This is a genomic window from Phytoactinopolyspora mesophila (assembly GCF_010122465.1).
Classification (GTDB): Bacteria; Actinomycetota; Actinomycetes; order Jiangellales; family Jiangellaceae; genus Phytoactinopolyspora; species Phytoactinopolyspora mesophila.
The window spans coordinates 793320-833982 of sequence record NZ_WLZY01000002.1 but is presented as its reverse complement, the minus strand read 5'-3'; the positions used below and the strand labels follow the sequence as shown (position 1 = coordinate 833982).

Sequence of the window (40663 nt, the reverse complement as noted above, 5' to 3'; positions counted from 1 at the left end):
CCACAAGGCCGGCCACCGTCCCCGGCGTCCCGCTCCCCTGTAGGCCTAGAGAAACTTACGACCAACACCACCCCAACGTCAAATCACCACCACACAACCCACACCACCACCACAAAACCCCACGTCAAAGCCGTCGGACCCAGACTTTTCGATCACTCGCCGCGGCGAGGACCGTCGTCGGCGCCGGTCGCGGTGATCCGGGCTTGCCACGAGCGATCCGAAGTTCTTCGGCGCACTCAAGCCACAAGCCGCCTTCGCGGCGGTTGCTGGTTTAACCGACGGCTTGAGCACGCTCAGTGGAGCTGAGCGTCGCGGGTCGGCGGAGAAGCGCGGACAATCGCGGCGCTAGAGGCTTCGCCCACGGCGCACGTTGCCTGGCCGGTACCTGGATACCGTGGGGTCCCCCTCGAGCCAGTACCGCCAAGGAAAACGTCCACCGTCGCCGCCTTTCCCGGCCACACCGACCCGCGGGCCGGTGGCAACGGATCGCGGTTCCGGGTACTCGTTGGCAGCGTCGAGCGACACGCCGCCCGTGCCGGTCAAAAGATCGACGCCGTTGAGTTCCCGGCCAAGCCCCAATGCCGACGCCAGCCGCGCAGGCCCACGTGCGAGATCTCGCGCCGAGCGTGCCGCCGGCCGACGTTTACGTGCCAGCTCCTCGCCTTCCACGACCTCGCCTCCGCGGAGCAGCACCGCCGTGGCGAGGCCGACCGGACCGCACACGATGTTCGCGCAAAAGTGCATGCCGTAGGTGAAGTACACGTAGAGGTGGCCAGCATCACCGAACATCACGGCGTTGCGCGGAGTCTGTCCTCTGAAGGCGTGTGAGCCAGGGTCGTCTGATCCCATGTACGCCTCGACTTCGGTCAGCCGGATCGCCACAGCGCCGTCGTCGTCCTCATGCCGAACGACACATCCGAGCAGTGCTGGCGCCACTTCTGTGGCAGGCCGCGCGAGCCATCGGCGCTTCTCACTCTGCGAGGCCGGCATCCGCGAGTCAGACACGACAACGAAGCCTAACGACTCGCGCATAGGCACCGCCGCGTCCGGTTGGAACGTCCGGCAATCGGCGAGTTCCGCACGCACTCAGTGGCAGGTCGCGCACGTCACGCTCGGCTCGGTACTCCATCCTCCGAGACTGTCGAGCTGCCGTGGCCGTGAACCGACGTGATCATATGGTCCTGTGACTCAGAAGCACGCTTACCTCGGGCTCGACATCGGCACCAGCGGTGTAAAGGTGACGCTGATCAGCGCCGACGGGCGGCTGATCGCCTCCGGCGAAGAACCGTACAGCATCTCCGCGCCGCAGCCGGATCATGCCGAGACCGACCCGGCGACATGGATCGCCGGGGTCTCGGCCGCGCTGCACCCGATGGCGGAGGCGCTGAGCGACGTCGATGTCGCCGCTCTCGGCATTGCCGGTCAGATGCACGGCGCGGTGCTCTGCGACCAACACGGCAACGCGCTGGCGCCCGCGATCCTCTGGCCCGACCGGCGGGCGGTTGATGAGCTGGAACGGTGGCGCGCTCTCCGGCCCGAGCACCTCGCGACGTTGGCGAATCCGCTGGCGCCGGGGATGACCGGACCGATCCTGGCCTGGCTGGGGACGCACCACCCGGACGTCGTCGCTCAGGCTTCGGTTGTGCTGGGCGCGAAAGACGCCGTTCGCGCAGCCGTCGTCGACCGGCCAGCGACGGCCACACCGGTCACCGACCGTAGTGACGCGTCGGCCACGCTGCTCTGGGACGTTCCCGGGGAGCGGTGGGCAACCGAGGTGTGCACCGCCGTCGGCGTGCCGACGCGGCTGCTCCCGGAGGTCGCGCCCAGTTCGGCCATCGTCGGCGAGACGAGTCTTCTGCGCCGTATCGTCGGCGACGCGTCGTCCGCGGTGCCGGTCGTCACCGGTGCGGCCGACACGGCGGCGGCCGCGCTCGCCGTCGAAGCCGATGGTCTACAGGTCAACTTCGGAACCGGCGCTCAAGTCATCCTGCCCACCGGTTCGGCGGCTCGATCGGACGCGCATCCGTCCACGCATCTCTACGCCAACACCGACGATGCGTGGTACGCGATGGCAGCACTGCAGAACGGCGGACTCGCGCTCGAATGGGCGGCGGCCGTCCTTGGGCTGACATGGAACGCGATGATCAACGCGGCAGCCGAAGGACCGGCCGGTGGGGTCTCCTTCCTGCCGTTTCTCAGCGGCGAACGCGGTGGTGTCGCCTCACCTTCCAGTCATGGCGGCTGGCTCGGCCTGGGAACGACGACGACTCGCACCGAAATGGCCCGCGCGGCGGTGCGCGGGGTCGTCTTCGCCATCCGCCGGGGCATAGAACTCTTGGGTGATCTTGCCTCCGACGACGGCCGGGCGGTCACACTGACCGGGGGCGGCTGGCGTGCCCCGGAGTTGTGCCAGCTGGCGGCCGACGTGCTGCAGCGGCCGGCCAGGCGGGTTGACGTGCGCAGCGCCTCGGCCACCGGCGCGGCGAAGCTCGCCGCTCGAGGCGTCGGAGTCGATCTGCACCCAGCACGGGCCGCAGCCGCGCTCGTCGGTCCCCGCTACTCCCCCGAATTGGCCGGGGACTACGAACGGTGGCGGGAGCGCTGCTCCGCCGGAGAACTCTGATCAGTTCCTAATGCGGCGAACAACGGTTCACAGCAACGCAGCCTCAAGCACCTGGCGGTGTCGCCGAACCCACTTGTGGGCCGCGCGGATCTCCGCGGGCACACCGGCATCACGGAGCCGTGCCATCGCGGGTTCGTCGTCAGCAGCCGCTTCGATGCCGCGCCAGCAACGGTCCTGCCACCAGAGGATGGTGTCGACCAGGTTCTCAGGTTCCGCCAGGCCATAAGCGTCGGAGATCAGCTGGACCTGCCGGGCTGCCTCCTCCGGATCCGCGGCGGGGCCGAGGCCGGCGTATTGCCAGCACACGTGCGCGACGTCATGGATGCGCCGGCCGGGCGCGGCCAGATCCCAGTCGATGAACGCGACGGGCACCGGTCCGGCGCCGGCGTCGTGATAAACGGTGTTCTTCGGAGAGAGATCGTTGTGGCACACGACCTCCTCCTTTCCGGCGAGCCGGGTGCCGGCGGTGAGGTCGTGGAACTCGCGCACGAGCTCGGCGACGCGGCACAGGCTGAGGTCCGAGGTCACACCCGAGATGTGGTGCGCCGTCCACGGCACATGGCCGTCGATGAACGTCAGCACCTCGCGGCCGTCGGCGTCGAAGCCCAGGTGTATTGGCGCCGCGTTCCAGCCACACTGATCGAAGTGTTTGAGGACCTTGCGCACGAACGCGGCCCTACGGCCAGGCGTCCGCAGGACTTTCTCGCCGACCCTGACCACCGTGCTGACGTGCCCGCCCGGCAGGGGCGTTTCACCCGTCGTCGGTCCGTCGTTCATGCCACCCATTCGCGAAAGTTCGCTACGCCCGACCGGCTAGTGAGCAGGGTCGAGAAAGACAATCGGGATCACGCGGTCGGTGTTGGACTCGTAGACGCGATAACCGTGGTACGCAGCGAGGACTTTGGGCCACCATCTCTCGCGCTCGTCGGGATCTGCCGTACGTGCTCTGACCCGCCACTTCCGCGAGCGGATCTGGACCTCAGCATTGGGATCGGCCTGGAGGTTTTGGTACCACTGAGGGTGCTCGGGGCGCCCGCCCCAGGACGCGATCACCACCGGTGTGTCGCCGTCGAGCAGATACAGCAGCGGCACCGTGTGCGGTTTTCCGCTCTTGCGGCCCCGGGTGGTGAGCAACAGCATGTCGTTCTTCACCAGGCGCCGGCCGATCACGCCCCGGCTCAGCCGATACAAGAAGATGTGCAGCCTGGAAAGTCGCCGAGCCGTGTTGTCACGCACCCGCCCAACTCTACGGGGCTGCCCGGTGCGGCCGACGATCACCGGGATTAGGTGGTGAGCCGTGACCTCGTTGCGTCGACGTCCATGCCGTGCAGGCGGAGCAGATTCTCGCCGAGAATCTTCCGTTTGGCCTGGTCGGTCAGCTGCGGGTAACCGTAGCCGTCGCACAAGTCCTGCGGGATCTGGAAGTCCATGAACGCGCGCAACGCCCATTGCGGATGGAAGATCGGAGCCTCACTGCCGTAGACGATCTTGTCTTCGCCGCACCAGAAGAGCAACTTGCCCAGGATCTCGGCGAACATCCGTGGCGCCCGCACCAGGAAGTTGATCGTCGCGGCCAGCGACGCATACAGGTTGGGGTACCTGATGAGCTGCCAGCAGGTCTCGTCCAAGAACGGCAGCCCGACGTGGAAGATCACGAAGTTGAGGTCCGGGAAGTTGGCGGCGGCACCGTCCATGTCCCACGTCTGGGTGTGCTCGATCGGCTGTGGGCCGAGCGGAACCCCCTTGTGCACGCCGATCAGGTTGACGCCGAGTTCCTGTGCCTTCTCGAACACCGGGTAGGCGATCTTGGGATCGTCCATCCGCCACGGGAAGGGCTCCCCGTAGTCGTAGCGGACGTTGTAGAACTTGAAAGCCTTCGCCCCGAACTCGCCGACCTGGCGTTCCATCAGATCGAGCGCTCTTCTCCCCTCGAGCGGGTTGACCGAACCCCAGAAGATCGTCCGGTCCGGATCACGTGCCGCCAGCTCGGCGCACTCCTCCCACGGGGACAGCCCGTCGCGGTACAGGTCGGTGAGCGGAAGCGGCATGGCCACCAGCATGTCCGTGTCGGACTCGTCGTAGACCATGCGGCTGATGTCGTCGATGGTCCACTGCCGCAGGAACTCCTCGGCAGCGAGCTTGGGTTCGTCGTCGGGGGTCAGGGTGGCGTGAAACGCATACAGGTGGTTCGAGAACATCTCACCCGGACGGCCGAACGCGTTCTTCTGCTCGAAGTTGAAGACGTGGGCAACACCGTCGAACACGACCGCGTCGTCGATCATGACGGCTCTCCTTTCCCGGCAGGCAGATGACTGGCGACGTACGCGTCGCGGTTGGGCACCATGGCCGGATCCGGAAGGAAGCGCAGCTTGCGGCGGGCGTCGTCGGACAGCCGGTCAGTCGTCCACGCCTCGTCCCACATGACTTCCACATCCGCGCAGTCCACGCCGGCCAGTTCCTCGACCCGTTCCTTGACCTCGTCCAGGACACGCGAGGCGAACGGACACCAGCCCGTCGTGAGCAGCAACTCGATGCGCGCCCGGCCGTCGCGCACCGACACATCACGGACGAGGCCCATGTCGACCACCGAGATGCCCTTCTCCCGGCAGCACGGGTCGTACACCTCGCTCAAAGCGTCGAGGAACGGTTGCGGGATTCCGGTCGCCATATCCCGACGGTGCCACCACCCGTCTCGAGCGGGAAGCCCACAGAATTTCAGATAGCGAACACACCGATCTCACCTGCGCATACCTGTAGCGAAGCGCCCGCCAAGTGGAGCATAATCGGGCGCACGAGAGCCCCCACGGACGGTGATGTTTGTGGCAGGTGAACGATCCGAACAGCCGAGCGACCTCATCCGGAGCGTCTCGCGCGCGCTGCGGCTGCTCGAAGTGGTCGGGGCGAGTCCGGCTCCGCTGACGGTGAAAGCCATCGCGCGACGATCCTCGCTGAACCTCTCCACCGCCTATCACCTGGTCCGGACCTTGACGTACGAAGGCTATCTGGAACGTCTACCGGACGGGCGCTACTTCCTCGGCCATGCCGTAGCCCACCGCTTTCACGACCTCTGCGGTTCGCTGGGCCACCGTCCCGGCGCACACAGCGTGCTCATTCACCTCTCGGCCACAACCGGTCACTCCGCGTATCTCGGACGGCTGGTCTCGGGACAGGTAGTCATCGTCGACCTCGTGGAAGGCCCGAACTCCCCGTATCTCGAAGACCTCGAAGTGGGGCTGTCCGCTGCCGCGCACGCCACGGCCGTCGGCAAAGCGCTACTCATGTCCCTGCCTCGGCGTACCCGATTGCGTTACCTCACCGAGAACGGAATGCCACCGTTCACCTCCAGAACACCCACCGAACCCGACCAACTCGAACGGGAGCTCGCCGGTGTACGGGCCGGCGAGCCGGTGGAGGAACACGGCCAGTTCCGCGACGACGTCGCCTGCGTCGCCGCACTGGTGCCGACACAGGCTCACGCCGAAGATGCCCCGTGGGCCGTCGTCGTATCCACCCGCGGCGAAACGATCCCCGCCGAGGTTCCCCGGCAGGCGGCGTTGGCCGCGGCCGATCTCAGCACGGGCACCTGACGACGCCGTGGCGTCCGGTCAACGAGCGAACTCCGCACGTACGCCCAGCAGCCGCACCGGCCGTCGGTCGGTAAACCGTTCCAGTGCCGTGAGCGCCGCCTTCTCGACCGCATCAGCTGTGGACGACGGTGGGGTCAGTGCCCGGCTGTGCGTCTCGGTGAAGAACGGTGCGTAGCGAACCTTGACAACGACGCGGGCCGCCGGACGCTGTTCCCCCGCGATGTCAGCGGCCACCTGATGTGCCAGCCGGACGACCTGGGTGCGGACCGCGTCCCAATCGGTGATGTTCTCCTGGAAGGTCACTTCGCGGCCGCGCGAGCGGGCGACGTGCGGCGCGTCGGTGACCCGTGAGCCCGCCCGGCCCTGGCCGAGTTGCACCAGCCACGGCCCGGTCTTCGGCCCGAACAGGGCGGCCAACTCGTCGGCATCGGCCGCCGCCAGCTGCCGGACCGTGTCGATTCCCGCGTCCGCGAGCTTCCGGGCCGTCTTTCCGCCGATTCCCCAGACGGCATGCGTCGGTTGTTCACCCAGCACGTCGAACCAGGTCTGATAGGTCAGCCGGAACACCCCGGCCGGCTTGCCATAACCGGTCGCGAGTTTCGCGTGCAGCCTGTTCTGACCGATGCCGACGCTGCAGTCGAGTTCCGTCGCTTCGCGTACGCGCTGCTGGATCCTGCGGGCCGTGGACTCCGGAGCGTCGTCGTCGATGCCGATGAAGGCTTCGTCCCAGCCCAGCACTTCAACGACGCCGAACTCCCGGAGCACGGTCATCACCTCGGCGGAGACCGCCTCGTACGCGTCGCGGTCGACGGCCAGGAACACGGCGTCGGGGCATCGCTTCGCCGCGGTGCGTAGCGGGAGGCCAGAGTGCACTCCGTACTCGCGCGCCTCGTAGGAGGCCGTGCTGACGACGCCACGCTTGGTGGGGTCGCCGTCGCCCCCGACGACGACCGGCCGGCCGCGTAGTTCCGGCCGCCGCAACACTTCGACGGCGGCGATGAACTGGTCGAGATCAACGTGCAGCACCCAGCGCGCCATGGTTCATTGTGCCGCGCTCGCGCGGGAGTTCTAGGCAGCCCGGCACCTCGGGGCCGCTACGGTGCATTCATGAGTCGTTGGATGGATGACGGGGTAGAGGACTACCTCACTGGCTTGGCAGAAACCGAACACGACGACGACGTGCTGACCCAGATGGAGGCTCTGGCCGACGAGAATGGCTTCCCGATCGTAGGGCGGGCATCCGGCCGCTATCTCGAGATGGCTGCCCGGTCGATCGGCGCTCGCCGGGTGATGGAGCTCGGCTCGGGGTATGGGTATTCGGCGTACTGGTTCGCTCGGGCCGTCGGGCCGTCGGGATCCGTCGTGTGCACTGAGGGCGACGCCGGCAACGCCAGGCGGGCCGAGGACTACCTGAGCCAAGCCGGGCTCTGGGACCGGGTCCGTTACAGGGTGGGCGACGCGTTGGAAGGCTTCGCCGCCGAGGACGGCGAATTCGACGTCGTGTACTGCGACGTCGACAAGGACGGCTACCCCGACTGCTGGCTCGCCGCGCGGGAGCGGATCCGCGTCGGCGGGTTGTGGTTGTGCGACAACGTGCTCTGGCACGGCCATGTCGCCACCGGCACGGATCGCGATGAGCTGCCAGCGTGGACCCGCGGCTGGACGGCGAAGATCCAGGAACACAATCGCCTCGTCGCCGAGGACGAGCGGTATGTCGCCAGCATCGTGCCAATCCGCGACGGCATCATGGCGGCACTGCGCGTGCGGTGAAGGCGGGCGCCTCTCTAGCGTCCTGCACCGCGAGCGCCAGAGCCCTCAATCCGCAGGACGCAGGCGGTGGCCTTCCGTGCCGGACGGGACACTGCACCACCCCTGGCGCCCGGACGGAAGTGCTGAAACACTGCACGACCATGGAAACTGTCACAGGAATCGGCGGCGTCTTCTTCCGCGCCCGCAACCCTGAATCGTTGAGCCGTTGGTACGCCGAGCACCTCGGCGTGCGTCAACCACCGCAGACCTACGACGACGACCCGTGGCGGCAGGAGGCAGGGCCCACGGTGTTTGCGCCGATGGGGGCCGACTCTCCGCATTTCGGGCGGGACGGACAGCAGTGGTCACTCAACTTCCGGGTCGCTGACCTGGATGCGATGGTGGCGCAGCTGCGTGCGGCGGATATCGAGGTCACGTTGCATGAGGAGGAGTACCCGAACGGCCGTTTCGCCGAACTGGCCGACCCCGAGGGCAACCCCATCCAGTTGTGGCAGCCGACTGGCAGAGAGGCCGGCTGATCGCGCCGACGGCGCTACCGCGCTGACCGATCCGGTCTGGGCGTGTACATGGCACGCTGAGAACACGCTGTGGTAGCCGAGATACCGGTTACCCAGCCTGTCTACAGCGTGCCATGTACACGCCCAGGCCGGACAAGGACGTCGTCCCCCGGAAAGCGACAACGGGCACGGCATCAACGAGGCAGGCCGCTCCACAGGTCCTCGAAGCCGTGACACAGCTGCGGGCGAAACGCGAGCAGCGCAGGCCGGAGCTGATGCCGCGGCGACGTCAAGGTCTCCGGCCCGCGCCGCACCGCCTCTTCCCAGCGCTGGCGCCCGGCTGCTTCCCGGTCGTGCCGGTACGGTAGTCGCACCCGGACGGCCGGGAACGTGACCAACTGGGCAGTGCCGGCCGAGTCCGGCTCCCGCGGCTGCGACACCGTGAGATCGAGGCCCACGCCTGGAACGTCGTACGCCTCGTCCAGCCCGGGATGCAGATACAGGTCGACGAACCGCTGCTTCGCACCCACCGGGTCGGTGGCGGTGCGGCCGCCGCGGGTCACGATCGCCTGTATCTGGTTCCACGGCACCGTGGTGGACACGGTTGCCGCCCAGCGCCACCGGCGTTTGCGGACGATGACCAGCCCGTCGAACGCCACCCGGATTCCGACGGCGGCCGTCAGACGCGGATACAGCCACAGCACCGCGGGCAGCACCAGACAGCAGAAGAACAGCGGCACGATCACCACCAGGGCCAGAAGCGCGGCCGGCACGTTGTCCCAGCCGAACGGGTTGTTCACCAGGTAGATCGACCCCGCCAGAACTCCGGCCAGCACCACCACCCCACCGGCGATCTCCCAGTGCGGGTGACCGTAGTTCAACCAGACGGCACCGGCCGGTCGCTGGATGTCCGGCACCCGCCCGTCCAGGCCCGGCCCGGGCGAGTCGCTCGGGTGCGGCGACGGGGCCGACGGCGACGCCGACCGCCAGAGCCGGGCTCCAGGTGCCAGGTGTTCCGTGGGCGTGTACCACTGAGCCGCCCGGGTCCCGGTGTAGAACAGGTCCGGGCGTACCGCGTCGATGGCTGTTGCGAGCTGGTGCACTTCGTCGTGCGCGTATGGCGTCAGATCTCCGATGCGCAGCCGGTACGACGGGACACGCACCCCCTCGATGTGGACGTCTGCCTCGTCGACCGCTTCGAGCCCGGCGAACGCCGGCAACCCCGGGATGACACGGTGCAGATAAAAGTGCAGTGCACGCCTGGCGAGGCGGCCCGTGTCGCTGCCGTCGGGCAGTCCGATGGACTCGGCGCTGACGACCTGTACGTCGTCCCACCCGATGTGTGCGGCCTTACCCCGGTACCACCACTTAGGCCGCGCCGCGATCTCCAGGCCGCCGTCGTCGACGACGATCTCGTGACGGGTCAACGCGCGCGGCAACGCCCGCATAAAGCCAATCAGCACCACGACCGTGAGGGAGACAGCCACCAGTGCGCCGATCGCCAGCGGCCGCCGCTCCGGCTGCCACAGGGCGGCAACCAGGCTGACGTCGTCGCGACCGTCCTGGGCCAGGAGTAACAACGGCGCCGCCAGCGCCACACCTACCACGACGGAGAGCAGCAGCCAGCTCAGATACGGCAGCAGGCTCGGTCCCGCACCGCTGATCTGTACGGCGCGTGCCGATCGTGCGCTCTCCGTTGCGTCCTGCACTGTGTGCGCCCGAGGCCTCAGTCCGCAGGACGCACGGGAGTGGCGAAGCCGCGGGCAGCGGCGGATTCGGCACGGATCTCCACGAGCTGGTCGCGGACCCGGTCCGGAGCAGTGCCACCCTTCGCCGACCGGGACGCCAGCGCGCCGGGCACGCTGAGTACCTCGCGGACGGCCGGAGTGAGGTGTTCCGACACGGCCGCGAGGTCGTCGTCGCTCAGATCCCACAACTCGATCCCGCGTTCCTCACAGACCCGGACGCAGGAACCGGCGATCTCGTGTGCCTCGCGGAACGTCACGCCCTGCCGCACCAGCCACTCCGCCACGTCCGTGGCCAGCGAGAATCCCTGCGGCGCCAGCTCCTCCAGGCGTTCGGTGTTGAACCGGAGTGTTGCGATCATCCCGGTGAACGCCGGCAACAGCAGCGCCAGCGAATCCACCGAGTCGAACACCGGCTCCTTGTCTTCCTGCAGGTCCCGGTTGTACGCCAGCGGCAGCGCCTTCAGCGTCGTCATCAGCCCGGAGAGGTTCCCGACGAGCCGTCCCGCCTTGCCCCGCGCCAGCTCGGCGACGTCGGGGTTCTTCTTCTGCGGCATGATCGACGAGCCGGTGGCCCAGGCGTCGTCGAGCTCGACGAAGGAGAACTCCTTGGTCGCCCACAAGATGACCTCCTCGGCCAGCCGCGAGACGTCAATACCGATCATGGCCAGCACGAACGTCATCTCGGCGATGAAGTCACGCGACGCCGTCCCGTCGATCGAGTTCTCTACCGCCCCGGAGAAGCCGAGCTCGTGTGCGACGTATTCCGGGTCCAACCCGAGCGACGAACCCGCGAGTGCCCCGGACCCGTACGGCGACTGGTCGGTGCGACGATCCCAGTCCCGCAACCGGTCCACGTCGCGCAACAGCGGCCATGCGTGGGCCAGGAGGTGGTGTGAGAGCAGCACCGGCTGCGCGTGCTGCAGGTGGGTACGGCCGGGCATCGCGACCCCGAGGTGCTGGTCGGCATGTCCCGCGAGGGCATCGACGAGGTCGAGCACCTGTCCGGCGATGCCACGGGCCGCGTCCCGCAGGTACATCCGGGGCAGAGTGGCGATCTGGTCGTTGCGGGAGCGCCCGGCGCGCAGTTTGCCACCAAGATCCGGGCCGACGCGTTCGATCAAGCCGCGTTCGAGGGCGGTGTGCACGTCCTCGTCATCAGGCGCCGGCTCGAAATCACCGGATGCGACGTCGGCGGCTAGCCGGTTGAGGCCGCGGATCATACCGGCGAGCTCGTCGTCGCTCAGTAGCCCGGCCCGGTGCAGGACGTTCGCGTGCGCCTTCGAGCCGGCGATATCTTGGCCCGCCAGCCGCCAGTCGAACTGGGTGGATTTCGACAGCGCGGCCAGCGCGTCGGCGGGGCCGCCGCCGAAGCGCCCGCCCCACAGGCTCACCGTCTCGTCCGACTGCCCTGGCTGCTCCGCCTCAGACATCTGTCTCCTATTCTCCTTCTCCGTGATCGTGTGCAGATTCGCGCCTTCCCCTCCCGTGATCGTGTGCAGGATCCGGTCGCTATAGCGACGCGAATCTGCTCACGATCACGGGAGGGGTGGGGCACGGATCTGCTCATGATCACGGGCTTAGGCGTGCTTCTGGTCGCGAACGGCGGCGAGCTTAGTCGACATGCCGAACAGCTCGATGAACCCCTTGGCGTGGGACTGGTCGAACGTGTCGCCGGTGTCGTAGGTGGCCAGCCCGAAATCGTACAAGCTCTGCTCGGAGCGCCGCCCCGTGACGACGGCGCGGCCGCCGTGAAGCGTCATCCGGACCTCGCCGGACACATGCGCGTTGGCCTCATCGATGAACCCGTCCAGCGCCTTCTTCAGCGGCGACGACCACTGCCCGTCATACACGAGCTCGCCCCACCGCTGGTCGACGGTCCGCTTGAACCGCGCCAGCTCCCGCTCGACGGTGACGTTCTCCAGCTCCTGGTGCGCGGTGATCAGCGCGAGCGCACCCGGCGCCTCGTAGACCTCGCGGCTCTTGATCCCCACCAGCCGGTCCTCCACCATGTCCAGCCGACCGACGCCCTGAGCGCCGGCCCGCTGGTTGAGCAGTTCGATCGCCTGCAGCATGGTGACGGTCTCGCCGTCGATGGCGACCGGGCGGCCGGCGTCGAAGGTGATGACGACCTCGTCGGGATCGCGCGGCGTCGCCGGGTTGGCCGTATAGCTGTACACCGCTTCCGTCGGCGGATTCCAGATGTCCTCGAGGAAGCCGGTCTCGACGGCGCGGCCCCACACGTTCTGGTCGATCGAGAACGGGTTCGTCTTGGTGGTCTCGATCGGCAGCTCGTGCTTCTCGGCGTACTCGATCGCCTTGTCGCGGGTCAGCGCGAGATCACGCACCGGCGCGATGCATTTCAGGTCCGGAGCGAGCGCGGTGATGCCGACCTCGAAACGCACCTGGTCGTTGCCCTTGCCGGTGCAGCCGTGCCCGACCGTTGTCGCTCCGTGCAGGCGCGCTGCCTCCACCAGATGCTTGACGATCACCGGCCGGGACAACGCGGACACCAGCGGGTAGCGGTCCATGTACAGGGCGTTCGCCTTGAGCGCCGGCAGGCAGTACTCATCGGCGAACTCGTCGCGAGCGTCGGCGACGTAGGCCTCGACCGCGCCACAGGCCATCGCCCGTTTGCGGATGGTGTCGAGGTCTTCGCCGCCCTGGCCGACATCGACGGCGACGGCGATCACCTCCGCGCCAGTGGCCTCGGCGATCCAGCCGATGGCGACGGAGGTGTCGAGACCTCCGGAGTATGCGAGAACGATCCGCTCGGATGTGGCAGACATGGTGGGCTCCTATGAGGATGATCAGTCTGGGAATGGTGAATTCACGTCGGTGGGATCAGCGGCTGCGAACGCCGACGACGACGGCCCGCTCGACCCGTCATCCGGCGCGAAACCCGGCGCGACGTCGGGAACACGCCCTTCGGCCAGACCGAGGAACCACTGCGCGACCTGCTCTCCGCCGGCTGGGTCCGCACTGATGACCAGCACAGTATCGTCGCCGGCGATGGTGCCGAGCAGTTCGGGGCGGGCCGCGTGGTCGATGGCGGAGGCCAGGTACTGCGCGGCGCCGGGCGGGGTCCGCAGGACGACGAGGTTGGCTGAGCTGCGCGCCGAGGTCAGGATCTCCTCGCAGACCCGGATCAGCCGGGCGTCGACGGCTCCTTCCTCGGCCGCCCGCGGCGTCGGGTCGCCGCCCTCCGACGGCAACGCGTAGACCAGCCAACCCTGCGAGTTGCGTATCTTGACCGCGCCCAGCTCGTCGAGGTCCCGCGACAGGGTGCCCTGGGTGACCTCGATGCCGCTGCCAGCGAGCCGCTCGGCCAGTTCAGTCTGCGACCGGACCGGATGCTGGGCCAGGATCTCGGAGATCTGGGCGTGCCGCGCGGCGCGCGTCGTCGGCGGGGTCATCGTCGTTCCACCTCCTGCCGGAGGAGCCAGGTCAGCAGGGCTTTCTGTGCGTGCAGCCGGTTCTCGGCCTCATCCCACACCGCGCTAGCCGGGCCGTCGATGACGTCGGCGGCGATCTCCTTGCCCCGGTAGGCCGGCAGACAATGCAGGACAACCGGTTCTGGTGCGGCGATCTCTACGGCCTTCGCCGTCAGGGCGTAGGGCACGAACGGCGCCTCGCGATCCGCGGACTCCCCTTCCTGCCCCATGGACACCCAGGTGTCCGTCGCCAGCACATCGGCGCCGGCGAACGCGTCGGCGGGATCGACGACGTGCGCCACTGACCCGCCGGTCCGTTCGGCCAGGGCCGCAGCCTTGGAGAGCACTCCGGCGTCCGGCGCGTAGGCCTGCGGGGCAGCGATCCGCACGTGCATGCCCGCGTTGGCGCCGGCCAGCAGGTAGGAGTGCGCCATGTTGTTGGCACCGTCGCCCGCGTAGGTCAGGGTCAACCCGGCCAGCGCGCCTTTACGTTCACGCACTGTCTGCAGGTCGGCCAGCAGTTGGCAGGGGTGGTACAGGTCGGTCAGCGCGTTCACAACGGGCACTGTGGACGCCGCGGCCATCTGTTCCAGGCGAGCCTGGTCGTAGGTGCGCCACACGATCGCCGCACACTGGCGATCCAACACGCGGGCGGTGTCCTCGATGGGCTCGCCCCGCCCCATCTGCGACGTCTGCGCGTCGATGACCAGCGGATACCCGCCGAGCTCGGCGATACCGACACTGAACGACACCCGGGTCCGGGTGGAGTGCTTGTCGAAGATCACGGCGACGGAGCGCGGCCCTTCGAGAGGACGGTGCGCGAACCGGTCCGCCTTGACTTCATCGGCAAGATCGAGGACATCGGTCAGCTCTGCGGGCGACAGATCGTCATCGGCCAGAAAGTGCCGGACCATCACGCCTCCTTCACGGTGATCGGTGTGCTGGGGGTCGAAACGTTGGAGCAAGCTTCGTGGCCTCGCGTAACGGGTAGCGCGCCGAGACCGGCCCGAAACGTTACGGGAGGCCACGAAGCTAGGTCACTTGGCGTGCTCATTAGCTCTCCCTGGCAGCGTCGAGCAGTCTCGGCAGCGCGGTGAGAAACTCGTCGGCCTGGGCCGTGGTGAGGATGAGCGGCGGCGCGAGCCGCACGGTGTCCGGCGCGACCGGGTTCACGATGAGCCCGGCTTCCAGCGCCACGGCGGCGAACCTCGGCGCTACTGGTTCCGCCAGGCCGATGCCCAGCAACAGGCCGCTGCCGCGAACGCCGGTGATCAGTGGATGTTTCAGCCTGTGCACGCCGTCGGCCAGGTGGCGGCCTACGCTGCGCACATTCGCGAGCAACCCGTCCCGGTCGATCGCGTGCAGAACAGCCAGCCCGGCGGCGGCCGCGACCGGGTTGCCACCGAACGTCGTTCCGTGGGATCCAGGCCCCAGTAGATCGCCCGCCGCCCCGAGCCCGATACACGCGCCGATGGGCAGCCCTCCCCCGAGGCCCTTGGCCACGGTGACGACGTCGGGCGTGATCTGCGCGGTGTGGTGGGCGAACCACTGGCCGGTGCGGCCGATGCCGGTCTGCACCTCGTCGAGGATGAGCAATGCGCCGTGGTTCGCGGTGATCTCCCGGGCGGCGGCCAGGTACCCGGGCGGCGCCACACGGACACCGGCCTCTCCCTGGACCGGTTCGAGGATGACCGCAGCGGTGTGGGTGTCGACGGCGTTCCGCAGCGCGTCGACGTCGCCGTACGGGACGTGCTCCACCCCGGCCGGCATCGGCTCGAACGGCTCCCGGATCGAGGGCTTACCGGTGAGCGCCAGCGCGCCCATGGTGCGACCATGGAACCCGCCCTCTGCCGCCACGATCTTCGGCCGGCCGGTGCGCCGCGCGATCTTGAACGCGGCTTCATTGGCCTCCGTGCCGGAGTTGGTGAAGAACACCTTGCCGGCGTGTGAGGCGTCGGACCCGGCATCAAGTAGCTCCAGCAAGCGCTCGGCGAGCGCGACTTGGGGCGCCGAGGCGAAGAAGTTGGACACGTGCCCGAGGGTCGCCAGCTGTGCCGTCACCGTGGACACGAGCAGCGGATGAGCGTGCCCGAGCGCGTTCACCGCGAGGCCGCCGAGCATGTCGAGGTAGCGACGCCCGTCGGCGTCCCACACATAGCAGCCTTCGCCACGCACCAGAACTCGCTGCGGCGTGCCGAAGGTGTTCATCAGCACCTGACCGTAACGCTGCGTCCACGCTTCGCCGTTGGTGATGCTCTCCGTGGAACCGGACAGGCCCGGCACCTCCGCGAGCTGGGCGGATGTGTTGGCTGGTGTCGTCATGACGGCACCACCATGGTTCCCACTCCTTCGTCGGTGAAGACCTCGAGCAGCAGCGAGTTGGGCTGGCGCCCGTCGATGACGGTGGCCTCCGGCACCCCGCCCTGGACCGCGCGCAGGCAAGCACGCATCTTCGGCACCATGCCCGAGTCAAGACTGGGCACAAGTTCGGCCAGCTCGGCGTCGGTCATCTCCTTGATGATGTCCGTGCTGTTCGGCCAATCGCGGTACAGGCCTTCGACGTCGGTCAGGACGACGAGCTTCTCCGCTCCCAGGGCTACGGCCAGGGCCGCGGCGGCGGTATCGGCGTTGACGTTGTGCACCACGCCGTCGACGTCAGGCGCGATCGACGAGACAACGGGGATGCGCCCGGCGTCGATCAGGTCGTTGACGGCGTCGGCGTTCACCTTGGCGACGTCGCCGACGAGGCCGATGTCCACCTCTTCCCCGTCGATGACGGCGGGCTGGCGTTCGGCGGTGAACAGGCCTGCGTCCTCGCCGGACAGGCCGACCGCGAACGGGCCGTGGGCGTTCACCAGGCCGACAAGCTCCCGCCCCACCTGGCCGAACAGCACCATCCGCACGACGTCCATCGCCTCCGGCGTCGTGACCCTCAGCCCGCCGCGGAACTCGCTGGCGATGTCGAGCTTGTTCAGCATCGCCGAGATCTGTGGCCCCCCGCCGTGGACCACGACGGGCTTGAGGCCGGCCAGGCGCAGGAAGACGATGTCGTCGGCGAAGGCGCGCTTGAGTTTGTCGTCGACCATCGCGTTGCCGCCGTACTTGATCACGACGATCTTGCCGTGGAACCGCTTCATCCAGGGCAGCGCCTCCACGAGCACGCCCGCCTTGGCCAGCGCCTCGTGGTGGTCCTTGCGTCCTGCAAGGGGTGCGCTGGAGGCCTCACTTTGCAGGACGCTATTGGGGGTGTCGGGGATATCGCTCATGTCGAGTAGGCCGAATTCTCGTGGACGTAGTCATGGGTGAGATCGCTGGTCAGCAGTGTGGCCGACGAGGCCCCGGCGCCGAGGTCCACCTCGACGCGGGCGTGCCGTGGCGACATGTCGACGGTGTCGGCGGGGTCACCGGCCTTCGTGCCGCCAGCCCGGCATACCTGCACGCCGTTGATCGCGACGTCGATGTGCTGCGGCTCGAACACCGCGTCCGTGGTGCCGATCGCCGCGAGCACCCGGCCCCAGTTCGGATCGTTACCGAACACGGCGGCTTTGAAGAGGTTGCTGCGCGCGATCGCCCGGCCGACGGACACGGCATCGTCTTCACTCGCCGCTCCGGCCACGGCGATCTCGATGTCGTGGTGGGCGCCCTCGGCGTCGGTCCACAGCTGTTGAGTCAGGTCGGCGCAGACGGCCTTGACCGCCGCCGCCAGCTCCTCGGCACTCGGTTCCACCCCTGATGACCCGCTGGCCAGGAGGAACACGGTGTCGTTGGTAGACATACAGCCGTCGGTGTCGAGCCGGTCGAACGTCGTCCTGGTGGCCTGACGCAGCGCGGCATCCAGGGCACCGGAGGTCGCGACCGCGTCCGTCGTGATCACCACCAGCATCGTCGCCAGGCCGGGCGCCAGCATCCCGGCACCTTTGGCCATGCCGCCGACGCTCCAGCCGGCACCGCCGCTGACCGCCTGCTTGGGTTTGGTGTCCGTGGTCATGATGGCGGTGGCGGCGTCGGGACCACCGTCGTCGGAAAGAGCTTGGTGCGCGGCTCGGATGCCGGCCTCCAGCAGCGGACGGTCCAGCGGCTGCCCGATCAGGCCGGTGGAACAGACTCCCACGTCGAAGGCGCCGCCGCCGATCAGCTCAGCGACGAGTTCCGCGCTGGCGTGGGTGGTCTGAAAGCCTTCCGGCCCGTTGTAGCAGTTGGCGCCGCCGGAGTTGAGGACGACGGCGTCCAGCTTGCCGTCGGCGATGGTGCGCTCGCTCCAAAGCACCGGGTTGGCCTTGCACCGGTTGGACGTGAACACGGCGGCGGCGTCGCGGCGCGGACCGTCGTTCACAACGAGCGCGACGTCCGGCTTGCCGCTCGGTTTCAGGCCGGCGGTGACACCGGAGGCCCGGAAACCGGCTGCTGCGGTGACAGACATGGGGAGACTCCTTCTATGCGGACACGGAGGATGTGGACACGATGACGAAAGTGATGGATCGTCGTCGTTTCCGTGTCGCGGCGGTCTGGCTAAGACGACCCGGCAAATGGAGTCTCTCCATGGCGTGGCGCGCATCGGCGAGCGAGGCACGAGCGAGTCCGCTGAGCGAGGAGAGACTCCATTTGCCGGGCGCACTAAGTCCGTCAGACTCGCTGGTCCAGGTCATGGGGCCACCCCGGTGGTGGGCAGGCCGAGCGTCTCGGGCCGGCCGAGGGCCAGGTTCATGCACTGAACCGCCGCCCCGGCGGTGCCCTTGGTGAGGTTGTCGATGGCCGCGACCGCGACCAGCCGCCCGGCCCGTTCGTCGACCGTCACTTGGATGTGCGCGGTATTGGCGCCGACGGTTGCGGCCGTCGTCGGCCACTGGCCTTCGGGGAGCAGGTGGACGAACGGCTCGTCAGCGTAGGCCTTGCCCCAGGCGCTACGGGCATCGGAGCTGGTCACGCCGTTGTTGAGCTTGGCGGTGACGGTGGCGAGGATGCCCCGGCTCATCGGCACGAGCGTGGGGGTGAACGAAAGGCTGATCGGCGCGCCGGCGGCCAGCGCCAGGTTCTGCTCGATCTCCGGGATGTGCCGGTGTCCGCCGCCGACCGCGTAGGGGCTAGCGGCGCCCAGGATCTCACTGGCAAGCAACTGCGTCTTGAGTGACTTCCCGGCGCCCGACGGGCCGTTGGCCAGCACGGCCACGATGTCGGTGGGCGCGATCACGCCCGCGGCGAGCCCGGGGGCCATGGCTAGGGTGACGGCGGTGACGTTGCAGCCCGGCACCGCGATGCGCCGCGCGTTCGCCAGGCGCTCGCGCTGCTTGGAGCCGTCGGCGTGGACCAGCTCTGGCAGCCCGTAAGGCCAGCTGCCGGCGTGTTCGGTGCCGTAGAACTGTTTCCAGGCATCCGGATCGGTCAGCCGGTGGTCGGCTCCGCAGTCGACGACGAGCGTGTTCTCCGACATGGCTGCCGCGATCTCCGCGCTCGCTCCGTGTGGGAGCGCGAGAGCCACGGCGTCATGCCCGTCCAGGACGTCGGGCGTCGTCGGCTGAAGGGTTCGACCGGCCAGCCCGATCAGGTTCGGGTGGTGCCGCCCGAGCTTGTCCCCCGCGCTCGAGTGCGCGGTGACCGCGCCCACCTCGAACTCGGGATGGTTGGACAGCAGGCGCAGCAGTTCCCCGCCCGCATACCCGCTGGCACCTGCTACCGCGACCGTCGTGACCATATTCATGAGTATGCACCGCAATGCATGGCCATGCAAGTCCGTATCGGTCGGAGGGGGTTCGCGCCCGCACTTCAATACCGCCAGGTGGCTTCAACGGTCTGGAACAGCCGCGAAGTCAACCTGGCGGTATTGAAGTCGCGGAAAACAAATGAGTTGTCCGCTCTGGCGCGAAATGGCCACCATGGGCTGATGGAATCCCCAGGTACGGCTGCCGGGCAGGAGCTGGCGTTCGACAACAACACCCGCTTGGAGTGGGTTGATCTTCCGGTCCAGGTCCGGGCCGGTATCGAAGACCTGCTCGGCTCCGCCGTCGTCACCGCAGAGAACCAGCGCGGAGGCTTCTCCCCCGGCATGGCCGCGAGGGTGCGCTGCACGGACGGCCGTCGTGCCTTCGTCAAAGCCGCTGGCCAGGCAGTGAATCCACACACGCCCGGCATCTACCGAACCGAAGCAAACGTGATGCGCCAGTTGCCGGCTCGAGTGCCGGCGCCGGCGATGCGCGGCAGTTACGACGACGGCGAGTGGGTCGCGTTGATCTTCGATGAGGTCCCCGGGTCGCCACCTCAGCAACCGTGGACCAGCGACGAACTCCGGCTGGTCCTGGATGCCTTGGCGGACATGTCCCGCGCGCTGACGCCGTGCCCGATCGACGACGTCGCCAAGGCCAGCGACGAACTACGCGCGGACATGCTGTGCTATCGCGAGCTTGCGAGTGCGCCGCCGGCCGATCTCGACCCCTGGGAGCGACGCCACCTCGACCGGCTCGCCGACCTGGCCGCCTCCGCCCTCGACCATCTCGACGGCGACACTCTGGTTCACCTCGATATCCGAGCCGACAATGTCCTGTTCGACGCCGCGCGGGCGTGGTTTGTCGACTGGCCGTGGGCGTGCCGTGGCGCCGTCTGGATCGACTCCGTCATGCTCTTGCTCGACGCTGCCAATCACGGGATCGACCCCGACCCCATCGTGGCTGAGCATCCCCTGTTGACAGACGTCGCCCCCGATCACATCACCGCATTCATCGCCGGCCTGTGCGGCTATTTCGCGTTGCACTCCCGTCGCCCGGCGCCCCAGGGCCTGCCGACGGTGCGTTCCTTCCAGCGGGCCAAGCACGTCACCACACTGGAGTGGGTCCGCCGCCGCACCGGCTGGAACTAGCGTCCCGGGCCGTTACGACGGCTGCACGCCCCGACGTCCGCATCCCCATCGGGTGATCGTCAGTACGTTGTGGTTGTCATCCTGCAACCGCAACGTACTGACGATCACCCGATAGGGACCACAAGGTACTGATGATCACCGGGAAACTCGGGGGTGGTTATGTGGGTGAGCGCCACTGGCGTGCCGGCCGCCAGCTCCCGGCCCCAGAGCACCTGCACCCGCCAGCCGTCCAGACGCAGGACCTCGTATTCAGGGTCTGACGGCCCGCGCCTCCAGTACGCCCCGGGGTCGTAGCCGACACCCCGCGGGCTGCCTTTCTGGTACAACTTCCAGACCTCGTCCTTGGTGTCCCGGTCGCTCACCCAGCTCGCCACGGTGTCGACGGCAACGGTGTTCTGGGCCGGGCTCCAGTACGAGAACGTGGCGTGCGGGTTGGTCGCCAGGTGCGCTGTCTTGACCGGAGTCCGGTACGTCGCCAGCCACCCGACCGGTTGGCCGCCGACCACCTGCCAGATCGGCAGCAGCACCCGCGCGCGGGGCCGGCCTTTCGGGTCCACCGTGGTCATCGTCGCGTAGACGACGTCGCCGACGATCCGGTCGAAGTCCGCCTTGAGCTCACTGAACGAGTTCACCTGACGTACGGGCATCAGACTGCTCCTTGTTTCGACGTTCGGTCCTTCACCGGGCACCGGCGGGCACGACGCCCCCGGTCCCGGTGGGCCGCTCCCCTTCCGCGGGGAGCACATCGCCATCGGCCACGGCGGACGAACCCGTATCGGCATGCGGCGCGGCGTCACTCGTCGGCGGCACCCTCCGCAGGATTGTCATCGACAGCACCGCGGCTGCGAGGGCGAGCACCGCGGCGATTCCTGCCGCCACGTTCAAACCGTTCGTGAACGCCGCCCGGGCGGGATCGAGCAGCGTGTACGCCGCCGACGCGGGCAGTTCGTGGACCGCCGCGAGCGCCCCCGGGAGGGTGTCTCGCGCACCGTCGGCCGCCACGTCGGACAGCCCGGACGGGACGTCGTTCGCCATGCCGGTCCGATAAACCGCCGTACCGATGCTGCCCAGGATGGCGATACCGAGCGAGAGTCCGAGGTCGCTGGCCGTCGTGTTGACCGCCGACGCCGCGCCCGCCTTCTCCGGAGGCGCGGACCCGATGACCAGGTTGGTGGTCAGCGCCATGGTGGGCGCGATGCCCGGGTACAGGATGTAGAAGCCGACGATCAGCAGCGTCAAACCCGACGGACTACCCACCTGGGTGAGAACGCCGTAGCCGGCGGCCGAGAAGAGCAGACCGGCCGCGATGATCGACGACGGCCGGAACCGGCGGGCCAGCGACGGCGAGACCGTCGAGGCGACCACCAGCAGCAACGCCGCCGGCAAGATCCACAGCCCGGCTTCGAGCGGGGACAGCTCGGCCACCAGCTGAAGGTACTGGGTGAAGAGGAGGTAGACACCGCCGAGCGCTACCGCTGCCAGCAAGAACACGCCCAAGGCGCCACTGAAGACGCGGTTACCGAACAGCCGGACGTCGAGCAGCGGGTTGGGCAGGCGCAGCTGCCTGCGAACGAAGACGACGGCCATGAGCACACCAACGGCCAGCGCGAGCGCCGGCACGGCGACAGCATCGGCCTTGGCGAGTTCCTTGATGCCGTAGACGAAGGGGAACAACGCCGCCATCGACAGCGCCACACTGAGAACGTCCAAGCGTCCCGCGTTCGGTGCACGGTACTCCGGCACCAGCAGCGGGGCCGCGATCACCACAAGCGCCATCACCGGAACGCCGACGAGAAGGGCGGCGCCCCACCAGAACGTCTCGAGCAGTAGTCCCCCCACCAGCGGCCCGACGGCGACGCCAACGGACACCGACGCCGCCCACATACCAATGGCAGTGGCCCGTTGGCGGGCGTTCTGGAACATATTGCTGATGAGCGACAGCGTGGCCGGCATGACGGCCGCCGCGCCCAGGCCCATGACGGCGCGCGCGGCGATCAGCACCTCCACGCTGCTTGAGAACGCCGCCACCGTCGACGCCGCGCCGAACGCCACAGCGCCGAAGAGCAGCACGCGGCGCCGCCCGACCCGGTCACCGAGGGTGCCCATGGCGACCAGGAGACCGGCCATCATGAAGCCGTAGATGTCGTTGATCCACAACACTTGCGAGCTGCTGGGCTGCAGATCAGCCGCAATCTGGGGGGTGGCGAGAAAGAGTACGGTCATGGTCAGGAAGAGCAGGACGGTCGGCAACAGCAAGGTGGCGAGACCGAGCCATTCCTTGGCGCCAGCGCGCTGCGCGGGCGTGGCCAATTGGGCGGAAGACATGTGGAACCTTTCTGGGTTGTCGTGAGATGTCCGCGTCGCTGCGACGCGCATGCACTGACGAGTTCGGCGGGTCAGAACGCCGATACGTTCCGCGCCCGGCGGGCTGCTGCCACGAGCTCGGCGAGTAGCCGGTCGGCGGTGCTGTTCTGATCCGAAAGCCGGTGTTCGCCGCGGCCCTTCGGCTCAGTGTGGGCATCGACCGAGCTGATCACCGTGGCCTGTCTGTTCTGGAACGCCGAGTGGACGTCGCGCGGCACCGCCGTGTGCTGAGGGGCGGGCCCGTTCGTCACAAGTGCGACCGGCTTGCCGGCCCACGCCGATGTACACCAATCGAGGGCGTTACGGATCTGCTCAGGAACACCGGTAACGCTGCCCGGGAGGACCGCGACGAAGCCGTCTGCCTCGGTCAGCCAGGGCACGAGATCGTGTACGGCTGCTGGCTGCACTCCCCCTTCCGGCAGTGTGGCCGCCCGGCGATCCGGCAGGCGTGCGGTGGCGAGATCGATGAGGTCTACATCGACTTCGCCGAGCCGCCCGGCCCGGCGCGCGATCCAGTCCCCCACGGTCAGGTCTGCGGTCGTGCTCGCCAGAACTGAGATCCGTACGGCTTGCTGAGTCATCGCCGTTTCCTCTCTTCCAGCCGGAGTACCTGGTGATTGCCCCGGCCACCGCTCGGGGTAGATGTCCGAATCGGCGACCGGCTGACGAGCTTCACTCTGCGCAGCGGCGCTTCGGAATCACTCCAGGCGGACTCCAGACCGGCTACAGCCCACGCGGACCGCGAAGAACGACCGTCCGGTCACAGTGCGCTGGTGCCGGGCACGGCCACTAATGTGAGCAGCATGCGTTTCGGGGTGTTAGGGCCACTGGCTGTCTGGACAGCGGAGGGCCGGTTGATCCGCGTACCCGAGGTGAAGGTCCGCATCCTGCTGACGCACTTGCTGATCAGCAACGGCCGCGTAGTGCCGGCGGATCGGCTGATCGACGACATGTGGGGCGCAAACCTGCCAGCCAACCCCAGCGGCGCCCTGCAGACCAGGATCTCCCAGCTCAGGCGGGTCCTCGACGACGCGGCACCGGGCGGGCGCTCCCTGGTGACGTCCCAGGCACCTGGCTACGTTCTCGAGGCTGCCCCCGAGGACATCGACACCGGCCGGTTCCAGGCACTCGTGGCCCGGGCGCACACCGCCGACGACGCACAGACGAAAGCGTCCCTGCTGGCAGATGCCCTGGCGTTGTGGCGAGGGCCGGCGCTCATCGATTTCCGCGACGAGGATTTCGCCCGCCCGGAGATCGTCCGCCTCGATGAGCTGCGCCTGACTGCCGTGGAAGAGCAGGCGGAGGCAAGACTTGAACTCGGCGAACACACGCTGCTGGCTGACGAGCTCAGCGAGCTGGTAGCTCAGCACCCGCTCCGTGAGCGGTTGCGCGCCGCGCAGCTGCGGGCGCTTTACCGTGCCGGTCGCCAGAGCGAGGCGTTGGACAGCTATCGCAGGCTCCGTGCGGAACTTGCCGACGAGCTGGGCGTGGATCCGAGTCCCGAGCTCAACACGCTGTACGAGGCCATACTCCGCCAGGACCCGCAGCTGGCCGCCCATCCGCCCAGGACAGCGGCGAGGCCGGTCCCGGGCAACCTGCCGTCGGCATTGACCAGCCTGGTCGGCCGCGAAACGGCGGTGGACGAGGTCGGGCAACTGCTGGATTCGGATCGCCTCGTCACCCTGACCGGCCCGGGAGGGATCGGCAAGACCAGCTTGGCGATCGAGGCGGCCCACCGCGTGCGCGGCTCGTTTCGCGACGGTGCGTGGCTGGTGGAGTTGGCCGGCGTCGTGCAACCGACGGGTGCGCATCCAGACTCGGCAGACCCCACCCAGGCGGCGGCAGGGCTGGCTGCTGTCGCGGAAACGGTCACCGCAGCGCTCAACGTTCGCGACGAATCCAGCATGCCCGTCCCGGGTGCGGCAGCGGATCCGATGGTGATGGCCTCGCAGCTCGCGGAAGCGCTGCGCGCCAAACACATGCTCGTGGTTCTGGACAACTGCGAGCACGTAGCGGATGCCGTGGCCACGCTGACGACCACCTTGTTGCGCGCGGCTCCTGAGCTGCGGATCGTCGTTACCAGCCAACGTTCCCTCAACGTGACCGGCGAGCGGCTGTGGACGGTGCCCCCGCTGACGCTGCCCGCGCCACGAAGTGACCTCCAGGCGTTGCAGGCCTCCAGCGCCGTCCAACTGTTCGTGGAGAGAGCCGCGGCCGCCGCCCCCGGGTTCGCACTGGACGCCACCAACGCCGAGGTGGTCGAGCACATCTGCCGCCGCCTGGACGGACTACCGCTCGCGCTGGAACTGGCTGCCACCCGGGTGCGTGCGCTGGGCGTGCATGAACTGGCCGCTCGCCTGGACGACCGCTTCCGAGTGCTCGGTACCGGCCAGCCGCGGACCCAGACTCAGCATCGAACGCTGCGAGCCATGATCGAGTGGAGCTGGAGCTTGCTGGACCCAGCTCAACAGACGGTGCTACGCCGCCTGGCCGTGCACGCCGACGGATGTACGCTGCGCGCCGCCGAAGCCGTGTCCGCCGGTGCCGGTGAGGCCGGTGAGGACGTCGCTCGCGAGGACGTCGTCGACATACTCTCCGACTTGGTGGATCGGTCTCTGGTGGTGGTCGCCGAGCACAGCGCCGGCGACGGGCCACGCTACCGGCTGCTGGAGTCAGTCGCCGCCTACGCCGAGGAACAGCTGCGCGCCGCCGGTGAAGCCGAGCATGTCCGGGACCGGCATCGTCGGTATTACCTGGAGCTCCTCACGACGGCCGGCGCACACCTGCACGGACCTGCCCAACGCGAGTGGCTGCTGCGGCTGGACACCGAGTTCGGCAATCTGCGCCGCGCGTTCGAAAGCGCGGTCGCCGACGGTGATCCGGGCGCGGCTCTGCAGATGGCCAACCAGTCCGCGTGGTATTGGGTGTTGCGCGGCCGGTTCCGGGAAGGCCGTCGTTGGCTGGAAACGGCGTGCTCGATGCCGACCGCTGTCCCAGACCTTGAATCGGCCCGTGCCACCGCCCACATCTGGCAGGCTGCGCTCACCCTCCGGCTCGGTGAGCCGGCCGCAGCGCCCGTCGTCGTTGCGGCAACGACGGAACCACGCGATCTCAATCAGCTGGCTGGTCGGGCGCGGGCCGAGTGGTTTCTCAGCTTCGCTCGCATCGGCATCGGCGACGCGGCTGCCACTGAAGAGTTGACCCGGCGCACCCTGGGCGTCTTCCAAGCCATCGGCGACCAATGGGGGACCGCCGCGGCGCTGGGCACACTGGCCCAGCAGATGATGCTACGCGGACAACTGGCGCAAGTACGCGAGCACGGTGAGAAGAGCATGGACCTCTTCACCGAGCTGGGCGATCGGTGGGGACAGCTGCACGCTTCCTTCGCGCTGGGCTCCCTGGCGCAGGTGATCGGCCGGTACGACGAGGCCGCACGCTGGCATCGGGACGGGTTCCGCATGGCCGAGGAGCTGGAACTGGGCACGGAGGTCAGTGACAAGCTGATCGCGCTGGGCCGGGTCGCACTGTTGAAAGGCGACTATGCCCGGGCCGACGAGCTGCACCAGCAGGCTCGGGAGCGTGCGGCCGAACAGGGATATGTCGTCGGCCAGGTGTTTGCCGACACCGGCCTTGCGCTGTCCGCTCGCCGGCAAGGCAACCTTGAGACGGCCGAGTCGCTGCTGCTCTCCGTCCTCGATTGGGAACAGCGTTTGGACTCCGACGCCGGCGCCGCCTTGATACTCGCCGAACTCGGATTCGTCGCCGAGCAGCGCGGTGACCAGCAGGCAGCGCTGTCATTTCAGCTAGATGGGCTGTCCGCTGCCCGGCGAACCGGTGACCCGAGGGCCGTGGCGCTCGCTCTGGAAGGACTGGCGGGTGCGTTGAGTGCAGGTGCACTGAGTTCGGACGCGCCAACCGGCTGGGCAGCCCGTCTGCTGGGCACTGCGGCAGCTGTACGCGAGTCCACCGGCGCACCGTTGCCGGCAGCGGAACGAGGCGACGTCGACCGTATCGCGGCCTCGGTGCGAGCAATCCTGGGTGGCGCCGAATTCTCCTCGGAGTTCGAGCACGGGAGAGCCGCGGAGCTGGAGCAATGCCTCGCCGCAGTGGATCGCCGCTGGCCGTCCGTCGTCGACCCGAAGGCTGTCTGAAGGAATTCCGAAGCCGCGCTCGGCAGTGTCGCCTCCATCGCACATCGTCAATCCCGGCGATAAGCACACGAGAGGAAGCGACATGACTGCACAGGTAACCGATAGCCCGGACCCAGCCGTCGCCGACCACGTCCGCCGTTACCTCGCGACCGATGGCGCCGATGGATACCTCGAGGGAGGCAGCACGAACCTGGTGCTGACCACCGTCGGCCGCAGCACCGGTCAACGGCGGCGCACCGGGCTGTTCTTCGGACAGGACGGCGAGCGTCTCGTACTAGTCGCTAGCGGAGTACGTTTCGGCGATCCGACTCTGCCCCATTGGTATCGCAATCTGCGCGCCAATCCAGAGGTCGAGGTCCAGATCCGCGCCGAACGCTTCACCGCCCTGGCCCGGATCGCCGAAGGGGCCGAACGGACCCGGCTGTGGCGGCTGATGGCCGACGACGCGCCCGTCTTCGAACGACATCAAGCCTCGGTGCCACATGACATCCCGGTGGTGGTGCTCGAACGGACATCGTGAACGACGCGTTGCCGGCGAGAACGCGGGCAGAACGCCGCTCCGAACTCACGGACCGCGGACAGCCCTATACTGAGCCGGTGGACGCCACGATCAGGCGCGCGACCAGGAGAGATGCTAGGCGCATCACCACGCTGATCCATTCCTCCAGCGCCTACCACGGCCAGTACGCGTCAATCCTCTGGGACTACCGCGTGACCGGCGAGTACCTGGACCGGCACGAGGTCTTCGTGGCAACTGACCGCGGCGGTCGATTGCTCGGGTTCTACGCACTACTACTCGATCCGCCGGAGCTCGATCTCGCGTTCGTCGCCGACGACGCACAGGGCAGCGGGCTCGGCCGCGCGCTGATCGAGCATATGATCGCTCAGGCGCACGCGGCTGGATTGCCGACCGTGCGGGTCGTGTCGCATCCGCCGGCCGAGATGTTCTACCGCCGTCTCGGGGCCGAACGGATCGGCACCGTTGCGGCACGGCCACCGGCCGTCCCATGGGAGCGTCCCGAACTCGAGTTCAGGATCCACGCCGCGGAAGCCCCGCCCCAGAGCTGACGCCCACGCCGCCCTGCCCTCAAGCCCCCGCCCCGACCGTCTCCCCCACTCCCGCAAAGCCCGTGTACACCCACCCCACCGCAGAAAAGGCCGCCGCCCCTTCGGTGATCGTCAGTGGGTTGTGGTCGCGGCCTCACAACCACACCCCACTGACGATCACCGATAAGGGGGTGGTGAAATCTCAGTTGGCGGATTCGGTCCAGCCGTCGAGGACAACGCGGGCAGCATCGGCAGGACGCTGGCCGTTGAACAGCGCACCGCGGCGGTCGGTGACCCGCACGCCGTCGACGTACACGCCGCGGCCGCGGGACGGAGTGCTCCGCTCACCGGTGTAACTCCAGCGCAGATGCGTCGTTCCAGCTGGCAAGCCGGCGGTTGCGCGTACCCATTGGCGCCCCTGGAAGCCCGAGAACGTCCCGTCGCTGGACCAGCGGTAGTTGTCCACTTCGAGGTCGAACGGCACCTGGTCCCAGCTCTCCCCTTCGTCCGATGACGCCTCGAGCCGCCCGACGTCGAATCCGGCCTCGGTGTCGTACCAGAGCCGGAATGACACCCGCGGCCCATGATCGGCCGGCCGTGAGAACGGCACGGTGAGAGTGTGAGTCGAGTCGTGGGGCTGACCGGAGTACCAGGCCGTACGGCCAACGGCCGGGCTGACCGGCATGGCCCGGCCAAGATGGCGCGCAGCCGCCTGCCTGGCCAGGTTGTTGCTGCCCCAGCCGCGATCGGGATGGACCCGGTTGGTGAGCAGCACGACAAACGTGCTCGACAACGGGTCGATGACCAGCGACGTCCCGGTGAACCCGGTGTGACCGAACGTCACGGGCGAATCGATCGAGGCCATGTACCAGGGCTTGTGCAGCTCGAATCCGAGCCCACGGCGCGCTTCGGAACCGGGCGGCAGGCCGTCGTTCTGGTTGGTGATCGCCTGCCGCATGATGTCCTCGGACAAGATCCGTTCTCCGCCGTACTCCCCTCCGTTCAGCAGCATCTGGCTGAACACGGCCAGATCCGCCGCGGTGGAGAACAGGCCCGCGTGGCCGGCGACCCCGTTCAGAGACCAGGCGTTCTCGTCATGCACCTCACCCCGGACGATGCCGCGGCCGATCGACGACATGTCCTCGGTCGCCGCGACCCGGTGATGCAACGACTCCGGCGGGTTGAACATGGTGTCCGTCATGCCGAGAGGCTCTGCGATGCGCTCGGCGACGAGCTGATCCAACGACGCGCCCGCGACCCGCTCGGCCAGTTTGCCCAGCGTGATCAGGCCGATGTCTGAGTAGACGTACTGGGTTCCGGGCGGGTTCTGGAGGTCGGCGGCATACACCGCCGCGATTCGTTCCTCCGGCGTGTCGTACCCCGAATGCAGCGGCAGCCAGGCCGGGAGCCCAGCGGTGTGAGTCAGCAACTGCCGCACAGTCACCTGATCCTTGCCGTTCTCGGCGAACTCCGGGACGTAGTGCGCTGCAGGAGTGTCCAGGCCGACGGCGCCGTCCTCGATCAGCTGCAGGATCACCACCGTGCAGAAGAGCTTCGTCACCGAAGCCAGGTCGAAGATCGTGTCCGTTTCCGCGGCGACCCACTGGTCATGCGGCAGTTCGGTGCCGTCGATGTCGGCATAGCGCAGCGCGTGACCCATCGCGGAGTGCTCGACGACCACCCCGTCCTTGGCGGCCAGCACTACGGCCCCGGCGTACATCGGCCGGTCCGGGTTCTCCGGCGTGGTGTCCAGATATGCGGTCAGGCTCGGCACGATCCGGCCCACATGCTCGGCGAGCAGCCCGACGTCGCCGGGCGAGCCAGAACTCAGCGTCCGATCCGGCGTGAAGCGGACGTCGTCGCCAGTCACGGTGGGCGGCCCGGTCAGCTGCCCTCCCGAGCCGGCGGCCAGAACCGGTCTGATGGCGGCCGACGCCGCTCCCGCCGTCGCCGGCACACTCACGGTGGCTGCCAATCCTGCCCCGATGGTCCGTAGGAAGTCTCGTCTCGATGTGCTCATCTGTCTCCTCTCGGCAACGACGCCAGCACGGGCTGCTAACGCTTGCCGCGCTGCCGGTGGTAGATGAGGTGCTCCTCCCTGATGGTGCGGAAGCCGGCGAGGTCGTCCTGCCAGCCCGCGACCACCTCGTCGGCGCTGAGTCCGTCCTCGATCGCGGTATACACCCAGGTGGTTCCGGTGAGTAAGTCGATCCACCGGCGCCCTGCCGTGCCCGGCCGCCAGAACTCCATGTCGTCCGGCTGCAGCTTGCGTGCCTCGATGAGCATCGCGATCGCGGTGTGGATCGGGTCGAAGGCATCGCGGTCGGTGACGTAGACCTGTACGCCGCCGCACACCTGGCCGGCGTATTTGGCGAAAGTCGGGTTGAAGTAGTTCTCGCGGAACCGCACGCCCGGCAGGTCGAGGGCGTTGAGTGCTTCCTCCCACTCGTGGTTGACATGGGGGGCACCGATCAGCTCGAACGGCCGGGTGGTGCCACGACCCTCGGCCACACCTTGCGTGCTGTGGCCGGCCTCGAACAGGCAGGTGCCGGGATACACGACCGCGGTGTCCACCGTCGGCATGTTCGGCGACGGCATCACCCAGGGCAGGCCGGTCTCCTCGAACCACATGTCGCGGAACCAGCCGCGCATGGGCACCACCTCGAGGTCGACCCCGCTGCCCGCCTCACCTGGCAAGAATTCAGCGTTGAACAGCTGGGCCAGCTCGCCCACAGTCATCCCGTGCTGCTGGCTGATCTCCCGCTGGCCCACAAACGAAGATTGGTCGGGATAGTTCAGCACCGGACCCATCGCCTGCCGGCCGGTGATCGGGTTGGGCCGGTCGAGCACGACGAAACGCAGATCCAGCTGGGCGGCCGCCACCATGGACCAGTACATGGTCCAGATGTAGGTGTAGAAGCGGGCGCCGACGTCCTGGATGTCGAACACAATCGTGTCGAGGCCGACGTCGTCCTTGACCTCGCTGAACAGGTCGACGATCTGACTCGGCGGCAGGCTGGCGTAGGCGTCGTACACCGTGACGCCGGTCTTCTCGTCGACGAACGAGTCCTCTCCTTCGCCGGCCTGAGAGCTGCCACGGAAGCCGTGTTCCGGACCGAAGGCAGCCACGACGTCAACGCCTCCACGTAACACCATGTCGTCGACTTCGTGGGTCAGGTCCGGCAGCACCCCGGTCGGATTGGAGATGATCCCCACCCGCTGGCCGTCGAGGAGCTTGTAGTCCTGCCGGGCCAGCTCCTCGATCCCGCTGCGTACTTTGCGCGGCCGCTGCCCTCCGCCTGCCGGTCCGCCGGCTGCAGGTCCGCCGGCGGCGCTGGCGCCGCCGATGAACGGCACGCCGGCGAGTCCTCCGAACCCGGCCAGGAATCGTCTGCGTCGCATCACTGTCTCCTCCACTCGCGCCTTGCGTCCTGCAGACCGAGCGCCAGGGGCCTCACCCTGCAGGACGCTACGTACCAGATATCGCGGATTCAGTAGCTCAGACCGTGTCCGTAGGGGTACAGGGGCACATCCGACTCCTCCGCGGTCGGGATCGTGACGGGGAGCGTGCCCTGCGGAGAGTTCTCGCCGAACAAGACTCTCGTCGCGGCTTCCAGAGCTTCGATCCCGTAGGAGTACGTCGCCAGATAGGTCTCGACCCCGGGCATGTAAGCGATGTCATAGGCGTCACGCACAGCGACGACGGCTACCGGCGTCCCGGTGGCGACCAGCGCCTCGACCAGGTCCCGTTGGCCGCTGTTGCCCGGTCTCCAGGCATTCATCGTGGTCACCACCACCAGGTCGCTGTCGGCCGCCCGTGCCACCACCTCGTCGATGGCAGCTTGACCCGGATTCGCTCCGGTCTGGAAGACGTCGGTGGACGGCCCCCGCTCGCCGATCACGTTCGCGAAGTTCTGGGTAGTGGTGACGCCCCAGCCGGTGACCAGCACGTCGTCGTCGCCCGGATTCCACGGCAGCACACCCGCATCGTTGGCGACAAGCGTGGTGGTCGCGTCGCTCACCCGCTGCGCCTCCGCATAGTGCTCGGGGATGCCGACCACGTCGTCGATCGCGTCGATCTTCACGAACGGGTCCTTGTACAGACCGCGCTGGTACTTCAGCCGGAGGATCCTATAGAGCGACTCGTCGATCCGCCGCTCGGTGATCTCGCCGTCGCGCACGGCATCGAGCACCGCGTTATAGGCGAGGTCGATGTCCGGCGGCATGAGCAGCATGTCCACGCCCGCTTTGAGCGCCAGCACCGGGACCCGCTCGTCGCCGTAGTGCTCCCGCACGCCAGCCATGTCGAGCGCGTCGGTGACGACGACGCCGTCGTACCCCAGTTCCTCACGCAGGAAGCCGGTGAGGATCGGCTCCGACAACGTCGCCGGGTCCTCCGCCGGATCAAGCGCGGGAACGATGATGTGCGCGGTCATGATCGCGTCGATGCCAGCCTCGACAGCGGCCTCGAATGGCGGCGCGTCGATCTCCCACCACTCCTGCACACTGTGGTGGATGATGGGTACCCCGATGTGACTGTCGGTGTCGGTGTTTCCGTGGCCCGGGAAGTGCTTGGCGGTGGCGGCGACGTTCTCCTGCCGGTACCCAGCGGCCTGCGCCACCGTCATCTCCGCGACCAGTTGTGGGTTCTCGGCGAACGAACGTACGGCGATGACTGGGTTGAGCGGATTGATGTTCACGTCGGCGACGGGTGCGTAGTTCTGGTTGATACCGAGCGCACGAAGCTCCGCACCGGTGATCCGGGCAGCTGTGCGAGCGTCGTCAGTACTGCGGCCGGCACCGAGCGCCATGTTGCCGGGGAACTGGGTGGCCGGTGGGCCGACCCGGGTGACGAGGCCCTGCTCCTGGTCGGTGGAGATCAGCATGGGGATGCGCATACGCTGGCTCAGGGCCGCGTTCTGAATGCCGTTGGACAGGTTGGCGATCTGGGCCGGATTGCTGACGTTGTCAGACCAGGCAAAATAGATCATCCCACCGAGCTTGTAGGTGTCGATCAGCTCGCGGGCGGTGTCGACGCCGTGTGCTGCCTGGTTGCGAGGGTCGACAGTGTCGACGGTTTCACCGTAGGCGTAGGTGACGAATAGCTGGCCGACCTTCTCTTCCAAGGTCATCCGCCGGATCTGATTGATGATCCAGCCACGTGGGACGCGATCATCGTGCACTGACGGCTTCCCCGGCCGCTCGTCGGCGTTTGCGGCGAGTGTCCCGGGAACGACGGTGAGCGTACCGAGCAGGCTGAGGACCGACGCCATGGCTAGCAGGCGAAAACGGCCTTTGCTGGTGGATGAGCGCTGGCAGGGACGATGGGACATGCGCTGCCTCCGGGGGTCTGAGATGCCCTTGGACAACGAGCGTTGGACCGGGAGTGAAGCGAGCGGCTTGGGGGCCTTGTAAACGGACTACCTTTGCTAGCGGATTCTGGAAATTTACCTACACGGCCGCGGGCTGGTCAATAGCGGATCGCACGGGGAACACCCACCCCTCCTCCCCGTTGATCATGGGCACCTGACGCCTATTCCGCGCCGAGAAGGCGCCAGGTGCCCATGATCAACGGAAGGTGGCCGGATCTACAGCGGGAACCCGCCCGCACCGGCCGATTTGCTCACGACGGCGGGCACCGCGATAGCAGGCAGCACCGGCCCTCTGCGCAACACCGGCGTCCATCCGGCGTCGTCGCCGAGCCCTGGGGTATTAATGGCGTTGAACTCGTCCAGCAGGCTCACCGGACGAGCTTTGCCCCGGCCAAGATCCGCCCAGGTGCCCTTCTCAGTGATGGCCGTGCCACCCCAGTCGTAGATGACCTCCGAGGCGTCGGCATCGGCGCCTTCGAAAGTGAAGTAGTTGCTCTCCGCGTAGATCTGAGACTCGACGCCAGCACCCCACGCGTAGTCGAAGTCGTGCGACTGCGCTGCGACGGCCAGCTTGTAGTAATTGTTGTAGATATCCACCTGACCGAACCGCACCCGCGGGGCACGCTGGCCGATACCGTCGAAGACATTGTGCCGCAGCGTGACGTTCAGGCGCCCGGGGTCGCCGCCACCCGGATTGTTCGTCGACCCGATCAACATCAGTTTGTCGTGATCCTTGAAAATGTTGTTGGAAACGGTGACGAGGTCCGCCGTATGAGTGATGTCGAGCTGGCCGTCGTATATCTCATATTTCCGGCCGAAGTACTCCGGCAGCTTCTCGGGTGATGTCAGGAACGTGTTGTTGTCGATCCAGAAATTCGATCCGCGACGTACCGATACGTGGTCGAAATGCGAATTCCAGTTGCCTTCCGCGCCGTCCGTGGGCCGCCAGCGCGGCTGGCAGTCGAACGCCTCGTCGAAGGTGATGTTGCGGATGATGACATTGTCGGCTCGATTGAACATCAACGTCAGGTGCCGCAGTGTAGCGCCAGGCAAGCCGATGAGAGTGGTGTTCGAGCCAACGTTGATCTGGGTGTGCGCCTCCTGGTTACGCATAGACCGCTCTCGCGCGTCCTCGAGCGGGCCTTGTGGATCGGTGTCCCAGCCCCAGACATCTGGGGCATAGGTCGCCAGGTACTCGTCGAAGTCATAATCGGGGTCCGCGAAATCCGCGCAGGTCAGCAACCCGCCGTCAGGACTCTCGAAGCCGTCGATCACACCGTCGACAAACACGATCTTCGGAGTGGCGTTGTCCTGATTGCTGTCGTTGTCTCCGCCGAGCGCGTCGATGAGCTCAGCCCGGCTCGACACCACATGAACGTCGCCCTCGGAGGCATTGGAGCCGCCGGTAGTGCCCGCGCCGGCGGATCCCCACCCGTCACCCTCCGGCAGCGCCTCACGGGCGTGCCTCATGGCCAGGTTGGAGACTCCGCCCGAGCCGTCGCCGCCATAGGCGACAGCCGCTGACGCAACGAGCACGACGCCCGCAGCCAGCGCCACTCCCCCAGATCTGGATCTTCGCATGATCTCAACTCCGTCCCTCATTCATTTCCCGGAATCTATGGGGACCGAAGATTAGTTAGGGCGTCAATTTGGCGTCAATAGATCCGATTTGCAGAAAATTTGCAGACTTTCCGCGGCATAGCAAAGCCCAAGCCAATTTCTCGATGAATAGTCGATCGGAAGTCGCACCACCCTGGGGAAGCCTTTCCCCGTTGATCATGGGCACCTGACGCCCATCCGGCGTCGAGAAGGCGCCATCCGCCCATGATCAACGGGTGATACGGAGGCGGCCACACGGGAGGGGCCGGAGGCCAAGCGGGCCCACACAGGCCGCGGGAACCACGGAGGCCTGGACGACGCGCCGCGGAATAGGTCCGGTGCCATCGCTACGTGTTCGGCTTGGACCTCGGTCGCGAGACTGCAAAGGATTGCAGCCTCCGTGCCGCGATGGTGGTGCCCCATCCGCCGGATGCCACCGCCGGGTGATCCGCGGCCGACGCTGAGAAATCGCTTTCATCAGCGACTTCGCCGCATAACGTTCCGACAACGGTTGGAGTCTTGAATCGTTCTTATGGATTGACAACTCCTACAAAGCCTTGCATAACTAGGCGCCAACGTTGTGATCCAAAGCACAGCGTCGCTCCATCCACAGAGAGGCCACGACGTGCCATCCACCATCCGCGATGTCGCCAGGGCGTCTGGGGTGCACATCTCCACCGTCTCCCGGACGTTCTCGGCACCCCACATGGTCAATTCCGAGACTCGGAGTCGTGTGCTCGCCACGGCCGAGAGCCTCGGCTACCGCCCGAACCGGGCCGCCAGGGCACTCATCACCGGGCAGACCGGCAATGTCGGGCTGATCGTGGCCGACATCGCCAACCCGTTCTTCCCGCCGCTGATCAAGGCTGCGCAAAGCCAGGCTCGTGGACGGGACTACAACATCTTCGTCGCCGAGACCGACGAAGACCCGATGGCCGAGGAAGACTTGGTTCATGCCCTGGCCAAGCAGGTAGACGGAGTGCTCCTTTGCAGCCCGCGTATGAGCAACGACCTCATCGAGAAGCTCTCCAAAGAAGTCCCGCTGGTCTTGATCAACCGCTCGGTGCCCAGCCTGCCTTGCGTCCTGATGGACGTCGGTCAAGGGGCGAGGCAGGCCGTGAACCACCTGATCGGACTCGGGCATACCCGGATCGCGATCCTCGGAGGTCCACGTGGCTCCTGGACGAGCCGCGAGATCCGAAAGGCGGCTGTCGTGGCGTGCCGCGCTGCCGACCTCGACCCCATCGTTATCGGCCCCAACCAGCCCACGGTGGACGGCGGCATGGCGGTGGCCGAGCACGTAGCGCGGGAAAGCGCTTGCTCTGTGATTGCCTACAACGACCTGATGGCCATCGGCGTCATCGAAGGCCTGAACTCGCTGGGCATTCGTGTCCCTGAAGACGTCAGCGTCGTCGGGTTCGACGACAGCGCTCTGGCGCGGATCAGCCGTCCGCGGCTGACCACGGTATCCAATCCCACTCCCGCGGCCGGCCGCATGGCCGTCGACATGCTTCTGCAGCTCAGCGACGACCGCCGGGCCGCAGGCCAGGTCATGCTCCAGACCGAGCTGGTGGTGCGCGGATCAACCGGTCCGGCCGGCAGCTCATCCGACACATCCACGGAAAGGAGGTGACGCCGTGACAAGCACCGACGCCACTGCCGCAACTGCCGAGAAGAACGCCCAGCGGAAGGTCCCGACGAGTCGGCCATCGCGCAGGTTGAGCACAATGCAGCGACGCGAGAACCGCGCGGCCTACCTCTTCCTCGCGCCCTGGTTCATCGGCCTGGCTCTGATCACCATCGGGCCGATCATGGCGTCGCTGGTGCTCTCGTTCACCGACTACAGCATGTTGGAAGCCCCCAACTGGGTCGGTACCGAGAACTACGAGCGCATGCTCAATGACCCGCGACTGCACAACTCGCTGATCGTCACGTTCGTCTACGTGTTCGTATCGGTGCCGCTCCAGCTCGCGCTAGCGCTCGGCCTGGCGCTCATCCTCGACCGAGGCGTCCGCGGACTGGCGTTCTACCGTTCGATCTACTACCTGCCGTCGCTCCTGGGCGGCAGCGTCGCGATCGCGATCCTTTGGAGACTGGTCTTCGGCTCTAACGGCCTCGTCAACCAGGTGCTCGGGCTGGTTGGTTTCGAAGACCTCCCCGGGTGGGTCGGGCATCCGGACTATGCACTCGGCACGCTGATCATGTTGAACGTGTGGACCTTCGGTTCGCCGATGGTGATCTTCCTCGCCGGCCTGAGACAGATCCCGACGATGTACTACGAGGCAGCGGCGGTGGACGGCGCGGGGCCGGTGAAACGGTTCTTCTCCATCACCATTCCGCTGCTCACGCCGATCATCTTCTTCAACCTCATCCTGCAACTGATCAACGCCTTCCAGACGTTCAGCCAGGCGTTCATCGTCTCGGGTGGCACCGGCGGCCCGGCTGACTCCACGATGTTCTACACGCTCTACCTCTACCTGCGCGGCTTCTCCGCGTTCGACATGGGTTACGCCTCAGCGCTGGCCTGGTTCTTGTTGCTGATCATCGCCGGTTTGACGGCCGTCAACTTCATCGCTTCGAGATTTTGGGTGCACTATGGCGACGACTGATCTCGCGGCTCAGGTTGCCGCCCGCCGCAAGGAACGCAAGCGGCGCGGCCGGCCCAAGCGGCTTCTCATCCACCTCGGCCTGATCACCTTCGGGCTGGTGATGCTGTATCCGCTGTTGTGGATGCTCGCCAGCTCGTTCAAACCCACCGAGCTGATCTTCCGCGAGCCCGGACTGTGGATCAGCAAGCTCGCCCCCGGCAACTACGTCGAAGGCTGGAACGCTCTGCGTAATCCGTTCCACCACTACATCATCAACTCGACCATCGTGGTGGCAGGCTCCGTCGTCGGGAACCTGCTCGCCTGCTCGCTCGCGGCCTACGCGTTCGCCCGGCTGAAGTTCTTCGGGAAGAGGACCTTCTTCGCCGTCATGCTCGGTTCGATCATGCTGCCGATCCACGTCGTGATCGTGCCGCAGTACATCCTGTTCTCCAACCTCGACTGGATCAACACGTTCTATCCCTTGATCGTGCCGAAGTTCCTCGCCGTGGACGCATTCTTCATCTTCTTGATGGTGCAGTTCATCCGAGCCCTGCCGCGAGAGCTGGACGACTCGGCCCGGATCGACGGGTGCGGGCACTTCCGGATCTACTGGAAGATCATCATGCCGCTGTGCACGCCTGCCCTCGCCACGACGGCGATCTTCACCTTCATCTGGACCTGGAACGACTTCTTCAGCCAGCTGGTCTTCCTCACCGATCCCGACATGGCCACCGTGCCTCTGGCGCTGCGCCAGTTCGTCGACTCTCAAGGCCAGACCTCGTGGGGTCCGTTGTTCGCGATGTCCGTTATCGCGATCGGCCCCGTCTTCGGATTCTTCCTCGCCGGCCAGCGGTATCTGGTCCGGGGAATTGCCACCACCGGAATCAAGTAAAGAAGGAAAGGAGCTCAATGATGCGACTCCACGGTACCCGGCGCATCCCACCGGCACGCCTGGCCGCCCCCGTGTTCGCTGTCGCCCTCGTACTCAGCGCGTGCGGCGGCGACGACGGCGACACGGACAGCAACAACGACGGCGATGCCGCGCAACAAGCGGACGGCGACGGCGATGCGGTTCCCGACGACGTCCAACTGCGATTCTCCTGGTGGGGATCTGACTCCCGCCACGAGCAGACCCAGGAAATCATCGACCTGTTCGAGGACGAGCACCCGCACATCTCGATCGTGCCGGACTTCACCGATTGGGACTCGTACTGGGACCGGCTCGCTACCTCCACCGCGGGCGGCGACTCGCCGGACATCATGACCCAGGAGGAGCGCTACATGACTGACTACGCGCTGCGTGGCCAGTTGCTCGACCTCGGCGAGGTCGCCGGCACACTCGACCTGTCCGAGATCGAGGAACTCGCCCTGGGCGGCGGGCAGATCGACGGCGCGCAGTATGCGGTGCCCACGGGTGTCAACGCCTTCACCGTGGTCGCCAACCGGCAGGTCTTCGACGAGGCCGGCGTCGACCTACCGGACGACACCGCCTGGACATGGCAAGACTTCTCCGACATCGTGAACGAGATCGGCGCCAGCGGCGACCTGCATGGCTTCCAGCCGGAGCAGAACGAGGCGGGTCTCAACGTGTACGCCCGTCAGCGTGGTGAGGCCCTCTACAACGCCGACGGCACCCTTGGCATTTCCGCCCAGACGCTGGCCGACTTCTGGCAGCTGCAGCTCGACTTGATGGAAGAAGGCAGCACACCGTCGCAGACGGAGCTGCTCGAGCTGGCTGGACCGGACATGTCGCTGGTAGCAACCGACCAAGGGGCGATGGGGTTCTGGTGGACCAACCAGCTCGGCGCGCTGGACGGCGTCGCCGAGGGCGAACTCGAACTGCTCCGTATGCCCGGAGAGTTCGAGAACCAACAGCCGGGTATGTACCTCAAACCGGCGATGTTCTATTCGATCTCAGCACATACCGACCATCCCGAGGAAGCCGCGCTGTTCGTCGACTTTCTGCTCAACGACGTCCGCGCCGCGGAGATCATGCTCACCGATCGCGGGCTCCCCGCCAACCTCCGGGTCCGCGACGAGATCCTGCCTCTACTGCCAGATACCGAGGAACAGGTCAGCGACTTCATGACCGAGATCACGCCGGATCTGGCCGACCCACCGCCACCGCCGCCGCACGGTGCAGGCGAGATCCCGGAGATCAACACCCGGCTCTGGGAAGAAGCACTCTTTGACCGGCTCACCCCGGAAGAAGCTGCCCAGCAGTTCATCGACGAGGCATCCATCGCCATCGGGTCCTAGTACCCCGGTAGCCGCCAGTGGTGCCCGCGCCCGCGGGCCCCATCCCCGTTGATCATGGGCACCTGACGCCTATTCGGCGTCGAGAAGGCGCCAGGTGCCCATGATCAACGGGAGGAGGGAAGGCGCAGAGTGGCGGAGCGGGCAGGCGGAGCGGGCAGGGGAACAGGCGGAGCGGGCAGGGGAACAGGCGGAGCGGGGAGGCGGGGAGAGGGGGTGGCGGAGGGCCGGGCGGCGGCAGAGGGGTCAGAGGGGTCAGCCGACACGGCCCAGCACGCGGCCGGCACGGGTGCCGGTGGGCTCGCCGCCACGACCGGCGAACTCGCCGGCCACCAGCACGGTGTCGACGCCGGTGGCCAGCTGCCACGGCTCGGCGAAAGTGGAGTGGTCAGCTACGGTGTCGGCGTCGAATATGACGACGTCGGCGACAGCACCCGGGCGCAGCACGCCACGGTCGGACCATCCGAGACGGGACGCCGGCAGAGACGTCATCTTCCGCACAGCCTCCGGCAATGTCAGCACCGCCCGCTCACGCACGTATCGCGCCAGTACCCTGGGAAAGGTGCCGAAGCTGCGCGGATGCGGCTTGCCTGTCCCCTCCGGGCGCAGCACCCAGCCATCGCTGGCCACCGCCACCCGGGGATGGCGCAACACGGTTTCGACGTCGGCTTCGCTCATGCCGTGCATCACGACGGCGACGGCCGCAGCGTGCTCCTCGAGGATCAGCAGTGTGGCCTCAGCTGGATCAACACCCTCGCGGCGGGCGACGTCGGCCAGGCTGGA

At 67.3% G+C, this 40663-nt stretch carries 35 protein-coding genes (1 of these 35 running past the window's edge); 12 read left to right on the top strand and 23 right to left on the bottom strand.

What is annotated here, in order from left to right; translation table 11 throughout:
* Positions 1-345: 345 nt before the first annotated feature.
* Positions 346-1005 (bottom strand): DNA-3-methyladenine glycosylase, encoded by a 660-nt coding sequence (locus F7O44_RS09890; RefSeq protein WP_425501374.1) that lies wholly within the window; start codon positions 1003-1005, stop codon positions 346-348.
* Between the two features lie 178 nt (positions 1006-1183).
* Between F7O44_RS09890 and F7O44_RS09885 the strand changes: the two genes are divergently transcribed.
* Positions 1184-2623, top strand: coding sequence for an FGGY family carbohydrate kinase (locus F7O44_RS09885; protein WP_162450021.1), 1440 nt, complete (start codon positions 1184-1186; stop codon positions 2621-2623).
* Between the two features lie 27 nt (positions 2624-2650).
* Here F7O44_RS09885 and F7O44_RS09880 read toward each other — a convergent pair whose 3' ends face one another.
* Genes F7O44_RS09880 through F7O44_RS09865 form a run of 4 tightly spaced genes read right to left on the bottom strand, consistent with a single transcriptional unit; the run spans position 2651 to position 5291 of the window.
* On the bottom strand, positions 2651-3400 hold the full coding sequence (locus F7O44_RS09880; protein ID WP_222851224.1) for a phosphotransferase: 750 nt from the start codon (positions 3398-3400) through the stop codon (positions 2651-2653).
* A 36-nt stretch (positions 3401-3436) separates the two neighbouring features.
* On the bottom strand, positions 3437-3859 hold the full coding sequence (locus F7O44_RS09875) for a nitroreductase/quinone reductase family protein (protein ID WP_162450019.1): 423 nt from the start codon (positions 3857-3859) through the stop codon (positions 3437-3439).
* Positions 3860-3906: 47 nt separating this feature from the next.
* The gene (locus F7O44_RS09870; RefSeq protein ID WP_162450018.1) at positions 3907-4905 is read right to left on the bottom strand and encodes an amidohydrolase family protein; all 999 of its coding nucleotides are present in this window, start codon (positions 4903-4905) and stop codon (positions 3907-3909) included.
* Complete coding sequence (locus F7O44_RS09865; RefSeq protein WP_162450017.1) at positions 4902-5291, bottom strand: metal-sulfur cluster assembly factor; 390 nt, start codon at positions 5289-5291, stop codon at positions 4902-4904. Before F7O44_RS09865 ends, F7O44_RS09870 begins: the two co-directional genes overlap by 4 nt.
* Before the next feature lie 151 nt (positions 5292-5442).
* Between F7O44_RS09865 and F7O44_RS09860 the strand changes: the two genes are divergently transcribed.
* Positions 5443-6210 (top strand): IclR family transcriptional regulator domain-containing protein, encoded by a 768-nt coding sequence (locus F7O44_RS09860; RefSeq protein WP_162450016.1) that lies wholly within the window; start codon positions 5443-5445, stop codon positions 6208-6210.
* 18 nt (positions 6211-6228) lie between these two features.
* On the opposite strand, the gene F7O44_RS09855 is transcribed toward F7O44_RS09860, so the two are convergent.
* A complete protein-coding gene (locus tag F7O44_RS09855; protein ID WP_162450015.1) occupies positions 6229-7248 on the bottom strand; it encodes a DNA polymerase IV in 1020 nt (339 codons plus the stop codon).
* 69 nt (positions 7249-7317) lie between these two features.
* Between F7O44_RS09855 and F7O44_RS09850 the strand changes: the two genes are divergently transcribed.
* Both F7O44_RS09850 and F7O44_RS09845 read left to right on the top strand, forming a co-directional pair.
* Entirely contained in the window at positions 7318-7980 is a 663-nt protein-coding gene (locus F7O44_RS09850) for an O-methyltransferase (RefSeq protein WP_162450014.1), read from the top strand.
* A gap of 140 nt (positions 7981-8120) precedes the next feature.
* Positions 8121-8498 (top strand): VOC family protein, encoded by a 378-nt coding sequence (locus tag F7O44_RS09845; RefSeq protein ID WP_162450013.1) that lies wholly within the window; start codon positions 8121-8123, stop codon positions 8496-8498.
* 173 nt (positions 8499-8671) lie between these two features.
* Here the strand turns inward: F7O44_RS09845 and F7O44_RS09840 are convergent, their stop codons facing one another.
* The 9 genes from F7O44_RS09840 to argC all read right to left on the bottom strand — a co-directional run bounded on the left by F7O44_RS09840 (position 8672) and on the right by argC (position 19351).
* Positions 8672-10186 carry a cytochrome d ubiquinol oxidase subunit II gene (locus F7O44_RS09840; protein WP_162450012.1) on the bottom strand — a complete coding sequence of 505 codons (1515 nt, stop codon included), beginning with the start codon at positions 10184-10186 and terminating at the stop codon, positions 8672-8674.
* 17 nt (positions 10187-10203) lie between these two features.
* Entirely contained in the window at positions 10204-11655 is a 1452-nt protein-coding gene (argH, locus tag F7O44_RS09835; protein ID WP_162450011.1) for an argininosuccinate lyase, read from the bottom strand.
* 147 nt (positions 11656-11802) lie between these two features.
* Positions 11803-13011: an argininosuccinate synthase gene (locus tag F7O44_RS09830; protein WP_162450010.1), complete on the bottom strand. Its 1209-nt coding sequence runs from the start codon at positions 13009-13011 to the stop codon at positions 11803-11805.
* Between the two features lie 21 nt (positions 13012-13032).
* Positions 13033-13638 carry an arginine repressor gene (locus tag F7O44_RS09825; protein WP_162450009.1) on the bottom strand — a complete coding sequence of 202 codons (606 nt, stop codon included), beginning with the start codon at positions 13636-13638 and terminating at the stop codon, positions 13033-13035.
* Complete coding sequence (argF, locus tag F7O44_RS09820; protein ID WP_162450008.1) at positions 13635-14570, bottom strand: ornithine carbamoyltransferase; 936 nt, start codon at positions 14568-14570, stop codon at positions 13635-13637. The genes F7O44_RS09825 and argF overlap by 4 nt, the downstream gene beginning before the upstream one ends.
* Positions 14571-14709: 139 nt before the next feature.
* The gene (locus F7O44_RS09815) at positions 14710-15978 is read right to left on the bottom strand and encodes an acetylornithine transaminase (RefSeq protein WP_162450007.1); all 1269 of its coding nucleotides are present in this window, start codon (positions 15976-15978) and stop codon (positions 14710-14712) included.
* Positions 15975-16793, bottom strand: coding sequence for an acetylglutamate kinase (gene argB / locus F7O44_RS09810; RefSeq protein ID WP_343073857.1), 819 nt, complete (start codon positions 16791-16793; stop codon positions 15975-15977). Before argB ends, F7O44_RS09815 begins: the two co-directional genes overlap by 4 nt.
* A 125-nt stretch (positions 16794-16918) precedes the next feature.
* On the bottom strand, positions 16919-18076 hold the full coding sequence (gene argJ / locus F7O44_RS09805; RefSeq protein ID WP_162450005.1) for a bifunctional glutamate N-acetyltransferase/amino-acid acetyltransferase ArgJ: 1158 nt from the start codon (positions 18074-18076) through the stop codon (positions 16919-16921).
* Between the two features lie 222 nt (positions 18077-18298).
* Entirely contained in the window at positions 18299-19351 is a 1053-nt protein-coding gene (gene argC / locus F7O44_RS09800) for an N-acetyl-gamma-glutamyl-phosphate reductase (RefSeq protein ID WP_162450004.1), read from the bottom strand.
* Between the two features lie 183 nt (positions 19352-19534).
* On the opposite strand from argC, the gene F7O44_RS09795 reads away from it, so the two are divergent.
* A complete protein-coding gene (locus F7O44_RS09795) occupies positions 19535-20503 on the top strand; it encodes a phosphotransferase (RefSeq protein WP_162450003.1) in 969 nt (322 codons plus the stop codon).
* 104 nt (positions 20504-20607) lie between these two features.
* Here F7O44_RS09795 and F7O44_RS09790 read toward each other — a convergent pair whose 3' ends face one another.
* From F7O44_RS09790 to F7O44_RS09780, 3 genes are all read right to left on the bottom strand, one after another.
* Positions 20608-21150, bottom strand: coding sequence for a pyridoxamine 5'-phosphate oxidase family protein (locus F7O44_RS09790; protein WP_162450002.1), 543 nt, complete (start codon positions 21148-21150; stop codon positions 20608-20610).
* Positions 21151-21181: 31 nt separating this feature from the next.
* A complete protein-coding gene (locus F7O44_RS09785; protein ID WP_162450001.1) occupies positions 21182-22828 on the bottom strand; it encodes an MFS transporter in 1647 nt (548 codons plus the stop codon).
* Between the two features lie 71 nt (positions 22829-22899).
* Positions 22900-23448: an NADPH-dependent FMN reductase gene (locus tag F7O44_RS09780; RefSeq protein WP_162450000.1), complete on the bottom strand. Its 549-nt coding sequence runs from the start codon at positions 23446-23448 to the stop codon at positions 22900-22902.
* Positions 23449-23670: 222 nt separating this feature from the next.
* On the opposite strand from F7O44_RS09780, the gene F7O44_RS09775 reads away from it, so the two are divergent.
* The 3 genes from F7O44_RS09775 to F7O44_RS31035 all read left to right on the top strand — a co-directional run bounded on the left by F7O44_RS09775 (position 23671) and on the right by F7O44_RS31035 (position 28086).
* Positions 23671-27018 (top strand): AfsR/SARP family transcriptional regulator, encoded by a 3348-nt coding sequence (locus F7O44_RS09775; RefSeq protein ID WP_162449999.1) that lies wholly within the window; start codon positions 23671-23673, stop codon positions 27016-27018.
* 82 nt (positions 27019-27100) lie between these two features.
* Positions 27101-27538, top strand: coding sequence for a nitroreductase/quinone reductase family protein (locus F7O44_RS09770; RefSeq protein WP_162449998.1), 438 nt, complete (start codon positions 27101-27103; stop codon positions 27536-27538).
* 77 nt (positions 27539-27615) lie between these two features.
* Entirely contained in the window at positions 27616-28086 is a 471-nt protein-coding gene (locus F7O44_RS31035; RefSeq protein ID WP_162449997.1) for a GNAT family N-acetyltransferase, read from the top strand.
* 181 nt (positions 28087-28267) lie between these two features.
* Here the strand turns inward: F7O44_RS31035 and F7O44_RS09760 are convergent, their stop codons facing one another.
* The 4 genes from F7O44_RS09760 to F7O44_RS09745 all read right to left on the bottom strand — a co-directional run bounded on the left by F7O44_RS09760 (position 28268) and on the right by F7O44_RS09745 (position 35018).
* Positions 28268-30085 carry a serine hydrolase domain-containing protein gene (locus tag F7O44_RS09760; RefSeq protein WP_162449996.1) on the bottom strand — a complete coding sequence of 606 codons (1818 nt, stop codon included), beginning with the start codon at positions 30083-30085 and terminating at the stop codon, positions 28268-28270.
* Between the two features lie 35 nt (positions 30086-30120).
* Positions 30121-31467: an exo-beta-N-acetylmuramidase NamZ family protein gene (locus tag F7O44_RS09755; RefSeq protein ID WP_162449995.1), complete on the bottom strand. Its 1347-nt coding sequence runs from the start codon at positions 31465-31467 to the stop codon at positions 30121-30123.
* Positions 31468-31556: 89 nt separating this feature from the next.
* Complete coding sequence (locus F7O44_RS09750; RefSeq protein WP_222851222.1) at positions 31557-33338, bottom strand: glycoside hydrolase family 3 protein; 1782 nt, start codon at positions 33336-33338, stop codon at positions 31557-31559.
* Positions 33339-33653: 315 nt separating this feature from the next.
* Positions 33654-35018, bottom strand: coding sequence for a pectate lyase family protein (locus tag F7O44_RS09745; protein WP_162449993.1), 1365 nt, complete (start codon positions 35016-35018; stop codon positions 33654-33656).
* 643 nt (positions 35019-35661) lie between these two features.
* Here F7O44_RS09745 and F7O44_RS09740 point away from each other — a divergent pair.
* The 4 genes from F7O44_RS09740 (at position 35662) to F7O44_RS09725 (ending at position 39883) form a co-directional block, all read left to right on the top strand.
* The gene (locus F7O44_RS09740; protein WP_162449992.1) at positions 35662-36669 is read left to right on the top strand and encodes a substrate-binding domain-containing protein; all 1008 of its coding nucleotides are present in this window, start codon (positions 35662-35664) and stop codon (positions 36667-36669) included.
* 94 nt (positions 36670-36763) lie between these two features.
* Positions 36764-37645 carry an ABC transporter permease subunit gene (locus tag F7O44_RS09735; RefSeq protein ID WP_162450100.1) on the top strand — a complete coding sequence of 294 codons (882 nt, stop codon included), beginning with the start codon at positions 36764-36766 and terminating at the stop codon, positions 37643-37645.
* Positions 37632-38516 carry a carbohydrate ABC transporter permease gene (locus tag F7O44_RS09730; RefSeq protein WP_162449991.1) on the top strand — a complete coding sequence of 295 codons (885 nt, stop codon included), beginning with the start codon at positions 37632-37634 and terminating at the stop codon, positions 38514-38516. Before F7O44_RS09735 ends, F7O44_RS09730 begins: the two co-directional genes overlap by 14 nt.
* Before the next feature lie 20 nt (positions 38517-38536).
* Positions 38537-39883 (top strand): ABC transporter substrate-binding protein, encoded by a 1347-nt coding sequence (locus F7O44_RS09725; RefSeq protein ID WP_162449990.1) that lies wholly within the window; start codon positions 38537-38539, stop codon positions 39881-39883.
* Between the two features lie 252 nt (positions 39884-40135).
* Here the strand turns inward: F7O44_RS09725 and F7O44_RS09720 are convergent, their stop codons facing one another.
* Positions 40136-40663, bottom strand: partial view of an N-acyl-D-amino-acid deacylase family protein gene (locus F7O44_RS09720; RefSeq protein ID WP_162449989.1) — the 3' portion only. Its footprint extends 1050 nt past the window's final position; only the last 528 of its 1578 coding nucleotides appear in the window; the start codon falls outside the window, past its right edge; its stop codon occupies positions 40136-40138.

Bases quoted from the DNA above. Each gene is read 5' to 3' on its own strand.
- F7O44_RS09880 (WP_222851224.1), bottom strand. From the start codon at position 3,400: ATGAACGACGGACCGACGACGGGTGAAACGCCCCTGCCGGGCGGGCAC.
- F7O44_RS09870 (WP_162450018.1), bottom strand. From the start codon at position 4,905: ATGATCGACGACGCGGTCGTGTTCGACGGTGTTGCCCACGTCTTCAAC.
- F7O44_RS09865 (WP_162450017.1), bottom strand. From the start codon at position 5,291: ATGGCGACCGGAATCCCGCAACCGTTCCTCGACGCTTTGAGCGAGGTG.
- F7O44_RS09855 (WP_162450015.1), bottom strand. From the start codon at position 7,248: ATGGCGCGCTGGGTGCTGCACGTTGATCTCGACCAGTTCATCGCCGCC.
- F7O44_RS09850 (WP_162450014.1), top strand. From the start codon at position 7,318: ATGAGTCGTTGGATGGATGACGGGGTAGAGGACTACCTCACTGGCTTG.
- F7O44_RS09845 (WP_162450013.1), top strand. From the start codon at position 8,121: ATGGAAACTGTCACAGGAATCGGCGGCGTCTTCTTCCGCGCCCGCAAC.
- argH (WP_162450011.1), bottom strand. From the start codon at position 11,655: ATGTCTGAGGCGGAGCAGCCAGGGCAGTCGGACGAGACGGTGAGCCTG.
- F7O44_RS09830 (WP_162450010.1), bottom strand. From the start codon at position 13,011: ATGTCTGCCACATCCGAGCGGATCGTTCTCGCATACTCCGGAGGTCTC.
- F7O44_RS09825 (WP_162450009.1), bottom strand. From the start codon at position 13,638: ATGACCCCGCCGACGACGCGCGCCGCGCGGCACGCCCAGATCTCCGAG.
- argF (WP_162450008.1), bottom strand. From the start codon at position 14,570: ATGGTCCGGCACTTTCTGGCCGATGACGATCTGTCGCCCGCAGAGCTG.
- F7O44_RS09815 (WP_162450007.1), bottom strand. From the start codon at position 15,978: ATGACGACACCAGCCAACACATCCGCCCAGCTCGCGGAGGTGCCGGGC.
- argB (WP_343073857.1), bottom strand. From the start codon at position 16,793: ATGAAGCGGTTCCACGGCAAGATCGTCGTGATCAAGTACGGCGGCAAC.
- argJ (WP_162450005.1), bottom strand. From the start codon at position 18,076: ATGTCTGTCACCGCAGCAGCCGGTTTCCGGGCCTCCGGTGTCACCGCC.
- argC (WP_162450004.1), bottom strand. From the start codon at position 19,351: ATGAATATGGTCACGACGGTCGCGGTAGCAGGTGCCAGCGGGTATGCG.
- F7O44_RS09795 (WP_162450003.1), top strand. From the start codon at position 19,535: ATGGAATCCCCAGGTACGGCTGCCGGGCAGGAGCTGGCGTTCGACAAC.
- F7O44_RS09790 (WP_162450002.1), bottom strand. From the start codon at position 21,150: ATGCCCGTACGTCAGGTGAACTCGTTCAGTGAGCTCAAGGCGGACTTC.
- F7O44_RS09785 (WP_162450001.1), bottom strand. From the start codon at position 22,828: ATGTCTTCCGCCCAATTGGCCACGCCCGCGCAGCGCGCTGGCGCCAAG.
- F7O44_RS09780 (WP_162450000.1), bottom strand. From the start codon at position 23,448: ATGACTCAGCAAGCCGTACGGATCTCAGTTCTGGCGAGCACGACCGCA.
- F7O44_RS09775 (WP_162449999.1), top strand. From the start codon at position 23,671: ATGCGTTTCGGGGTGTTAGGGCCACTGGCTGTCTGGACAGCGGAGGGC.
- F7O44_RS09770 (WP_162449998.1), top strand. From the start codon at position 27,101: ATGACTGCACAGGTAACCGATAGCCCGGACCCAGCCGTCGCCGACCAC.
- F7O44_RS09760 (WP_162449996.1), bottom strand. From the start codon at position 30,085: ATGAGCACATCGAGACGAGACTTCCTACGGACCATCGGGGCAGGATTG.
- F7O44_RS09755 (WP_162449995.1), bottom strand. From the start codon at position 31,467: ATGCGACGCAGACGATTCCTGGCCGGGTTCGGAGGACTCGCCGGCGTG.
- F7O44_RS09750 (WP_222851222.1), bottom strand. From the start codon at position 33,338: ATGGCGTCGGTCCTCAGCCTGCTCGGTACGCTCACCGTCGTTCCCGGG.
- F7O44_RS09745 (WP_162449993.1), bottom strand. From the start codon at position 35,018: ATGCGAAGATCCAGATCTGGGGGAGTGGCGCTGGCTGCGGGCGTCGTG.
- F7O44_RS09735 (WP_162450100.1), top strand. From the start codon at position 36,764: ATGCAGCGACGCGAGAACCGCGCGGCCTACCTCTTCCTCGCGCCCTGG.
- F7O44_RS09730 (WP_162449991.1), top strand. From the start codon at position 37,632: ATGGCGACGACTGATCTCGCGGCTCAGGTTGCCGCCCGCCGCAAGGAA.
- F7O44_RS09725 (WP_162449990.1), top strand. From the start codon at position 38,537: ATGCGACTCCACGGTACCCGGCGCATCCCACCGGCACGCCTGGCCGCC.